General features: G+C 60.0%; 46 protein-coding genes, 4 tRNA genes, 1 other RNA gene and 1 pseudogene (1 of these 52 only partly in view). 7 read left to right on the top strand and 45 right to left on the bottom strand.

The annotated features are described in order from the left end of the window. The 14 genes from DXB86_RS05520 to DXB86_RS05455 form a co-directional block, all read right to left on the bottom strand. Positions 1-96 carry the 5' portion of a phospho-sugar mutase gene (locus DXB86_RS05520; RefSeq protein WP_158555289.1) on the bottom strand. Its footprint begins 1,620 nt before the window's first position, so the window shows 96 of its 1,716 coding nt (coding positions 1-96); it begins with the start codon at positions 94-96; its stop codon lies off the left edge, out of view. A 56-nt stretch (positions 97-152) separates the two neighbouring features. Then, the gene (locus DXB86_RS05515) at positions 153-1,139 is read right to left on the bottom strand and encodes a nitroreductase family protein (protein WP_117736441.1); all 987 of its coding nucleotides are present in this window, start codon (positions 1,137-1,139) and stop codon (positions 153-155) included. Further along, on the bottom strand, positions 1,129-2,580 hold the full coding sequence (locus DXB86_RS05510) for a flippase (RefSeq protein WP_117736440.1): 1,452 nt from the start codon (positions 2,578-2,580) through the stop codon (positions 1,129-1,131). Before DXB86_RS05510 ends, DXB86_RS05515 begins: the two co-directional genes overlap by 11 nt. Before the next feature lie 4 nt (positions 2,581-2,584). Continuing rightward, positions 2,585-3,631 (bottom strand): polysaccharide pyruvyl transferase family protein, encoded by a 1,047-nt coding sequence (locus DXB86_RS05505; RefSeq protein WP_117736439.1) that lies wholly within the window; start codon positions 3,629-3,631, stop codon positions 2,585-2,587. 16 nt (positions 3,632-3,647) lie between these two features. Then, positions 3,648-4,742, bottom strand: a complete 1,095-nt coding sequence (locus tag DXB86_RS05500; protein ID WP_147330822.1) for an O-antigen ligase family protein — start codon at positions 4,740-4,742, stop codon at positions 3,648-3,650. Between the two features lie 160 nt (positions 4,743-4,902). Then, positions 4,903-6,024, bottom strand: a complete 1,122-nt coding sequence (locus tag DXB86_RS05495) for a polysaccharide pyruvyl transferase family protein (protein WP_158555288.1) — start codon at positions 6,022-6,024, stop codon at positions 4,903-4,905. Positions 6,025-6,129: 105 nt separating this feature from the next. After that, complete coding sequence (locus DXB86_RS05490) at positions 6,130-6,663, bottom strand: acyltransferase (RefSeq protein WP_117736436.1); 534 nt, start codon at positions 6,661-6,663, stop codon at positions 6,130-6,132. After that, positions 6,657-7,724 (bottom strand): glycosyltransferase family 4 protein, encoded by a 1,068-nt coding sequence (locus DXB86_RS05485; protein WP_117736435.1) that lies wholly within the window; start codon positions 7,722-7,724, stop codon positions 6,657-6,659. The genes DXB86_RS05490 and DXB86_RS05485 overlap by 7 nt, the downstream gene beginning before the upstream one ends. Continuing rightward, the gene (locus tag DXB86_RS05480) at positions 7,725-8,477 is read right to left on the bottom strand and encodes a WecB/TagA/CpsF family glycosyltransferase (protein WP_117736434.1); all 753 of its coding nucleotides are present in this window, start codon (positions 8,475-8,477) and stop codon (positions 7,725-7,727) included. Next, complete coding sequence (locus DXB86_RS05475; protein ID WP_199410998.1) at positions 8,474-9,838, bottom strand: sugar phosphate nucleotidyltransferase; 1,365 nt, start codon at positions 9,836-9,838, stop codon at positions 8,474-8,476. The genes DXB86_RS05480 and DXB86_RS05475 overlap by 4 nt, the downstream gene beginning before the upstream one ends. After that, positions 9,838-10,587 carry a sugar transferase gene (locus tag DXB86_RS05470; protein ID WP_233504160.1) on the bottom strand — a complete coding sequence of 250 codons (750 nt, stop codon included), beginning with the start codon at positions 10,585-10,587 and terminating at the stop codon, positions 9,838-9,840. The genes DXB86_RS05475 and DXB86_RS05470 overlap by 1 nt, the downstream gene beginning before the upstream one ends. An 82-nt stretch (positions 10,588-10,669) precedes the next feature. Then, positions 10,670-11,260: a hypothetical protein gene (locus DXB86_RS05465; protein ID WP_147330821.1), complete on the bottom strand. Its 591-nt coding sequence runs from the start codon at positions 11,258-11,260 to the stop codon at positions 10,670-10,672. 325 nt (positions 11,261-11,585) lie between these two features. Beyond that, complete coding sequence (gene thrS / locus DXB86_RS05460; RefSeq protein WP_117736432.1) at positions 11,586-13,349, bottom strand: threonine--tRNA ligase; 1,764 nt, start codon at positions 13,347-13,349, stop codon at positions 11,586-11,588. A 235-nt stretch (positions 13,350-13,584) separates the two neighbouring features. After that, complete coding sequence (locus tag DXB86_RS05455) at positions 13,585-14,016, bottom strand: zinc ribbon domain-containing protein (RefSeq protein ID WP_055251579.1); 432 nt, start codon at positions 14,014-14,016, stop codon at positions 13,585-13,587. Between the two features lie 485 nt (positions 14,017-14,501). Between DXB86_RS05455 and DXB86_RS05450 the strand changes: the two genes are divergently transcribed. The 4 genes from DXB86_RS05450 to DXB86_RS05435 all read left to right on the top strand — a co-directional run bounded on the left by DXB86_RS05450 (position 14,502) and on the right by DXB86_RS05435 (position 19,277). Continuing rightward, on the top strand, positions 14,502-15,959 hold the full coding sequence (locus DXB86_RS05450; RefSeq protein ID WP_117736431.1) for an NAD(P)/FAD-dependent oxidoreductase: 1,458 nt from the start codon (positions 14,502-14,504) through the stop codon (positions 15,957-15,959). A gap of 1 nt (position 15,960) precedes the next feature. Continuing rightward, a complete protein-coding gene (locus tag DXB86_RS05445) occupies positions 15,961-17,319 on the top strand; it encodes an NAD(P)/FAD-dependent oxidoreductase (RefSeq protein ID WP_117736430.1) in 1,359 nt (452 codons plus the stop codon). Positions 17,320-17,322: 3 nt separating this feature from the next. Continuing rightward, positions 17,323-17,721, top strand: coding sequence for a DUF1667 domain-containing protein (locus DXB86_RS05440; protein ID WP_117736429.1), 399 nt, complete (start codon positions 17,323-17,325; stop codon positions 17,719-17,721). Positions 17,722-18,188: 467 nt separating this feature from the next. Beyond that, a complete protein-coding gene (locus DXB86_RS05435; RefSeq protein ID WP_117736428.1) occupies positions 18,189-19,277 on the top strand; it encodes a Xaa-Pro peptidase family protein in 1,089 nt (362 codons plus the stop codon). 240 nt (positions 19,278-19,517) lie between these two features. On the opposite strand, the gene DXB86_RS05430 is transcribed toward DXB86_RS05435, so the two are convergent. The 25 genes from DXB86_RS05430 to glp form a co-directional block, all read right to left on the bottom strand. Next, positions 19,518-20,861: a folylpolyglutamate synthase/dihydrofolate synthase family protein gene (locus DXB86_RS05430; protein WP_117736427.1), complete on the bottom strand. Its 1,344-nt coding sequence runs from the start codon at positions 20,859-20,861 to the stop codon at positions 19,518-19,520. Between the two features lie 247 nt (positions 20,862-21,108). Continuing rightward, positions 21,109-23,805 carry a valine--tRNA ligase gene (locus DXB86_RS05425; RefSeq protein ID WP_117736426.1) on the bottom strand — a complete coding sequence of 899 codons (2,697 nt, stop codon included), beginning with the start codon at positions 23,803-23,805 and terminating at the stop codon, positions 21,109-21,111. 284 nt (positions 23,806-24,089) lie between these two features. Further along, a complete protein-coding gene (gene clpX / locus DXB86_RS05420) occupies positions 24,090-25,496 on the bottom strand; it encodes an ATP-dependent Clp protease ATP-binding subunit ClpX (RefSeq protein WP_117736425.1) in 1,407 nt (468 codons plus the stop codon). A 1-nt stretch (position 25,497) separates the two neighbouring features. After that, the gene (locus tag DXB86_RS05415) at positions 25,498-26,118 is read right to left on the bottom strand and encodes an ATP-dependent Clp protease proteolytic subunit (RefSeq protein WP_022095182.1); all 621 of its coding nucleotides are present in this window, start codon (positions 26,116-26,118) and stop codon (positions 25,498-25,500) included. Positions 26,119-26,281: 163 nt separating this feature from the next. Beyond that, entirely contained in the window at positions 26,282-27,583 is a 1,302-nt protein-coding gene (gene tig, locus DXB86_RS05410) for a trigger factor (RefSeq protein WP_233504159.1), read from the bottom strand. An 88-nt stretch (positions 27,584-27,671) separates the two neighbouring features. Continuing rightward, positions 27,672-27,755, bottom strand: a tRNA-Leu gene (locus tag DXB86_RS05405). 140 nt (positions 27,756-27,895) lie between these two features. Then, positions 27,896-30,727, bottom strand: coding sequence for a molybdopterin cofactor-binding domain-containing protein (locus DXB86_RS05400; protein WP_117736423.1), 2,832 nt, complete (start codon positions 30,725-30,727; stop codon positions 27,896-27,898). After that, the gene (locus tag DXB86_RS05395; protein WP_199410997.1) at positions 30,727-31,629 is read right to left on the bottom strand and encodes a xanthine dehydrogenase family protein subunit M; all 903 of its coding nucleotides are present in this window, start codon (positions 31,627-31,629) and stop codon (positions 30,727-30,729) included. Before DXB86_RS05395 ends, DXB86_RS05400 begins: the two co-directional genes overlap by 1 nt. A 167-nt stretch (positions 31,630-31,796) precedes the next feature. Beyond that, positions 31,797-33,152 carry an NADP-specific glutamate dehydrogenase gene (gene gdhA / locus DXB86_RS05390; RefSeq protein WP_117736421.1) on the bottom strand — a complete coding sequence of 452 codons (1,356 nt, stop codon included), beginning with the start codon at positions 33,150-33,152 and terminating at the stop codon, positions 31,797-31,799. Positions 33,153-33,414: 262 nt separating this feature from the next. Beyond that, positions 33,415-33,511, bottom strand: a tRNA-Sec gene (locus tag DXB86_RS09975). A 214-nt stretch (positions 33,512-33,725) separates the two neighbouring features. Then, positions 33,726-35,696: a selenocysteine-specific translation elongation factor gene (gene selB, locus DXB86_RS05385; RefSeq protein ID WP_117736420.1), complete on the bottom strand. Its 1,971-nt coding sequence runs from the start codon at positions 35,694-35,696 to the stop codon at positions 33,726-33,728. Further along, positions 35,696-37,150 (bottom strand): L-seryl-tRNA(Sec) selenium transferase, encoded by a 1,455-nt coding sequence (gene selA / locus DXB86_RS05380; protein ID WP_158555287.1) that lies wholly within the window; start codon positions 37,148-37,150, stop codon positions 35,696-35,698. The genes selB and selA overlap by 1 nt, the downstream gene beginning before the upstream one ends. A 184-nt stretch (positions 37,151-37,334) precedes the next feature. After that, the gene (locus DXB86_RS05375) at positions 37,335-38,171 is read right to left on the bottom strand and encodes a formate/nitrite transporter family protein (protein ID WP_117736418.1); all 837 of its coding nucleotides are present in this window, start codon (positions 38,169-38,171) and stop codon (positions 37,335-37,337) included. Between the two features lie 322 nt (positions 38,172-38,493). Further along, positions 38,494-38,567: transfer RNA gene (locus DXB86_RS05370), tRNA-Gly, on the bottom strand. 6 nt (positions 38,568-38,573) lie between these two features. Further along, a tRNA-Pro gene (locus DXB86_RS05365) sits at positions 38,574-38,650 on the bottom strand. A 91-nt stretch (positions 38,651-38,741) separates the two neighbouring features. Next, on the bottom strand, positions 38,742-40,100 hold the full coding sequence (gene brnQ / locus DXB86_RS05360; protein ID WP_117736417.1) for a branched-chain amino acid transport system II carrier protein: 1,359 nt from the start codon (positions 40,098-40,100) through the stop codon (positions 38,742-38,744). A gap of 67 nt (positions 40,101-40,167) precedes the next feature. Beyond that, complete coding sequence (locus tag DXB86_RS05355; RefSeq protein WP_117736416.1) at positions 40,168-41,307, bottom strand: aminotransferase class V-fold PLP-dependent enzyme; 1,140 nt, start codon at positions 41,305-41,307, stop codon at positions 40,168-40,170. Further along, complete coding sequence (locus DXB86_RS05350) at positions 41,304-41,555, bottom strand: DUF3343 domain-containing protein (protein ID WP_117736415.1); 252 nt, start codon at positions 41,553-41,555, stop codon at positions 41,304-41,306. The genes DXB86_RS05355 and DXB86_RS05350 overlap by 4 nt, the downstream gene beginning before the upstream one ends. 19 nt (positions 41,556-41,574) lie before the next feature. Then, entirely contained in the window at positions 41,575-42,201 is a 627-nt protein-coding gene (gene yedF, locus DXB86_RS05345) for a sulfurtransferase-like selenium metabolism protein YedF (protein ID WP_117736414.1), read from the bottom strand. A 61-nt stretch (positions 42,202-42,262) separates the two neighbouring features. After that, complete coding sequence (selD, locus tag DXB86_RS05340) at positions 42,263-43,312, bottom strand: selenide, water dikinase SelD (RefSeq protein ID WP_117736413.1); 1,050 nt, start codon at positions 43,310-43,312, stop codon at positions 42,263-42,265. Positions 43,313-43,438: 126 nt separating this feature from the next. Continuing rightward, positions 43,439-44,509: a sulfate/molybdate ABC transporter ATP-binding protein gene (locus DXB86_RS05335; RefSeq protein ID WP_117736412.1), complete on the bottom strand. Its 1,071-nt coding sequence runs from the start codon at positions 44,507-44,509 to the stop codon at positions 43,439-43,441. A 3-nt stretch (positions 44,510-44,512) separates the two neighbouring features. Then, positions 44,513-45,955: a molybdate ABC transporter permease subunit gene (gene modB, locus DXB86_RS05330; protein WP_233504158.1), complete on the bottom strand. Its 1,443-nt coding sequence runs from the start codon at positions 45,953-45,955 to the stop codon at positions 44,513-44,515. A 68-nt stretch (positions 45,956-46,023) separates the two neighbouring features. Continuing rightward, complete coding sequence (gene modA, locus DXB86_RS05325) at positions 46,024-46,896, bottom strand: molybdate ABC transporter substrate-binding protein (RefSeq protein WP_117736411.1); 873 nt, start codon at positions 46,894-46,896, stop codon at positions 46,024-46,026. Between the two features lie 202 nt (positions 46,897-47,098). After that, entirely contained in the window at positions 47,099-47,578 is a 480-nt protein-coding gene (locus DXB86_RS05320; protein WP_117736410.1) for a molybdenum cofactor biosynthesis protein B, read from the bottom strand. A gap of 10 nt (positions 47,579-47,588) precedes the next feature. Next, a complete protein-coding gene (gene glp / locus DXB86_RS05315; RefSeq protein WP_117736455.1) occupies positions 47,589-48,851 on the bottom strand; it encodes a gephyrin-like molybdotransferase Glp in 1,263 nt (420 codons plus the stop codon). Between the two features lie 211 nt (positions 48,852-49,062). Between glp and DXB86_RS05310 the strand changes: the two genes are divergently transcribed. Together DXB86_RS05310 and DXB86_RS05305 are read left to right on the top strand one after the other, a co-directional pair. Beyond that, positions 49,063-50,484: a chloride channel protein gene (locus tag DXB86_RS05310; RefSeq protein ID WP_199410995.1), complete on the top strand. Its 1,422-nt coding sequence runs from the start codon at positions 49,063-49,065 to the stop codon at positions 50,482-50,484. An 86-nt stretch (positions 50,485-50,570) separates the two neighbouring features. Then, positions 50,571-51,533, top strand: a complete 963-nt coding sequence (locus tag DXB86_RS05305; RefSeq protein WP_117736409.1) for a diacylglycerol kinase family protein — start codon at positions 50,571-50,573, stop codon at positions 51,531-51,533. Between the two features lie 21 nt (positions 51,534-51,554). Here the strand turns inward: DXB86_RS05305 and DXB86_RS05300 are convergent. The 4 genes and pseudogenes from DXB86_RS05300 to DXB86_RS05285 all read right to left on the bottom strand — a co-directional run. Further along, positions 51,555-51,863: pseudogene (locus DXB86_RS05300) on the bottom strand (peptide chain release factor-like protein); the annotation flags it as partial. A 155-nt stretch (positions 51,864-52,018) separates the two neighbouring features. After that, entirely contained in the window at positions 52,019-52,597 is a 579-nt protein-coding gene (locus DXB86_RS05295) for a xanthine phosphoribosyltransferase (RefSeq protein WP_117736408.1), read from the bottom strand. Positions 52,598-52,755: 158 nt separating this feature from the next. Beyond that, complete coding sequence (locus DXB86_RS05290; protein WP_117736407.1) at positions 52,756-54,060, bottom strand: MFS transporter; 1,305 nt, start codon at positions 54,058-54,060, stop codon at positions 52,756-52,758. 144 nt (positions 54,061-54,204) lie between these two features. Next, positions 54,205-55,488: an O-acetylhomoserine aminocarboxypropyltransferase/cysteine synthase family protein gene (locus DXB86_RS05285; RefSeq protein WP_117564967.1), complete on the bottom strand. Its 1,284-nt coding sequence runs from the start codon at positions 55,486-55,488 to the stop codon at positions 54,205-54,207. Between the two features lie 231 nt (positions 55,489-55,719). Here DXB86_RS05285 and DXB86_RS05280 point away from each other — a divergent pair, with 231 nt between their 5' ends. Next, positions 55,720-56,166: a C-GCAxxG-C-C family protein gene (locus DXB86_RS05280; protein ID WP_233504157.1), complete on the top strand. Its 447-nt coding sequence runs from the start codon at positions 55,720-55,722 to the stop codon at positions 56,164-56,166. A gap of 67 nt (positions 56,167-56,233) precedes the next feature. Here DXB86_RS05280 and DXB86_RS05275 read toward each other — a convergent pair whose 3' ends face one another. Both DXB86_RS05275 and rnpB read right to left on the bottom strand, forming a co-directional pair. Next, positions 56,234-56,872: a YigZ family protein gene (locus DXB86_RS05275; RefSeq protein WP_199410993.1), complete on the bottom strand. Its 639-nt coding sequence runs from the start codon at positions 56,870-56,872 to the stop codon at positions 56,234-56,236. Positions 56,873-57,085: 213 nt separating this feature from the next. Then, positions 57,086-57,447: RNase P RNA component class A (rnpB, locus tag DXB86_RS05270), an RNA gene on the bottom strand. Between the last annotated feature and the right edge of the window lie 224 nt (positions 57,448-57,671).

The following is a 57,671-nucleotide window of genomic DNA, read 5'->3' as shown; positions in this document are numbered from 1 at the left end:
ATTAGACGCGAGGGCATTCAGAGCCTCCCGATCCTCATTACCGTCCATCACTTCCAGCCAGCGATCAAATTCGTTTTCGATAGATACGTCGTTCACCGTCATTCCCCCGTCGATGAGTCCATAACCCTAATTGATTACAAGATGCGAAGAGCTTATACCTCTATGAAAATCTCACTGATTTCCTTGCGGTGACTATACGGAACCATCGTGCAATCCGGGTAGTAACCGGCACCCAAGACAACCGCGATGCGCTCGCTGTCCTTAAGGTTCAGCAGCTTGGAAATAGCCGCCTCCTCGGCACCGGTATTCCCCCACTGTAGGAAACACGACCCGATTCCCTTGAAGTGGAGAGCGTCGGCGAACCTCATGGCAACAAGGCCCGCATTTAAATAGCCCTGATTACGCTCTCCGTAAAAGGTGAACGCGTTGAGATCGAACGTCACGACAAAGAGCGTGACGGCGTCCTTGTCAAACCCACCAAGGCCCATAATCGCATCTTTGAGCTTGGACGCCTTTGCCTGATCGGTAACCTCGAGAATCTTAATCATCTGCCTGTTGCAGGCGGTAGGCGCATACCGAGCCGCTTCCACGCAATCAAGAACATCGTCGCGCTTCAAGGGCACGCGCTTAAATTCACGAACAGAATGACGATCTTTGATAACGGTCGTGAAATCATCAATGCGATGCGCCGTCGCATCTTGAAGCGTGTATTCATGAGCGCCGACAGGGACCGGTTCGAAAGAGGCCGGAATCGTCTTCAGGAATTCGTTCACGGCTTTATAGCCGTCTTCCTGCTGCCAGCCATGCTTATCAAACAGGTCTTTCCAAACCAAAAGAATGCTGACGCCCATCTCATACGCCGTCGATACCTTCTGGTTCTCGGAATACGTCTTCAAATAATCAATCAGCTCTCGCACCTTCTTCTTGCCGAAGGGACGAAGGCCCTGAGAGCACATGCCCTTTTCCAAGCTGTGAACAATCAGAAGCACGTGATAATCAACACACGCGTGATCCGACATCGACTCCGCGTAGTTGGCGACGAATCGATTCGCATCGGTACGCATCTCCCTGCGAACCTTATGTGCCTTCACAACCCTACGCAGGGCATCAATTGATTGCAGCTGCTCCTTAACGGACATTCTTTTTTCTCCTTACGATTGAAAGGCCAAATTCGAATAGCGTTTTGTCAAATACATGCGCCCAAAGCACCGTCAAAGGAATGAACAGAATCGAACCGACAAAAAGCTGAAGGATCAACGTCAAAACCGAGATACCAAATACCCGTTGGACTAGTAATGCCGGAAGTGCACTTGCAAGTCCAATCAGGTAGTACGGCACGCTGGCAAGCACTGCCTTTGAGTAATCGAATCGTGACCTCAAACGGAAATATTGATAAAGCGGAACGAAGCTTTCAGCCACTAGGGACGCTATAGCCGCACCCAACGCAGCCAAACGAGGAATCAGCAATACATTGATAAGCACGTTCAAAATACTGCTGATAAGAGTGGACTTCACATAGATGTCATCAATTTTGCTCGGAATGATGTACTGCATTCTGATGACATTGCCTAACCCCATGGCAATTAGAGCAAAACCGGACAGACGTAAGATGTTGGCGCTTTGGCTGAACTCAGCACCAAACAAGAGGTCAATCAAACTGTCTGCAACTGCGAACAAGCAAAACGCCATCATCGAGGTCATTATTGCCATGAGCCTTAGGGAGAGGGAGATATAGTGCTCGATTTTCGCCGAGTCCCCCTCAGCCACCAATTTCGACATCTTCGGCATCATGACTGAACCGAAAGAAGCAATTAGGCCTGACAGGCAGTAGACGATTTTCTCCCCATTATCAAAAATACCCGTCTGAACCATGGTGCTCATCGCACCCAGCATCACTCTGTTCAACGACCGATATACATTCAAAGCAAGCGTTGGGATTAGCAACAACGAGCAGGGAAAGAGGTGCTCTTTGAAGTCCAACAGATACTGAGGAAGGATTCGTACGCGCTTCCTCAGTCCTATCCAGTTCGTAAGATAGCCGCACACATATCCGCTCACCATGATCAATGCGTACAGCGGCGTGTCGCTCTTCGTTTTCACGAACAGGAAAATCCCGGCGACGCTCAGCAGCTTGACCGTAATATTCCTGATGGAAACACGCCGAAAGTCTTCGAGGCCAAACCAAAACCAATCGATATCTGAAAAGGTGCCGACCACCCAAATCAGAAACACCAAGGCCATGATGAAATGTTCAGAGGAAAAGCAGAATGCGTAAATGGCATAACAAATCGAAATCAAAACCGTCGAGCAGCACTGAAGTCCAAAAAGACGCGAGAACAGCTGATTCAACGCATCCTGATTGCCACGTACTTTGGCGATTTCCCGCGTTCCATAATTGGTAAGCCCGAGCTTGGCAATAAGAATCACGAATTGCGCGATGGAAAACGAATACGCGTAGATTCCAGTACCCTCAGCGCCGATGATTCGAGCAAGGTATGGTGCCGTCACAAGCGGCAATCCCATATTCAGAATCGAATACGCTGAGTTATAGATAAAGTTCTTTTTTGTGCCTACTGCCATAGAGCTAATCCTGAACACATTTCTCGAGATAGCCAATAGAGCTGGCTCTCAACTCGCTGAATTTACTTTCAACCGAGGTGTAATCAATATCCTCGTTGAGAACGGCTTCGATTCCCGCATCGACAATTCGCCGATCCAACGCAAGGTCATGCAGCAAGTTCTCAATCTTTTTCTTTTGATAGTCAAGAACGACAAACCGCTTATGGAAAATCAACGAGAACACCGTACCGTGGAAGGTGTTGGTGACAACAGCTGATGCGCCATTAAAGCAGGAAAGAAAAGAAACGACGGTCGATTCATAATGCATATCAGCGAACGGCATACGTCGACCAAGTGACACTATTTTCAAGCTGTTATCGGCTGCATACTGTTTGATCTCGTCGACCACCGCAGCTGAAGGCGTATCGAACAGATACAGTAGAAGATAGGTGCCCGCTTCTTCCATTGACCTACAGAATCCCTGATAAAAACTTCGATCCTTCAAGAGCGTGGGGTCGCACACCTTGCACGGCACCCGATCCGTCCGAGAAGTGATGTACTCGAAGGAATAGTCATCCCTAACGCTGATGTTCGCGTACTTCTTTATGGACTCACATGGATACTTCAGCGAATCCAACGTTTCATAGGGCGAATTCGCGATTGAGGCTGCATAGGTGACAATCTTAGAACCATCCCATGGCAATCCCCAGAAGACATCCTGGGACTCCAAGAAATATGGCGACGTTACATCCCAAACGGTATCGCTGCCAATGGAAAGCAAATCAAAGCGTTCAGCTCCACTAGGATCGACGATGTGAAAATGTTCACGAATGAACTGCCGGGAATCTCGATACTTTTTCATAACGGCGCCTGGACTTGAGCTAGTCACCAAAGCCTTTATAACGTCCTTGAATTCTTTCTTGTAAGAAAGCGCTGAGAGCTTATTGATCGTAGAGATGAATGACACATTGCATCCAAGTTTGTTGTACGCATCCTGCAACGCAAGCGCTTGAAGCACGCTTCCGCAATTGGTGCTATATATGACTGTAATGATTCCGACGTTATGCTTCATGAGCTCATCGGCCTCCTTATCGCTTGCTTAAAGAGGGTTTTCGATTCCCCGCACCCTCAGGAATGTCAACGGTCTCTGAGCTGTCAATAGCCCTCTCTTGAGAAACGTTCGTGCAAATAACCGCAAGGTAGAACGTTACCCAAACACTGAAATAGTCAAGAATATGCGATGTAATGGCAACGAAGACGAGATACAGCATCATAAAGAAATGCCAATAGTTCTTCTTTGAGAATTCCACAATGCAGAAGGCGAAAGATGCGATTCCCAGAATTCCCGTTTCCAAGTAGATGCCGACAGTGTCGTTGTGAAGAATACCGTTCCACACAGTACCGAAATGCGATGAAGCGTACCCGGCTAGATAGTTATTAATCGAACCATAGCCATTAAAGTCACCAGACATACCCGATATGGCAAGATGATAGATGGTTGGACGGCCAGTCATCTCAGCGTTAAGGTCAATTCCAAAGGAGCTATACAGCCATCCCATCACGTCATACCTGTAAAGCCACATCAGCACGAATGGGCTCAGAACTATCGTAACCATAACGAGCACGCGATAGACGGGTTTCACATCACCCTTAGGCACGCGACTCGACAAGACAAATGCAACCGGGGCGAGAATGAAACTAAGGCGCTTCATCGAAAGCATGCAGAAAAGAAGGCAAATAAAGGCCTTTCCTTTCTGCTTCATCGCCAGAAAGAGCATCTCCATGATTAGAAAGTCATGAGCAAGAGAGGATTCGGTCGCCGCCTCAGAATCAGACCAGTTTATTGAGAGAATGCTACTTAAGGACAGATTGTCCGCATTCATAAAAAGAAAATGACAGCAGAATCTGACCAAGAGGAAGTTGAAGTAATAGTTCCAATCCTCTTCATCAACCGAATTAGCAAATAGCAGGGCACTGATAATCGGCAAACCAAGGCGTCCAAGCGCAGAGAACAGGAACCCTCGTAACCCACCATTTATAATCTGAATTGGAATTGAGATGGCTCCAAAAACGACGATAAAGAAAAGTATGTAACCGACATACTGAAATCCGCGTATTTTAGCGGTGCCCCTATATACAAAGATAATACCGTTGGCAGTACAAAAGAGCAGCAGAGTAGCCATATATAGGGCCTGTGACGCATACCCCAGCATGTAGGCAACATAAAGCAGGTTGTAGAGAATGAACAACAGGAACCTGAACCCCGACTTAGGAAGAAGCGGGGTGTTCAAAGCTCTCTGAATAATATTTGTCATCGTATTCATATTCGTATTGCGAATCACGCTAGCCAATGTGGCTCAGACGATCCCTCAGCAAATCCTGCTTTTCGGCACACAGATTTGCAAGCTCACGCTGAATATCAGTAAAATCGATATTCTGCACACGGGAAGACCATTCCTGCACATCAGAACAAATAAGATCGTTGGCACCGACAGCATTCAACAGAGTTGTAATCCTGGTACTAAAGTGAGAAGGAAGCGTAACGGCAACCGGCTTATTAAAGACGAGGGAAAACACGGTTCCATGGAAGGAGTCAGTGAACACACAGTTTGCGCCCTTAAAGAGCCCAACCCATTCATGGACATCTGGAGCGATGATGTTTTGGCAACCGGGCTTAGTCTGATAGGGCATCGTAATAATCGACTTGATCTTCAAGCCGTGTTGCTTTGCATATGCACGAGCACAATTCGCCGTGTCGCTATCTCCATGGAGCTGATACAAAAGAACATAGCTCTCTTCGTCAGTATCCTTAGCAAAGCGGCTCCACGTATCCGGCGAAACAAGAAGCGTCGGATCGAGCATCAAATCGACGTCTGAATAGCCCATTTCCCGAAGCAATTTGATTCCTGACGTCTCTCTTACGGACAAGTAGGTATATTTCGAGAGCTGATTGTTAATGAAAGCTGAATCTTCCTCATTAAAGGATGATTTACCAAAACTCGAAGCAATCGAAATGCATGTAGAGCCGCTAGGTGCAAATGCAAGGAAATACGAAGGATCGAACTTCTTTGTATAGTAGTTATTCCAAACCTGATCGCTACCCGAACAAAAGAAATCAGCCTCCGGGAGATCATCCTTCAATTCCTGGCACGAAAAGTATCTTTTGTTCGTAAGAGGCATTTCACTATCGATGAACCTGTCGAATGTAGAAATCCTCTTACGATTTCCCAGAGACTTGAGGAATGCTTTGGCAACCCGAATTGGAAAGGCCGAATTCATATTCGACACGTCGTTAAACTGATTTCTGAACGTGCCATAACCCAATATATTGTTGGGGCAATAGTCAATAATAATCGGCTCAAAACCAGCATCCTTAAGATACTGGACAGTCGCATACGCTTGCAGCGCGGCTCCGTAGTTATAAGCACGATGATACGTCATGATAGCAACTGACTTTTTGGGCATTAGATTCCCTTCCCTCATTTCGTTTTTAAGCCGAATGATAACGACCTATGATTAGTGGATTGTTAAACGCTGCGAATACCATCGATGCAGCCACAGCAATCGTTTTTATAGAATCAAGCCCATACCGCCGTCGAGCTCTTCGCGCATTTGCTGCATTCGATCGTACGTAATCGATGCACGAAGAAACTCTGACCCGTAGACCCCTCCCCCGGATTTGGTAACCTTTTTCGTCCGCTCTTCAAACTCCTCCACAGTCATCAAGACCTTAGCGGGAGACCCAGCCGCAACGACACCATTGGGCAGACTGCGCGTAACGACAGAATTGGCACCTACCACGCATCCATCACCGATACGAACGTTCGGCATCACGATGCTACCGAAACCGATAAACACGTTATCACCGACTGAAACTTTGCCGACCTTCGAGTATCCAACGAGCTTCTTTGTACTGCCATCGTGGGCAAGAAGGCAGACATTGGATGCAAAGGTGACGTTATTGCCGATTTCAATCAGCCATGGGAAGTTGGCATCGATGTTGCAACCCTTTTCCATCTGAAAATCGCTACCGACAACGAGCCCATGTTTGACAAGTCGCTTTAGGTAAAGGGCTTTAAAGGCGTTTCGAATGAAACCTAGCATAGGCGATACAACTCCTTAACCTGCTTCATATGAGCGTCGAGAGAATAGGTGGATTCGATAAGCTCGAAAGCGGCTGCGCTCATCTGCTTCCGATCGTCCGCATCGTCCAAAAGAGAAGTAAGGGCATCGCCAAGCGCATCGATATCACCCGGCTCAACCAACATACCGTTAACCCCCGATTGAACCACTTCGGGAATAGCCGCGATGTTCGTGCTGATTGTGGGAATACCATGCGCCATCGCCTCAAGGATGCTCATGGGAAGCCCCTCATTGTATGACGGCAGGACGTTCAAGACGGCATCGTTCAAGATGCGCTCGCGTTGCTTCGAATCGACCCAGCCCAGGCACGCGATGCGATCAGAAAGCCCAAGTTCATCGATCTGGCTGCGAGCTGCATCGATATCACCGTCGCCGCAAAGGGCGAGATGGTATTTGCTGTCGATTCGAGAGGCTACGGTGCTAAACGCCTTGATCAAATCGAATGTCCCCTTGCGCTCACCAAGCCTGCCCATAAATACAATGGTATCTGCGTCAGGGTTGTAGAGATTCCTCCCGTACGTGGGAACAGCATTGTAGAGGACCTTGAAGCGAGCATTAGGAAAATGCTGTTCCATGGAGCGCTTGATCGAGTCGGAGAGCACAAGGTTCACGTCGACATCGTTGCATACCTTCTCGACCTTTTCCTGCGCGTCTGGACTCAGGCCCGCAAAAAACGGTTCGAATTCCGCTGCATGATGATGAAACACAACGGGGATACCGCTCTTCTTTGCCTCTTCCGCGATCATTGCCTTCCGCCAAAAACTGCCCCGTTCGGCAACATGAAGATGAACCAGGTCGACTTCGTGTTTCCTCAACATATGACGGATTTTCGGGAGCGTCAGCGCAAAGTGAGCTGCAACACGCACCTTATTACCCGGAACGTGGGTTGGAACAAAATCGATGTTGAATTCATCCCAGTCAGGGTATGACAGATAGTTTTTGACAACGGAGACCATGCCACCCTTCACATCTAGAGAGGAGCAGCACATCAGCACCCGTATTTGAGAGGCCGTGGATTTCATCTAGCACCCAGCCTTACGGTATTTGAAGATGAGTGGAACGATCTTAAGGTCATCGACCAGGTAACGCTTTGCCAAACGCGCGGGATCCTGCGTGATTCGATAAAGCCACTCAAGCCCGCACCGCTGCATCCACTCGGGAGCTCGGGTCACGTTACCCGCCTCGAAATCCAAGCTCGCTCCCAATCCGAGCATCAGCTTCGCATGAATACGATCCCGATAGTGATGAATGAACTTCTCTTGCTTAGGGCAACCGAGTCCCACGATGAGAATGTCGGGTGCAGTCTCATTGATTTGGCTAATCGCCTCATCAACTTTTTTGGAATCGCGTTCGAAGCCATAATCAGGAGACATCGTGCCCACAACACGCAATCCCGGGAACTTAGCTGTTAAGTTGTCCGCCGCCTTCTGAGCAACACCAGGTGCCGCGCCGAAGAAGTACATCGTGAGACCACGCTTGGAGCACTCGGAGCACAGGGCGGGAAACAAATCGGATCCGGAAATCTTTTCTTTTATCGGGCTACCGTATCCCTTGGATATCCAGATGAGCGGCTTTCCATCCGTCAGGATAAGGTCCGCATCACGGTATACGGCACGCAGCTCAACGTCCTTTTCGAGCTGCACGATATGATCGACGTTAGGCGTGACGACGTAATTTCCCCGTCGCGATCCAGAAGCCAATTCGCAGCAACGCTCGACCGCATCATCAAAGGTGATGTTGTCGACCTCGGTATTCATGAACTTCAAGCGACTCAATTCGACTCTCCCCAATGGTTGCCATACCGCACGTTATCGCTCTCGACCAAAATATCGCCCAGCTGGATTTCTATGGCGTTGATGTCGGTACGCGCTAGCAAAGCGTGACGAACACCGGCAGGAATCTCGACAACGCTTCCAGCGACCACGGGGCGCTCGCGGCCCGCGAGCGAAAACAGACCCTCACCTGATACGATGGTCCACACCTCTGAACGTTTAACATGGCTTTGCTCACAAATCTGACTACCCGCTCGAACGAAAATCTCCTTCACAATCGTGCGCGAGCCATCGCGATAGGAACCTGAGTCGACAACCCGGTACGAGCCCCACGTCATGGTCTCTTGCATAGGACGGTCCTCGGCCGCCTCTTTCACCAGCGATTTAATGTGCGCGGATTCTTCTTTTCCGGACACCAGGACTCCGTCTGGCGTTGCGACCACCACGGAATCATGGAGCCCTGCGATCACCACGGGAATGCCTAGCTCATTGATGGCATGAACATCAGAGCAACTGTCTTCGTCAATGGAAACCCGTCCACTTACAGATTCGCCCATCTCCTCGGTAAGCGTGTTCCAAGTACCAAGGTCCTTCCAAGATCCAGCATACGGAATAACGGCGACGGATTCCGCCGTCTCCACCACCTCATAATCGAACGAGTTCTTTGGAAGCTCAGCATAACGCGACTGGAGGTCCTCATAGCTTGCATACGATCCATACTGAGACAGGATGTCAAGAACATAACCAAGGCGGAATCCAAAGACGCCACAGTTCCAAAGAGCCCCGCGACTTATGAGCTCGCTCGCCTTGACCTCATTGGGTTTCTCGGTAAAGCGCTCCACCATCCGCGGAGAGCCCTGCGATTCAGAGGGAACGATATAGCCGTACTTCTCGCTCGGGTAAACAGGTTCAACGCCCAGCAGCACGATGTCTGCTGTATTCGCCTCGATTGCCAATGCGACATCTGCAACCTTTTTGAAGTAGGTATCCTCGACATAGGAATCGATGGGCATCACAATAACCGGGTCGGCAAGACCCGCACCCTGCTCTGCCAGTAGGTGCTCGCACGCAAGCATGATTGCAGGAGCGGTATCACGACGCTCAGGCTCCACGACCTCAGCATAGTGACCCTTAACTTGCATCTCGAGAGCACGAACCTGTGTCGCACAGGTTGCCACAGTTACATCCGCGCCGGGAACCACGCGTTCAATCTGGTCGAAGGTTCTCTGCACCATCGATACATGGTTGCCATTGGCATCGCGCAACACTTTAAGAAACTGTTTTGATCGCGCATCATTCGAAAGGGGCCAGAGCCGAGAACCTGAACCACCTGATAGCAAAATGATATGAATAGCTTGGCGCATCAGCACGCACCATCCCCGGAAAACACCTCAAGCACGGTGAGGCAGATGATTTTAAGATCCAACAGGACACCCCTCTTTGCTATATATTCCAGGTCGCGGCGAACCATGCCATCGAACCCGGTGCTGTTGCGCTCTGTCACCTGCCAGAGGCCCGTGATGCCGGGCTTAACGGCAAGGCGCTGCAGGTCGAATTCTGTATACTCGGCGACCTCGTTGGGCAGAGGCGGGCGCGGGCCCACAACGGACATTTGGCCCAAGAACACGTTGACGAACTGCGGGAACTCGTCGATGGAGTGCTTGCGGATGAACCTGCCGATCTTGGTGACGCGGGGATCGTCCCTCATCTTGAACATGGCGCCGGCGATCTCGTTCTGCCCCTTGAGCTCGGCGAGGCGCTCGTCGGCGTCCTTGTACATGCTTCGGAACTTCCACATGCGGAAGGTGGACAGACTGCCGTCGCGGTGGGTCTGGCCCACGCGGATCTGGCTGTAGAACGGGTTGCCCTCGCTCTCCAGGCGGATGGCGGCTGCGAGCACCAGACTCGGCACCGCGATGACGGCCAGCACGCAGCCGCTGAACACAATGTCGAAGGCGCGCTTTACGGCCCTGTAGCCCAGGCGCGTGCCGTCCCAGTCTTTCACGGCCTGCATGGCCTTGTAGCGCATGCTCGCGTCGCCGCCGTTCATGGCCTGGGCAACGAGCGCGGCCCCCACCGGCGCGTTTTGCTCTGTCACTTCTTTAGTAGTCAAGTTCAAATCCACGTCCCTGTTCCCAGGGATCCCCCAATCGATGAATTCAAATTGCGAATGAATTGCCGGTGCAACGTCTCCCTTACGTTTTGCTGGGCACGTCGAGCGCAAGCAGCTCCCTGAAAGCGGAGTCGCCTTCGCCCACGTCCACCAGGCACCAGCGTTTATGACGGTCGATCTTCTTTACACGGGCCTCTTGCCCCACAAGTGGCCCTTGCTCTATGTGCAGCACGCCGTCCTCTATGCGCGCCACGCTGTTGCGTACCACGCCGTCGTCGTCGAGCACGCTGCGGTACCAGTCCTGCGCATCGTCCGGCATGGGCGCATAGGCCCGCTCCTTACTGCCGGCAATCCTGCAGCCAAAGCTCAACTGGGCCAAAGCCTTGTCGAGCAGGGCGGCATCGCGCGTGGCGACGAAGAAATATTCCTTGTACATGGGTTTGGTTTGGAGCGACCAGGCGCCGTCCCGCTTAAACCAGAACTCCTTTTGCATCACAAAAGCGTCCTGCATCAGCTCGTGCGGGATAATGCGGCGGACCTTTTCGCAGGTCTCGCGCTCTTTACCGTTGGGGGTGTGGACCAGATACCAGCGGACGCGGCCGTGCTGGCTGTTGGTAGTAGCGCCGTTGAATGCGCCCGGCAGCTGCTCTTGGCGCCGCATTGTCTGTTCCATGTTCTCGCCCCCTTCTCCAGCTCCGCGACGCACGCGGATGCAGGGGCGTTAAGAACAGGCTTCTCGCTCGCAGCTAGGCGCAGTCGCAAAAGTACAGGTTTTTGTATCTTTCGACGTTGCTCATTATACGAGCAAACCGCTCACGTTTTCCCAGATTGCACAAAATGCGCCGCGAATGGGCGCATCTCCATACGCCTCTACAAAAACCTGTACCTTTTTGCACAACAAAAAAGCCGCTCTAACCAGCGGCTTTTCTTCTATAGACAACAAAAAAGGCGACCGCCCGCGAGGACGATCGCCTTTGTTAATTCTTGTATTGTTTGTGCTAGGCGCGAGTCTTGATCTCCTCGAGCACCTTGGGCACAAACTCGTCAACGCCCATCTGAACGGTCTCGTTGGAACGATCGCGGACGGAGATGTTGCCGGCCTCAACCTCCTTCTCGCCCAGGATGAGCATGTAGGGCACGCGGTCGATGCTGCGGGCCTCGCGAATCTTGTAACCGATTTTCTCGTCGCGGTCATCGCAGACCACGCGAATGCCGGCCTCCTCCAGCTTGGCGCACACCTCATGAGCGTAGTCACGGCTCTTCTCGGAAACCGGAAGTGCCTTGACCTGAACGGGAGCCAGCCAGGTGGGGAACTTGCCCGCAAAGTGCTCAATCAGAATACCGATAAAGCGCTCGATGGAGCCAAAGCACACGCGATGCAGCATGATGGGGCGCTTCTTGGTGCCGTCAGCGTCCACGTACTCCAGGTCAAAGTTGAGCGGCATCTGGAAGTCGAGCTGGACGGTACCGCACTGCCAGGTACGGCCGAGCGAGTCCTCCAGGTGGAAGTCGATCTTGGGGCCGTAGAAGGCGCCGTCGCCCTCGTTGACCTCGTAGTCCATACCCAGCTTCACCAGAGCGGTGCGCAGGCCCTCCTCGGCGCGGGCCCAGTCCTCGTCCGAACCCATAGAGTCCTCGGGGCGGGTGGAAAGCTCAACGTGGTACTTAAAGCCAAACTTCTGGTACACGGAGTCGATGAGGTTGACCACGCCCACGATCTCGTCGGTCAGCTGGTCGGGACGCACAAACAGGTGGGCGTCGTCCTGGTTAAAGCAGCGCACGCGGAACAGGCCGTGCAGGGCGCCGCGCAGCTCGTGGCGGTGCACCAGGCCAATCTCGCCGGCGCGAATGGGCAGCTCACGGTAAGAGTGAGGCTTGGAGGCGTACACCAACACGCCGCCCGGGCAGTTCATGGGCTTAATGCAGTACTCTTCGTCGTCGATGACGGTGGAGTACATGTTGTCCTTGTAGTGGTCCCAGTGGCCCGAGGTCTTCCACAGCTGCTTGTTCATGATGAGCGGCGTGGAGATCTCCACGTAGCCGGCCTTGTGGTGGATCTCGCGCCAGAAGTCCAGCAGCGTGTTCTTAAGGATCATGCCGTTGGGCAGGAAGAACGGGAAGCCGGGAGCCTCGTCGCGCATCATAAAGAGGTCCATCTCGCGGCCGATCTTGCGGTGGTCGCGCTTCTTGGCCTCCTCCAGCATGTGCATGTGCTCGTCGAGCTCTTCCTTGGTGGCAAAGGCGACGCCGTTGATGCGGGTGAGCATCTTGTTGTCCTTGTCGCCCTTCCAGTAGGCGCCCGAGACGCCGGTGAGCTTAAAGGCCTTGAGCGCCTTGGTGTAGCAGATGTGGGGGCCGACGCACATGTCGATATAGTCGCCCTGCTGGTAGAAGGTGATGCGGGCGTCATCGTCCAGGTCGCCGATGTGCTCGACCTTGTACTTCTCGCCACGCTCCTCCATAAGGGCGATGGCCTCGGCGCGGGGCTTCTCGTACACGGTGAACTTGAGGTTCTCCTTAACGATCTTCTTCATCTCGGCCTCGATCGCGGGGAAGTCGTCCTCGCTGATCTTGACGCCCTCGGGCAGGTCGACGTCGTAGTAGAAGCCGTTGTCGGTCGCGGGACCGTAGGCAAAGTCGGCCTCGGGGTACAGGCGCTTGATGGCCTGCGCCATGATATGCGCGGCAGAGTGGCGGATGACGTGCGTGACCTCGTCCTGCGGGAGCTCGGCCACCGAACCGTCATTGTAGAGTGCCTTCATGGGTATGTTTTCTCCTCTCGGATGCCTGATGCAAGTGTGTGCGATGCGCTCGGCGTTTTTGACTTGCATCATTATAGGCAGGTTGCCTTGGTATACAAGCGCCCGCCGCACCTTAATGGCACGGCGGGCGATTTTCTACGCATGCTTCATCGTGTGGGCGCGGGGTGTGGGGCGCGCGTGGCTTGCGCGGGACGCGCGGTGCCCCTGGCTTGCGGCCGGCCCGGCGATGGGTGCGTTACTGGATGCGAGTTCGGCAGTAGGGGCAGACCTTCCAGTGCGCATCGAGCGGGCGATGGCAGCTTGGGCACACGTTGCGAACCTGGGTATCGCACACCGGGCAGACGACGAAGTCCTTCTCGATGGGCGCGCCGCACTGCGGACAGGTGCCGTACTGGGCAAGCTGGCGCTCGCGCAGGGCCATGTCCAGCTCCTGCTCCTCGCGGTCGGACGCGTAGGAGTGCGGGCGCAGAACCAGGTAGGCGATGAGGCCTACAAACGGGATGAGGGCGATGATGCCCCATGCTACGTAGGCGCTGGCGCCGCGGCGGCGAGCGTCGATGAACACATAGACGACCGACAGCACATACAGGGCGATGATAAAGCCAACGAAGGCATAGACGACGCCCATAAGCTGCGGCGACATGAGCTCGGAGATGTACTTGGACATTACGGGTACCTTTCGGAATATTAACAGTCCGGTCAAGTTTACCACGGGGTTTGTTTATATGGGACTACGGCTGGGTACGGGGCCGGCGCGGACACAAACATCTCAATCTGTAACAGGTGGAGGCGGAATCCGGGTCTAGATGTTACAGATCGAGACACAGGGGTCCCTCCCCGACTTCAATCTCGATCTGTAACATCTTAGGCCCCAAAACCCCTCTTGCTGTTACAGATCGAGACATTCAAAATCCGCCGGAAGGTTTGTCTTGATCTGTAACATCTAGAACCCAAATCCTTGTCTAACTGTTACAGGTCGAGACGAACGGTTGCCGTAGCTGTCGGCAGACGAGGCCAACATCCGTGCCGGGTCACCCCTCGCCTGCCGTTGGCGGGTGTTGCAGGGCTGTTCGCCGCATTGCCGCCGCACTGGGAACGCGCAGACCGTAGGATAGTCTTATTGACAGCCTGTCAACTTGTCTGGGAGGCACTGTGACGGAAACGTTTGATATCGCAATTGTGGGCGCGGGCATCACCGGGTGTGCCATCGCGCGGCAGCTCGCGCGCTATGACCTATCCATTTGTGTGGTCGAGGCGGCCAACGACATTGCACTGGGCGCCTCGAAGGCCAACGGCGGCCTGGTGCACGCCGGCTACGATCCGGCACCGGGCACCGTAAAGGCACAGGTCAACGCCCGCGGCTGCGAGCTGTATGGCACCTGGTCCCGGGAGCTGGGATTTCTGTTCTGCCGCACCGGGTCGATGGTGTTGGGCTTTAACGACGAGGACCGCGCGCATCTGGAAAAGCTGCGCCAGAATGGCCTGGCCAACGGGGTGCCCGAGCTGTCAATCGTCGGACCCGACCGCATCCACGAATTAGAGCCGCGCGCCAGTGCCGATGCAACGTGCGCGTTGTGGTGCCCTTCGACCGGTTTTGTCGACCCGTTTGAGGTTGCCATCGCCGCGCTGGAGAACGCAGCTGCCAACGGCGTGACGTTTATGCGGTCTGCGCCGGTGGAGGCAATTGAAGTTGCCGGCTCGGATGACGGAGCCACGCGCTTTACGCTGGCGACGCCCGCCGGAGACGTGCGCTGCCGCTACCTGATCAACGCCGCGGGCAACGGAGCCGCCGACATCTCGCATATGGCAGGCGCCGAGGAGTTCCAGATGGTCTGGCGTCAGGGCAACATCGTGGTGCTGGATAAGGAGCCGCGCACGCTCATGCCGCTCTACCCCGTACCCACGCCGGTGTCCAAGGGCGTTATCGTGACAGGCACTGTGCATGGCAACACCGTGATCACCGCCACGGCTGCCGTGCGCGAACCGGGCGACACGCAGACCTATGCGAGCGATGTGAACGCGCTGCTGACCGGCGCGCGCAAGCTGGTGCCCGACCTGGACACGCGCCGCGTGGTGCGCGCGTTCGCCGGCGGGCGCCCGGTCATTCAAGGTACGAACGACTTTTTTATTGGGCAGTCGGCCGTGGTGCCGGGCCTGTTCCAGGCGGCGGGCATTCAGTCGCCGGGCGTGGCGAGCGCGCCGGCCATTGCCGAACGCATGGAACAGGTGCTGCGCAATGCGGGCGTGACCCTGCGCGAACGTGCCGATTGGGACCCGATCCGCCTTGCGCCGGACGACTTTGACCGCGCGCCGCTTGCGCGCAAGGAAGAGCTCATTGAGTCCGATCCTGCGTGGGGGCAGATTGTCTGCCGCTGCGAGACGGTGCCCGAGGCCGAGATTGTGACCGCGATCCGACGTCGCCCGGGCGCAGTTTCGGTCGAGGGCGTTAAGCGCCGCTGCCGTGCCGGCATGGGTCGGTGCCAAAGTGGCTTTTGCCAGAGCCGTGTGGTGGCGATCCTTGCCCGAGAGCTGGACTGCGACCCCAGCGAGGTATTACTGGAGGACGCCGGATCTTGGCTGGTTGAGGGACCGCTGAAGGGGGTGCGCTAGGATGGCGGAATTCGGATCGAGCACGATTGATTGCGGCGTCGTAGAAGCCGTACAAACGCAAGTCTTTGACGTGGTCGTTATCGGCGGCGGCCCCTCCGGCATGGCGGCCGCGCTGGCCGCGCATAAGGCCGGAGCGCGCGTGGCCATCGTGGAGCGCGAGCAGCACCTGGGCGGCATCCTCCGCCAGTGCATCCACCCCGGCTTTGGCCTGTCGCACTTTAAACAGGAGCTCACCGGTCCTGAGTACGCGCAGCGCTTTATCGACCAGGTGCACGCAACCGACATTGCGCTGTTCCTGAACAGCATGGTGCTTGGGATTGATTCAGGCGAGCCTGCGGAAGACACTGCGGTCCATGCCGTCACGCTCATGAGCCCTGCCGGCATGCTGCAGCTCACCGGGCGCGCGGTCGTCCTTGCCATGGGCTGCCGCGAGCGCACCCGCAGCGAGATCAAGATTCCCGGTAGCCGTCCCGCCGGCGTATTTACGGCCGGCTTGGCGCAGCGATACATCAATATCGAAAACCTCAAACCCGGCTCGCGCGCCGTCATTTTGGGTTCGGGCGATATCGGGCTTATCATGGCACGTCGCTGCACGCTCGAGGGGATTTCGGTCGAGGGCGTGTACGAGCTCATGCCGTACGCCAACGGCCTGCGCCGCAATGTGAAGAACTGCCTGGACGACTTTGACATTCCGCTGCACCTGTCCACCACGGTCACGCGCGTGATCGGGCACGACCGCGTGGAGGCCGTCGAGGTAAGCCAGGTCGACGAGCGCCTGGCGCCCATTCCGGGGACCGAGCGCGTTGTTCCGTGTGACACACTGCTGCTTTCGGTGGGATTGATTCCCGAGAACGAGCTTTCGGTTGCCGCGGGCGTGGAGCTTGACCCACGCACGCGCGGCGCCGTAGTTGACCAGAGCCTCCAGACAGGCGTGCCGGGCATCTTTGCCTGTGGCAACGTGCTGCACGTGCACGACCTGGCCGACAACGTGACGACCGAGTCCGAGCGCGCCGGTGCAGCCGCGGCGGCGTACGCGCTGGGTGGCGGGGCCGAAACGAACGCGGTCGCGGACACGAGCTGCGAGCTCACGGTCTCCCCTGCCGGCATTGCGGGCTACGCGCTGCCGGGACGCATTACGGCTGTGGCGCTCACCAAGCTCAACTTCCGCGTACGCCGGCCGGTCGATACCGCTCGAGTACGCATCTTGGCCAACGGCGAAGAAGTGTTTGCGGGCAAAGTCCGCGCGTTTAAACCGAGCGTCATGGAAAGCTTCCCGCTGCCGGCTAAGGTGATTCAACGCGCACTCGACCTGGGTGCCAGCGAAATCGTCCTGTCCGTCGATCCCGTTGAGGAGGCATAGCTCATGAGTACGAATGTGACCGAGACGCTGCAGTTCAACTGCACCACCTGCCCATCCGAGTGCCTCCTGACCGTAGAGGTGGAGCACGACGCCAATGGCACCGTGGTGGAAGTGCGCTCCGTAACCGGTAACAACTGCCCGCGCGGCGATACGTTCGCACATCAGGAGCTCACCTGCCCCATGCGCGTGCTCACAACGACCGTGGCCGTCTCCGGCGGCGACGAAGCCCTACTCCCCGTCCGCACGGCCGAAGCCATCCCGCTGGCACTCCATGCCCAGGCGATGGACCTCATCCGGGGCCTAAAGGTCAAAGCCCCCATCCGCATGAGCGATGTAGTCCTCCCCAACCTCCTAGATACCGGTACCGACCTCATCGCCAGCATGGACATCGACCCCGTCTAAGCAGTTAATTTGGGACGGGGCTCTTTTAGCTACCCCGCCATCCACCCCGCCCCTCCTGAATTGCGGTGAAATAGTTCCTGATTTCCGCCAAAACCCCGGTATCCAGGAACTATTCCACCGCAACTATCATTAGAATCGGTATTTAGCCTGTGCCTACTTTAGTGCCATTTCAAAACTATGCCGGATTACGGGGCTGATTCGGAGACCCCCATCCATACCGGCATTTTTCGATTTTTGATAAGCCGTCTACCTGCGGTTTTAATTTCGCAATTTTTCCAATGGTCAAGTAATACAGGTCCAGCCCCGTAATCCGCCATAGTTTTGAAAGCAGCTAATTCGGGACGACCCTCTTATGACTACTTTTACCTATCATTCCGCATGTTTGACACAGCTAAAATAGCCCCGTCCCAAATTGACTACCCTGGCGTTGGGGATACCATGGTGACACCCTAGCGAAAGGATGTTTCATGGCACATGTCGATGACCAGCGTGTGGCGCGCGTGCTCGATGCGCTCGAGGCTCAGCACCCCGGCGCGCAGCTGCTCGTAAACGACCCGTGGTCGATCTATTACCTGACCGGCTTTTATGCCGATATGTTCGAGCGTTTTTGCGGCGTGCTGCTCGCGCGCGATGCCGAGCCGGTGATCCTAGTCAACGCCCTGCACCAGCTGCCCGAGTACGATAATGCCCGCGTCGCCTATCACACCGATACCGACATCGTGGGCGACGCCATCGCTCGCGAGGTCGATCCGACCAAACCGCTCGGCATCGACACCGTCATGCGTTCCGGCTTTTTGATGCCGCTCATGGATCGTCGCGCCGCGAGCGAGTTCTTCCTGGGCGACTTTGCCGTCACCGCCGCACGCACCCACAAGGACGAAGCCGAGCAGGAGCTCATGCGCGTGTCCTCGGCCGCAAACGACGCTGTGATGGCCGACGCCATCAAGCTCGTCCACGAGGGCGTGACGGAGCGCGAAATTGCCGACCAGATGCTCGGCCTGTACCGCAAGCACGACTGCGAGGGCTTTAGCTTTCCGCCCATCGTGAGCTTTGGCGCCAACGCCGGAGACCCGCATCACGAGCCCGACGACACCGTACTCAAGCGCGGTGACGTGGTGCTGTTCGACATTGGCGGACGTCGTCGCAACTACTGCTCGGACATGACGCGCACGTTCTTTTGGGGCGAGCCGGACGAAGAGACGGCACGCATCTACGACATCGTGCGCCGCGCCAACGAGGCCGCCGAGGCGCTCATCGCGCCGGGCGTGCGCATGTGCGATCTGGACCGTGCCGCGCGCGACGTGATTGAGGACGCTGGCTACGGCAAGTACTTCACGCATCGCCTGGGCCACTCGATCGGCCTGCAGGACCACGAGCCAGGCGGCGTTTCACTTGTCAACGAGCAGGTCGTAGAGCCGGGCATGACGTTCTCTATCGAGCCGGGCATCTACCTCCCCGGCCACACCGGCGTCCGCATCGAGGACCTTGCCCTGGTCACCGAGACCGGCGTCGAGATTCTCAACGCCTACCCACACGATCCGGTCCGTCTGGACTAGGCAATGCGGCAAAGGCGCTGTCCCTTTGCCGCATCCCACCAACGCTGCACCACGAAAAAGGACTATCTACTACGTTTAACCCGCATGGGTCGACCATGCGGGTCTTTTTTGAAAATTGGCAAGCCTTCTACCTGCGGTTTTGATTTCGCAATTCTCGGTGTGGTCGGGGGCAGTCGATTAAACGTAGTAAATAGGCCCATTTCCTGGCGAACAGCCCAAATTAGCTGCCCCTCGAGTGGGTTAGCGCAGCAAGCCTGCCACTTCGCCGGCTAGGGTGATGGTGCCTGCCGCTACGAAGGGCTCGCCCGCGGCATCGAAGGCGGCGAGAGCCTCGGATACACTAGGGTACACACCTGCGAGCTTATCGGCGTCCACAAGACCAGCGAGCTCCTCTGCCGCCAGGGCGCGATCGGAATCGGTCTGCGTTACGACTACACGCGGGAAGGCCGGAATCAGCACGTCAACGATACCCGCCACGTCCTTGTCGGCCAGCGCGGCGCACAGCAGCGTGGGGCGATTCTCCACGCACGGGTCGATCTCATCCAGTGCGCTCACAAAGTTCTCGCAGCTCTGAGGGTTATGGCAGGCATCAATCAGCTTGAGTGGATCGGTTCCCAGCACATCAAAGCGACCCGGCGTGGGACAGCCCATAAGCGAAGCATCGAGCTTTTCATGGTCGAGCTCGCGGCCCAGATAGCCCTCGCACAGCATAATCGCGCACGCAGCATTCTGCGGCTGATAGGCCGGCTTGACCATGCTCGACGTATAAATCGCGCGCGGCGTGGTGCAGCTAAACTCAACCGTATCGCCCACATGCGCCGGCACCTTGGTCGTGGCGTGGCTCACCACGAGCGGCACGACGCCGCACTCGCGGCAACGGGCATCCATCACGCGCTGAACGCTCGCCTCGTGCGTGCCCTCGCCCAGCACAACCAGGCGTCCGGGCTTAATGACCGCAGCCTTCTCCCCCGCAATGGCCTCGAGCGTGTCACCCAGGATGCGCGTGTGGTCGAGCCCGATGCCCGTAATGGCAACGGCGACGGGATCGGTCGCACTCGTGGCGTCCCAACGGCCGCCCATGCCAACCTCGAGCACGGCAATGTCCACCGCGGCCTCGGCAAACACGACAAGCGCGGCAGCCGTCAGCAGGTCAAACGGCGTGATGGTGTAGGCGCGCTCCCCCGCCGCCACACGACGAGTATTCACGCGATGCCCCGACTCGACGGCGGCAGAAACGCCGCGGGCAAACGCCTCATCGCTCACAACGCGCCCATCGACCTCCATACGCTCGGGATAGCGTACAAGCTGCGGCGACGTATACAGCGCGGTCTTTAACCCCTCGCCACGAAGGATGGCAGCCGAAAAACGCGTGGTCGAAGTCTTACCATTGGTACCGGCAACCTGAATGCAATCGAAATACTCATCCGGACGCCCCAGCTCATCGAGCATATCGACAACCGTCTCAAGCAGAGGCCCAGCATCCCCAGAAATCCGCCCCGTGTCGGCAGCAAGCCCCACAGCCTCATTAAACGAAAGCAAATCAAACTCAAAAGGAACGGTATACAAGCCAGAACGCTTAGGCATTTTTAGAACCGCCATTCATAGATAAATAAAACAGTATAGGTTGAGGATAGTCAGCGAAAACGCCTCTGATGAGCCAAGGTGCCGTGAAACAAGGGCGCATAGGGCTTATGCCCATGCGCCCGAAGTTGAACGGCAGATTGGCCATCAGAGGCGTTTGCAGCGTCGAGTCAGCCGCCGTTCGTTAGAACGGCGGAATAGGTGTCCGCAGTAGCGAGCAATGCCCCAAACCGCGTCCCCCGAGTAAACCTTACGAGAAGTCAGCAACCTGAGCAGTCAGCGCCGCCAGGATCTCCTTGAGCTCAGCTGCACGGTCCCTCTTCTTCTGGACCACCGCGGGCGCGGCCTTAGCCACAAAGCCCTCGTTGGCGAGCGTCTTCTCGCAGCCGGCAAGCTCCTTCTGGGCCGCGGCAATCTCTTTCTCCAGGCGTGCCTTCTCGGCCGAAAGGTCAACCTTGCCCTCGAGAACCACAAAGACCTCGACGCCGCTGTCGACCACGGCAATGCTCGCAGCCGGCTTCTCAACGTCGGTACCCATAACCAGCGAAGCGGTGTTCGCCAGCGGCTCGATGGTCGAGCGCAGGCTCTCGAGCTTCTCGATATCCTCGGCGCCGGCGCGCACGACAACGTCGAGCTCCGCCTTGGGGCTCAAGCGATAGCGCGAACGGGTGGCACGGGCGGCAGACACGACGGCACGGCACAGCTCAAACGCGCGCTCGGCGGGCTCGTCGACGTACTTGGCGTAGTCGGCGGGCTCGGGCCACTTGGCGATCATGAGCGCCTCGGCGCGGTTCACGTTGCCCTCGGCGTCCAGATCGAGCACGCTCGCCGGCATGTTGTCCCAAATCTCCTCGGTGACAAACGGCATGAGCGGGTGCATCAGGCGAATGGAGGTATCGAGCACAAAGATCAGGTTGCGCTGCGCCTGTAGACGGCCCTCGCCCTTCAGGCGGGCCTTGGTGACCTCGACGTACCAGTCGCAGACCTCGTTCCAGAAGAACTGCTGCACGCCGCGGGCCATGTCGCCAAAGGTGTAGTTCTCGATGCCCTCGGTGACCATCTTCACGGCCTTGGCCAGGCGGCTGAACATCCAGGCGTCGGCCGGCGTCTCCACGACGGGCTCGCCGGGCGTGTAGCCCTCCATGTTCATGAGCAGGAAGCGGCTGGCGTTCCAGATCTTGGTCACAAAGCTCTTGGCCTGGTCGGTACGCGGGCTGTCGATGAGCTTCTTGGTCTTCTTGTCGATGTTCGCGTCAAACTTGACGTCCTGGTTGTTGGTGCACAGCGTGAGCAGGTTGAAGCGCATGGCGTCGGCGCCGTACATGCCAATGAGGTCCATGGGATCGACACCGTTGCCCTTGGACTTGGACATGCGGCTGCCGTCCTTGGCCAGAATCGTCGGGTAGATGACGACGTCCTTAAACGGCACCTCGTCCAAGAAATACAGCGAACTCATGACCATGCGGGCGACCCACAGCGCGATGATGTCGCGTGCGGTGACGAGCGCCGTCGTGGGGTGATGGCCCTCGAGCAGCTCCGGCTTTTGCGGCCAGCCCTGCGTGGCGAAGGTCCACAGCTGCGAGCTGAACCAAGTGTCCAGCACGTTCTCGTCCTGATGCACGTGATGGCCGCCACACTTGGGGCACACGTCGGTGTCCTCGGTGAGGGCGTCCTCCCAGCCACAGTCCTCGCAGTAGAACACGGGGATGCGGTGGCCCCACCACAGCTGACGGCTGATGCACCAGTCCTTAAGGTTCTCCATCCAGGTGGTGTAGGTCTGCGTCCAGCGCGCGGGGTGGAAGGTGACCTTGCCGGAGTTGACGGCGTCGAGCGCCGGCCCCTTGAGCTTGTCGACGGCCACAAACCACTGCTCGGACAGCCACGGCTCCAGGGCGGAGTCGCAACGGTAGCAGTGCATGACGGAGTGGTCGAGCTCTTCGACGTGGTCGAGCAGACCGTGCTCGTCGAACCACTTGACGACAGCCTCGCGGCACTCATCGCGGTTCATGCCGGTAAACTCGCCGTAGCCCTCGACGACCACCGCGTGCTCGTCGAAGATGTTGATCTGCGGCAGGTCGTGAGCCTGACCCATGGCGTAGTCGTTGGGGTCGTGGGCAGGGGTGACCTTGACGAAGCCGGAGCCAAAGTTGGCGTCGACATGCCAATCCTCAAAGATGGGAATCTCGCGGTCGACGATGGGGAGCTTGACGGTCTTACCCACGAAGGCGGCCTTCTCGGGATCCTTCGGGGAGACGGCGACGCCCGTGTCGCCGAGCATGGTCTCGGGGCGCGTGGTGGCGACGACGATGTAGTCCTGGCCGTTGACCGGCTCGGTCAGCGGGTAGCGCAGGTGCCACAGGTGGCCCTTCTCGTCCTTGTACTCGGCCTCGTCGTCCGAGATAGCGGTGGTGCAGTTGGGGCACCAGTTGACGATGCGCTTGCCACGATAGATCAGGCCGTCGTGGTACCAGTCGCAAAAGACCTTACGCACGGCCTGGGCATAGTCCTCGTCCATGGTGAAGCGCTCGTTGTCGAAGTCAACGGAGCAGCCCATGCGCTTAATCTGCTCGACGATGATACCACCGTACTCGTGGGTCCAGTCCCAGCAGGCGTCGACAAACTTGTCGCGACCGATCTCCAGGCGGCTAATGCCCTCGCTCTTGAGCTTCTTGTCGACCTTGGTCTGCGTGGCGATACCGGCGTGGTCGGTGCCCAGCACCCAGCGCGTGGACTTGCCGCGCATGCGGGCCATGCGGATGATGGCGTCCTGGATGGAGTCGTCGGTGGCGTGACCCATGTGGAGCTTGCCGGTCACGTTGGGAGGCGGAATGGTGACGGTGCAGTCGCCCACGCCCTCACGGCGCTTGTAGTAGCCGCCGTCAAGCCACTTCTGCAGGATCGCCGGCTCGTTGGTCGACGGATCGTAGTTCTTGGGCATCTCTTCCATATATCTCTCCCTGTCCCGCCGGCGTGTCCGCCTGCTTGGTTTTCGCTCGGTCAGGTCCTGGCTCGCACGAAGAGCACATTAAGTGCTCTTCGGCTCGTGCGGAATCTACGAAAACCAAGCAGGCGGACGCGCCTTAGGTATCGATTACTTCAGTCTGATATGACTTCGCTGAGGCTTAAACAAACACACAGAATAACACAGGTAGTTGGGTGTTTTGCGTATATATAAAATAGCCTCCGACCGCGGATGGTCGGAGGCTATTTGCAAGCACGTTTTTGGCAGGTTTACCCGTAGATGCGTTGGGGCTGTTCTTCGCCCTTAACCGCCGCTTCGGTCACGATGACCTTGGCGACACCCTCCTCGCTGGGGAGGTCGAACATCGTCTGCTGAAGCACGTCCTCGCAGATGGAACGCAGGCCGCGGGCGCCGGTCTTGCGGGCGAGCGCCATACGGGCGATCTCGTGCAGGGCCGCGGCCTCAAACTCAAGCTCAACGTCCTCGAGCTGGAACATCTTGCGGTACTGACGCACCACGGCGTTCTTGGGCTCGGTCAGAATCGACACCAGGTCGTCCTCGTCGAGCGCCTGCGTCTGGGTGACAACGGGCGTACGGCCCACGAACTCGGGGATCATGCCAAAGGCGTTGAGGTCCTGCGGGAGCACCTGACGCAGCAGGTCGTTCTCGTCGACAGAGGTGGGGCCGGCGATCTCGGAGTTAAAGCCCACGCCCTTGTTGCCCACGCGGTCGGCGATGATCTTGTCCAGACCCACAAAGGCACCGCCGCAGATAAACAGGATGTTAGTCGTGTCGATCTGCAGCAGCTCCTGCTGGGGATGCTTGCGGCCACCGGTAGGCGGAACGCTGGCCACCGTGCCCTCAAGAATCTTAAGCAGCGCCTGCTGCACACCCTCGCCCGAGACATCGCGGGTAATGGAGAGGTTCTCGGCCTTGCGGGCAATCTTGTCAATCTCGTCCACGTAGATAATGCCCACCTGAGCGCGCTCAATGTCGCCATCGGCAGCATTGATGAGCTTGAGCAGGATGTTCTCCACGTCCTCGCCAACGTAACCAGCCTCGGTGAGCGCGGTGGCATCGGCGATGGCAAACGGCACCTCGAGGATGCGCGCGAGCGTCTGGGCCAACAGCGTCTTGCCGGTACCGGTGGGACCGAGCAGCAGGATGTTGGACTTGGCGAGCTCCACCTCGTCCATGTCATCGTCAAGCTGCGAGTCCAAACCGTCGTCAAAGGCCGAAAGCGCAGCACCGCCCTCGATGACGCGGCGGTAATGGTTGTACACGGCAACCGACATGGCGCGCTTGGCGTCCTCTTGGCCCATGACATAGGCCGAAAGCTCGTCATAGATCTCGTGCGGCGTCGGCACGTGCGTGATGACCTGGCGGTCGTCCTCGAGCTCAAAGCCCTCGGCCTCGGGGTCCACGGCGGGCTGCCCAGCAGCCTGGCCGTGATCGTTGAGGAAGCCCGGCAGCTTGCCGTTGCGGGCAGCGTCCATAAAGTCCGAAGCCAGCGACTCCTCCAAGATCTCAGAGCAAGCGGCGACGCACTCGTCACAGATAAAGATGTTGGTCGGACCCTTTACAAGGCGACGAACCTGGCCCTGCTCTTTTCCGCAAAAGGAGCAGCGGATGGGGTTGCCGTTCTCGTCAAAGTTGTCCTGCATGTTTCCTGCCATCCTAGGCGTCCTTCGCGGCGAGGTCGCGCGAGGTAACGATACGGTCGATCAGGCCGTAGTCGAGGGCCTCGGCGGCGGTCAGGTAGTTGTCGCGCTCGGTATCGGCCTGGACCTTCTCGATGGGCTGGCCCGAGGCATCGGACAAGATCTGGTTGAGCTCGCGACGGGTCTTCTTGATCTCCTCGGCCACGATCTCGATCTCGGTCTGCTGACCCTGGGCACCGCCGCTGGGCTGGTGAATCATGACTTTGGAGTGCGGCAGGCAGAAGCGCTTGCCCTTAGCGCCGGCCGAAAGCAGCACGGCGGCCATGGACGCGGCCATACCGACGCAGATGGTGGAGACCTGCGGCTTGATGAAGTTCATCGTGTCAAGAATCGCCAGGCCAGAGTAAACCTCGCCACCGGGCGAATTGATGTAGAGCGAGATATCCTTCTCGGCATCCTGGCTCTCAAGATGCAGTAGCTGGGCAACGACCAGGTTGGCGCTGACGGAGTTAATCTCCTCGCCCAAGAAGATGATGCGGTCGTTGAGCAGGCGCGAATAGATATCGTAGCTGCGCTCGCCGCGCGGCGTCTGCTCGATAACGTATGGCACGAGGGCGGAATCGAACTTAGCGATCATACGCATCTCCATTTCTCTCTTGCGGACCAAATTGGTTTTAGATAAACGTACGGTGCCCGCATGCTATGCATTGGCTGGCACCGTACGAAGCAACCGGATAACCGGCTATTAACTTTACCCCATCACGGGCACATACATGCGCTCGCGGGCAAGGTGGCGAGAATTACTCGGCGTCCTTGGCGGTCTCGTCGACCTCGGTCACCTTGGCGTTCTCGACCAGGTGGTCGACGGCCTTGGAGCGACGGATGGACTCGCGGACGGCAGGCATGCGGCCATCGGCGATGAACTCGGCCTTGGAAGCCTCGACGTCCTTGACGCCGGCCTTCTCGAACTCGGCGTTGATGTCGTCCTCGGTGACCTCAATCTTGAGCTCACGGGCGAGGGCGTCGAGCGCCAGGGACTCACGGGCAACGTCGTTGGCCTGCTTGTGCAGGTCGCCGATGAACTGCTCCATGGTCAGGCCGGAAGCGGGCAGCCAGGTGTCCAGCGTCATGCCGCGGGCAGCGAGGTTGGACAGGAAGTTCTGGCCAAGCTCCTCAAAGACGGACTGCTCGTAGTCGGCATCCATCTCGTCGAGCTGCAGGCGCTCGGCGAGAGCGGAGACGCAACGGTTCTCCTTCTCGGCCGGGAGGCGGGAAGCCTTGTCCTGCTCGATCTCGATCTTGATGGCGTCGCGCATGGCCTCGATGCTATCGAAGCCAAAGTCGGACTTGACGAGCTCGTCGGTGAGCTCGGGGGTGTTGCGGACCTTGATGCCCTTGACGGTGACCTCGACGGTGTGGGTCTCGGCCTCCTCGCCCTCCTCGACCTCGTCGGTCCAGGTGACGGACTTGACGTCGTCAACATTGGCGCCGATCAGAGCCTCGTTGAACTCGGCGGGGTTGCTGTCGCTACCGGCGATGAGCATACGGCCCTCGGCAGCAAAGTTGTCGGCGTTCTCGACGGCCTTGAGGTCGACGGTGACGTAGTCCTCGGCCTCGACGGCGCGACCCTCGACGTCCTCGAAGGTGGCACGGTAGTTGAGAAGCATCTCGACCTGGTTGTTGATCTCGGACTCGGTGACCTCCGCGGGAGGCATCTCGATCTCGACGGCGTCGAAGGAGGAGAGCTCGGCGGCGGGACGCAGGGAGAACTCGACGGTGTAGGTGTAGTCCTCGTGATCCTTGGCGAGGTCGAGCTCCTTGTAGTCACCGTTCTTGGTGGGGACGATGTCCAGCTCGTTGAGGACGGCGGGCTCGTTGGCGGCAATCAGGTCGTTGGTGGCCTGAGCGAGGGTAGCCTCGGCGCCAAGAGCAGAGTCGATGACCGGACGGGGAGCCTTACCGGCACGGAAGCCCGGGAAGCGGTACTTCTTGGCGGTGTCCTTGTAGGCCTTCTTGATCGCGGCGTCGACGTCGGCGGCCGGGATGGTGACCGTAGCGGTGAGCTTGGCGTCCTTGACGTCAGAAGCGGTGATGTTCAACACGTTCCTCCTCATACTGCCCAGCTTATCTGAGGTGCTGGTACCTTTATGCAACAAAGAGTCGCGACGGCCGAAGCCGACGCAGATGCGTTGGTGCGGGCGAAAGGACTCGAACCTTCACGGGAATCCCACCAGAACCTAAATCTGGCGCGTCTACCAATTCCGCCACGCCCGCATGAGCGCACAGACTAGGAATGATAGCAGATACGAACGGCAAGCGCACACACACGTTTTACAGGCTCACGACCTCACCACGAGTGCGAAAGGCGGGGCGAGTTGCCCCGCCCCGCCAATTACGATTTGTTCGCCGACCCGCTACTCCCCCAGCAGGGCCTTCTCGGGCGTGATCGGCAGCGAGCGGACCTGATGGCCGGTGGCGTGCGCCACGGCCGAGGCCACGGCGGCGAGCGGCGTGTTGATGACGACCTCGCCGATCGACTTGGCGCCAAACGGGCCCGTCGGCTCGTAGCTCGGCTCAAAGGCCACGCGAATGCTGCCGATATCCAAGCGCGTGGGCAGCTTGTAGCTCATAAAGTTGCCGGTGCGCAGACGGCCGCGTTCATCGTGCTCGACGATCTCGTAGAGCGCGTGGCCGATGCCCTGGGCAATGCCGCCCTCGGCCTGGACGCGCGCGAGCGCCTCATTGATCACGGTGCCGCAGTCGACGGCTGCCGCGTAATCCACCACGGTCACCTTGCCGGTGGCCTTGTCGACCTCGACCTCGGCAATGCCGGCCATAAACGGCGGAGGCGAAACGGGCAGGCAGGCAGAAGCATGCGAGGTGAGCGCGTCGCCACCCGCGATGTTCTTGACGCACAGGTTGGCAAAGTCGCGCAGCGTGAGGTAGCGGTTCTGCTCGCGCGCGGCGCGCTCGTCGGACAGACGCACGTACTGGCCGTCGAAGACCACGTCGGCGGCGTCCACGTCCCACATCTGGGCGGCCTTGACGCAAATCTTCTCGCGCAGCTCGGTCGCGGCGTTCTTGGCGGCAAGGCCCGTCACGTACGTACCCGAGCTCGCGTACGAGCCGGCGTCGAACGGCGACACGTCGGTGTCCACACCGCGCACCACGATCAGCGAGCTCTCCACGCCCAGCTCCTCGGCGGCAATCTGCGCCAGGATCGTATCGACGCCCATGCCGTTATCGGTGGCGCCGGTGCCGATGGTAATGAAGCCGTCCTCTTCCAGGCGCATGTCGATACCGGCGATATCCACGTTGGAAATGCCAGAGCCCTGCATGGTGAGCGCACAGCCCAGAGCACGCACACGGTCGCCCAGGTCGACGGCCAGCGGCTTGTCGCGCCAACCGATCATGTCCATCGCGCGCAGCAGGCAGCGGTCGAGCGCGCAGGCGTTGAGCTTCTCGTTGTAGTACTGCGGCATGATCTCGCCCTCGCGCACGATGTTCTTAAGGCGCAGGTCGGCGGGGTCCATGTGCAGCATGTCAGCGAGCTCGTTGACGGCACTCTCCACGGCAAACTGGCCCTGGGTGGCACCGTAGCCGCGATACGCGCCGCCGCGGTTGGTATTGGTGTAGACAGCGTCCCAGCTAAAGCGGCTCGCCTTTACATGGTTGTAAATCGGCAGGCTCTTGTGGCCCGAAAGGCCGATCGTCGTGGTGGCGTGCTCGCCGTACGCTCCGGCGTTGGACAGCGTGTGCAGGTCGATGGCCGTGATGGTGCCGTCGTTCATGGCGCCCAGCTTAACGGTCATCTGCATCTGGTGGCGCGAGTTGCCCGCAGTGATGGTCTCCTCGCGGGTGTAGCAGCAGTAGCTCGGACGGCCAGTCTGCTGGGTGACGAACGCCACGAAGATCTCGCAGCAGCCCGTCTGCTTGGAGCCAAAGCCGCCGCCGATGCGCGGCTTAATGACCTGCACCTGCGACTGCGGAATGTCGAGCGACTGCGCGACCATGCGGCGCACGTGGAAGGGCACCTGCGTAGAGGTGGTCACCGAGATGCGGCCGAACGCGTCGGTCGTCGCGAAGGCGCGGAAGGTCTCCATGGGCGCGGTCTGCGTGGCCTGGCTGGTGTAGGTGCGCTCAAAGACGATGTCGCTCTGGGCGAAGGCCTCGTCCAGATCGCCGTAATCACTGGTACCGCTGCACACCAGGTTGCGCGGGACGTCGCCGCCCTGCGGGAACATAAAGGTCACGTCGCCCTCGGGGTGGACCACGATGTCGTTATCGAGTGCCTGGGTAAAGTCGAGCAGCGGCTCGAGCACCTCGTAGTCGACCTTGATGAGCTTGAGCGCCTTGTCGGCGGCCTCCTCGGTTTCGGCGGCAACGATCGCCACCTCCTCGTTTTGGTAACGGACGAGGTTCTCGAGGATCAAGCGGTCGTAGGGACTCGGCTGCGGATAGCTCTGACCGGCGATGGTAAAGCGGCGCTTGGGCACATCCTCATAGGTGTAAACGCCCACCACGCCGGGCACCTTCAGGGCGCGCGACGTATCAATGGAGCGGATCTTGGCGCGGGCATAGGGGCTGCGCTTGAGTTTGACGATGAGCGCGCCGGCGGGCACCATATCGCCCGTGTAGACGGGACGACCCTCGAGCAGCGCCTTCGAGTCCTTCTTGGGCTGCTTGTGGGTAATCTGCTTGTAGACGACACCGTCGGAGCTCGTGTCGTTGACCGGCAGCTTGGGCATCTCAAAGCCCACCTGCACGCCGGACTCGTTGAGGAAGCGGACGATGGCGCGCAGCTGACTCTCGTAGCCGCTGCAGCGGCAGAGGTTGCCGGCCAGCTGGCGCGAGAGCTCCTCGCGCGTGGCGACGAGGCTCGGGTCCTCCTTGGCGGCGCGGGCGAGCGCCAGCACGTTCATGATGAGGCCGGGGGCGCAAAAACCGCACTGCTCGGCGCCTTCGGCAGCCATCGCACGGGCAAGCGCCTCGGACTCGGCCTTGAGGCCCTCGAGCGTGGTGACGGTGTGGCCCTCTACACGGGCGGCGGGAACCGAGCAGCTCAGCACCGGGTCGCCGTCGAGCCACACCGTGCACAGACCGCAGTTGGTGGTCTCGCAGGCGCAGCGCACCGACGCGCAGCCCTGCTCACGCAAAAGCGCAAAGAGCATGGTGTCGGGGGCAATCTGAACCTTGACCTTGCGGCCGTTGAGCGTAAAGGAAAGATCGATGAGTTTGGCAGCCATTAGCGCACCTCGCTAGAATCGACGCCGGGCACGCGGCGGCAGGAATACTCGTCCGTGGCAAACTTAGGCACTTGCACGGTCTCGAGCTCGCGGGCAAGCGCGGCCGAAAGCTCGATGCCGGCGGCGCGGCGAACGGCCTGCACGGCAAGCGGCGCCGAGATGCGGCGGCGGTAGTCGGCCGAGCCCCACATATTGGTGCCGTAGCTCAGCGCGCGCACGGACGCGGCCAGGGCGCGCAGCTCGTCCTCGGAAGGCTGCTCGCTGGTGAGGCCGCATGCCTCGCCCTGCAGCAGGGTCGCACGCAGCGGGCGGGCGCCCACGGTGACATGCCAGCTGTTATCCCACCAGGCGGCGGTAACGTTTAGGGAGGGGAAGTCGGTCGCGGCCTTGCGCACGGCCTCGTAGCTCGCGCGGTAGTCGTGCTTGACGACCACGACGTGCTCGATCACGTCGCGCACGTAGCCCATGTTCACAAACTCGCCAAGCGGCACGCGGCCGGCACCCGTCAGCTCAACATACGAATCGAGCGCCAGGAACGCCGAGAGAACGTCCGAGAAGCCAAAGCGGCCGTAGATGCTGCCGCCCACCGTGGCGGTATTGCGCAGCTGCACGCCCACGATGTCGTGGACGGCGAACTCAAAGACATTGTTGACAAGCGCGTTGAGCCCGGCATGACGCTCGAGCTGGCGCAGGGTGCACATGGCACCGATGCGAAACTCGGTCTCGGTCTCCTCGATCTGATCGAGTCCGCAGGCCGAAAGGTCAATCGCCGTCGCCACACGACGCGAACCCAGGCGCATCCAGATGCCGCCGCCCACAATCTTGTTGTTGCGGTTCTTCTGCAAGAGCTCATAGGCTTCGGCCGCGTTTCCAACACGGACGTAGGTACCGAACTTGAGCACGTTCTCCCCCATCTCTTCACTTGTCCAGTACCTTTAAGTGTACCAAACGAGGGGGCATAGCTCGTGTCGGGACAAAATGAACCGTTTTCCTCCGTCGCATGCGGATCAAAAAAGGCTCCCAGCCAAGATGACTGGGAGCCTTCTGCGATGCTATATCGAGCGAAGATTTAGCAGACGCCCTGGGCGAGCATGGCGTCGGCGACCTTCAGGAAGCCGGCGATGTTGGCGCCCATGACAAAGTTGCCCTCCTGGCCATACTCCTTGGCGGTGTCGTCAACGTTGTGGAACATGCCGCGCATGAGCTGCTCGAGCTTGCCGTCGACCTCCTCAAAGGTCCAGGACAGGTGCTCGGCGTTCTGGCTCATCTCCAGGCCGGACACGAGCACGCCGCCGGCGTTGGCAGCCTTGCCGGGCATAAAGGCGACACCGTTCTCCTGGAAGTGGGTCGTGGCCTCGATGGTCGTGGGCATGTTCGCGCCCTCGCCGACCACCTTGCAGCCGTTGGCGACGAGTGCCTGGGCATCCTCGAGCAGCAGCGTGTTCTCGCGAGCGCAGGGCAGCGCGATGTCGCAGGGAAGCTGCCACACGCCGCGGCCGCCGCCCTCGTGCCACGTGGCATTAGGCTTCTCGTCGACGTACATAGCGAGCGTGACGCCCTTGTCGTGGCCGGAGCGCTTCTTGTTGTAGACATGCTCGAGCACGGTGTAGTCGATGCCGTCGGGATCCTCGACCCAGCCGTGAGTATCGGAGCAGGCGAGCACCTTGCCGCCGAGCTGGGAGACCTTCTGGACGGCGTAGATGGCGACGTTGCCGGAGCCGTGAACGACGACGTTCTTGCCCTCGAAGGAGTCGCCGCGGCTCTTGAGGTACTCGTCCACAAAGTAGACCAGACCGTAGCCGGTGGCCTCGGTACGGGCGAGCGAGCCGCCAAAGGAGAGGCCCTTGCCGGTGAGGACGCCAGTCCACTCGTTGGTCAGGCGCTTATACTGACCGAACAGGTAGGCAACCTCGCGGCCGCCAACGCCCAGGTCGCCGGCGGGAACGTCGGTGTTGGGGCCGATGTGACGATAGAGCTCGGTCATGAAGGACTGGCAGAAGTGCATGATCTCGTTGTTGGACTTGCCCTTGGGGTCAAAGTCGGAGCCGCCCTTGCCGCCGCCCATGGGAAGGGTGGTCAGGCTGTTCTTGAGGATCTGCTCCAGGCCCAGGAACTTGAGCATACCCAGGGTGACCGTCGGGTTAAAGCGCAGGCCGCCCTTGTAGGGTCCAATGGCAGAGTTGAACTCGACACGATAGCCGCGGTTGACCTGGACCTTGCCCTGGTCGTCGACCCAGGGAACACGGAACATGACGATGCGCTCGGGCTCGACGAGGCGCTCCAGCAGGGCGGCCTCCTCGTACTCGGGGTGGGCGTCGAGCGCCGGCTGAATGGTGCCGAGGATCTCGGTCGCGGCCTGGATGAACTCAGGCTGCTCGGGATAGCGGGCCTTGAGCTCTTCGAGAACTTTCTGCGTGTAGCTCATGCTTCCTCCAATGATGGGAAACGAAAAATGTTGGTCGCGGCACCCTATGCGCCGCGAGCTTTATCGAGTATGGATAATATCGCACTGTTGCAGCAAAGTTTCGCATAAACCGACGAGCAGATGTTTCGTTTTGATTACGATGCAGGTAGAAGCGTTTTTGAGCACCCGACGTACAAATCGCGTGTTTCGAAGCTGTTTCGTCCACATGGTCCATACCACCACAAAGAGGACAGGCACCTTTGTGGTGGTTGGCAGGATGCGTTGGCGGGAACGTATGTGAATCGAACACATCCAAGACGTTTTGCACGCCTCACAACGGTTTTGAGGACCGCGGGGCCCACCGGAGCCCATCCGTTCCCAAACGTGGCGGTATTTTACCAAACGCGCAGTGTCGCGCCACGAAAACGGCCCATCTACTACGTTTAACCAGCAAGGGTTAGCCATACCCACTTTTTCGTAACATCGGCAAGTCATCTACCTGCGGTTTTGTTTTTGCGGTTTTTGAAATGGTCGAGGGTAGTCACTTAAACGTAGTAGATAGGCCGGTTTTGTGGCGAGCGGCGATTCGGAGCCCTAGCGCAGGGATCTGAGACCGCCGGCCTCCTTGTTGAGCGTCGTAAAACGCACCGCATCCAGGTGCTCCAAGATGCTAATGGCTCGTTTGCGCGACACGCCTAAGGCCTCGCGCAGCACACTCGTCGTGGCAACGCCGCCAGCAGCCTCGATAGCCGCGGCGACGACCTCACGTGCATGGGCCTCGGCGGCGGCAGACAAGGCAACGTCGCGTTCGATCTTAACGATCGCGCGGTTGAGCGAAAGCTCGCGCAGGGCACGCGTCATGGTGTCGCGATCGAGCTGCAGACGCTCACCCACCTCGGGCAGCGTCGCCGCACCGAGACCCGCCTCGTCGAGGGCGGCCACGATGCGCTGGCTCGCCTCGCGCACCACACGTATCGCCGCAGCGGCAGAGTGCGGGTCGAACACCTCGGCACCGTCGACGGTGCACACGCCGCGCGCACAGCCCTCGAGAACGAGCGCGGACGCGACGTCTTCGCCCGCTGTCGGCCAGGCGGCATGCGCGACCTCGCCCGGCGTGAAACCCGTCTGCTTGGGCGCGGCCCCGTGCATGGCGGCCAGCGTGACGGAGAGCGTGGCGAGGGCGGCATCGAGCACAGCGGGGGCGGCATAGAGCTCCTCGGTCGAGCGCTCGGCACGAAGCGCCACGGCGTGACCCGAGGAAACCGCCCCGTGCAGGAGCGCAGCCGCCTCGGCACCCGAAAGATCGAGAGCACGGGCTGCGGCCGCGGCAGGCACGGGCAGGCGCTGCAGCCCCAACCATGCGGCAACGGCGGCGGCGCGGTCGTCGGCATCCAGGGCCCCGAGCAGCGCACACTCGCCCGCGGAGAGGACGCGCGAGCGGCGACACCGCGAAAGAAGAACACGACCGCCGCCGATAAGCACCACCGGCGAGAACGCGAGCACAATGAGGCCGTCGCCCGATCGCACGGGAAGGCGCTCCTCCAGACGGACCTGCACGATGCGGGTCTCGCCAACCTCAATGGGTCCCTCACCCTCCATGAGCATGATACGGCCAAGGACCTCCGCCGTACCCGCCATCACATGAACGCGCGTACCGGACCCGAAGGGCGCGGGCTTGGTGCCCTCGCGCCCCAGATACGTGAAGCGGGCGATGAGCCTGAGCGTCGAGCCCTCAGCACCAGACCCGCAGAGGACCTCGCCACGCGGAAGGTCGCCCGCACCGTCGCCCACGATGTTGAGCGCCGCGCGCTGTCCGGGCAACGCCCGAGGAGTATCACCATGCACCTGAATCGCGCGCACGCGGCAGCGCACGCCCGCGGGACATGAGACGAGCTCGTCGCCCACCGCTACGGGGGCATCGTGAAGCGTGCCCGTGACGACCGTCCCGGATCCCTTGATGGTGAAGCAGCGGTCGATGGGCAGGCGCGGGGCCAGACCGGGGCGCACCGGGCGGGATGCGGCATCGGCCAGGAAAGAGTCGATGGCGGCATCGAGGGCAAGGCGAACGTCCTCGATGCCCACGCCCGTGCGCGAGGAAACAGGCACCACGGGCGCATCGGCAAAGACGGTATCGCTGAGGAAGTCCATCACGTCGAGCTCGGCGAGCTCCGCCGTCTCGTCATCGGCCAGATCGCGCATCGTGAGCGCCACCACGAGGTGTCTCACGCCCAACAGCTCCAGCACGTGAACGTGCTCGCGGGTCTGCGGCATCACGCTCTCAACGGCAGAAACAACCAGCAACGCAACGTCCACGCCGGTGGCGCCCTGCACCATGGCGCGCAAATAGTGCGCATGCCCGGGCACGTCAACCAAGCCGACAAGCTTGCCGCTGGGAAGCTCGAGCTCGCCAAAGCCGAGCTCAGTGGTCATGCCTCGGCGCCGTTCGACCTCCAGACGGTCGGGATTTTTGCCGGTCAGCGCCTCGATAAGGGCCGACTTTCCGTGGTCGACGTGTCCTGCTGTTCCAACGACAACGGGACACTCGACAAGCTCAAGCGCGGTCATCAACGCAAACCCGCCCGCACGGCATCCACCAACGCAGACGCACACAGGTCAAGGTCGGTGTCGCGCAAAAGCGTGCGAACGTCAAAAAGTACCTGGCCATGCTGCACGCGCGTCACGACCGGCGTATCGGGCTCCTGTACCATAGCGCGCTTTAGGCCATCGGCGGACAGGCACCCATCGGCGGGGCAAACGGCAACGCAAAAAGTTGGGAGCTCGACAGTCGGCAGCGAACCGCCGCCAGGAGCAGAGGCGCCCTCGACAACCTGCAGCTCCACCGCCTCCTCGAACTGAGAGTCGCGAAGCTTGCGCAGCATGCGGTCATGCAGGCGCTTGGCCTGACGCTCGAGCGGAGCCGGCGCAGCTGAAAGCATGTTGAGCACCGGGATCTCACGATGTGCCGTATCGGGACCGGCCACATACAGACGCAGGGTGGCCTCGAGCGCCGCGAGCGTGAGCTTACCGGGGCGAAGCGCGCGCATAAGCGGATGAGAGGCGCAGGCGGCAATTGCCTGGGCGCTGCCGAGAATAATGCCTGCCTGCGAGGCGCCGAGCAGCTTGTCACCCGAGCACGAGACGACGTCAACGCCGGCGCAAAGCGAGGCGGACGTGGGCTTCTCCCCCGCATCGGCGAGCACCCCGTCTGCAAGCAAAGCGCCCGAGCCCTGATCCTCGTACAGCAACAGCCCGTGCTCATGCGCCAGCGCAGAAAGCTCCGCCACGGAAACCTCCTCGTGGAAGCCCTCGATACGGTAGTTGGAAGGATGGACTTTGAGGATCATCGCCGTGTTGGGCGTAATGGCGCTTCGATAATCGTCCAGATGCGTGCGGTTGGTGGAGCCCACCTCGACAAGCTTGGTACCCGAAGCCGCCATGATGTCGGGGATACGGAAACTGCCTCCCACCTCGACAAGCTCGCCGCGGCTCACGATGACCTCTTTGCCGAAGGCATGCGCGGCAAGCACCAACAGCACCGCGGCGGCATTGTTGTTGACAACTAAGGCGTCCTGCGCCCCCGTGAGCGTGCGCAGCAGACGCGCGGCATGCTCTTTTCGGCCCCCGCGAGCGCAGGTTGAGACGTCATACTCAAGCGTGCTGTAGCCTCGGGCGACATCGGTCACCGCCTGCACCGCCGCGGGAGCGAGCGGAGCGCGGCCCAGATTGGTGTGAATCACAACGCCCGTCGCGTTGACGGCAGGGCGCAGGGTCGGCAGCGACAGGCGATGGGTCCGCTGCTCAATTGCCAAGGCGAGCTCGCGCTTGTTCCTTGCAGGGGCGCCGGAGCGAATCGCCGCGCGCTCGGCATCGAGCTCGGCGTCAATCGCCTCGCGTACCATCGTGTCGCCTGCATCGCCAGCAGCCTTCATGACCGGCCACTCGGCAAGCAACTCGTGAACGGCGGGAATGGAACGCAGGCGGCCGCGCACCTCGGCAGACATGGATTCGCAGTCGCTCATGAAAAGCCTTTCGACATGTTCAATAAAAAGCTGGTCCCCCGCGATCGTCATCGGGCAAAAAAATACCGGCGCGCACGCAAAAGGGACAGGTCCATTATGGCAGCTCGTGACAAGACGTCGAAGCGCCTCGTCCAAAACCTGCCAAATAAACCTGTCCCTCTTTGGTCGGTTATGGCTTGGGTCCTTAGGCCTCCCTGTTGGCGTAGATAAACCAGTAGCCCAGCGCCACGATCAGGGCGCCACCCACGATATTGCCCAGCGTGGCGACCGTAAGGTTGAGCGCCAACCCGGCAGCGTTGAGGGCATCGGCGCCAGCGACATCGGCTCCATAGCCGCAGGAGTGCATCAAAATGCCCATAGGCAAAAAGTACATGTTGGCAACGCAGTGCTCAAAACCGCAGGCCACAAAGGCGGCAATGGGCAGCAGAATGCCCACGACCTTATCGACCACGGTCTTGCCGGCGGTACCGATCCATACGGCCAGGCACACAAAGATGTTGCACAGAATGCCGCGGAAGAAGATGGTGACGGCGCCGATCGTAACCTTACCGGCGGCGACACTCACCATGGTGTTAGCGACGGCCTCGCCGTTGAGTTTGTAAATGGCTGCCATGTAAATCAAAAAGACAACGAACAGGGCGCCAGCACAGTTGCCGATCCACACAATAGCCCAAGCCTTGAGCATCTGGACGAGCGTGATCTTTTTGCTCTTAAGCGCGCAGACCATAAGCGAGTTGCCGGTAAACAGTTCCGCGCCGCAAATGAGCACGAGCACCAGTCCCAGGCAAAAAGCAAGACCGCCCACGAAGCGCTGGGCGCCCCAGCCAAGCGTGGGATCGCTCAGAAAGACCGTGAAGAACAGGCCGCCGAAGGCGATGAACGCGCCGGCGAACATGGCGAGCAAAAAGGCCTTCGAGACCGGCAGGTTGGCCTTGGTAACGCCTGCGGCCTCGGTCTTCGCCTCGATCGCGGCGGACGCCAGGCAATCGGAGGGGGGGTATTCTGCCTTGCTCTGTGCCATGGAAATCACTTCTTTCTTACGATTCGGGACAAACGCTCCTGGTTCATTTGCCCGCGAGGTCGGACGGTATAAAAATAAACGCGAGCCAAATTAGCATATTGGCCTGCGATTATATAGCTTGGAGCGGGCGACGGAAAGTCCAAGGATTTGCTTCGCAAATCCTTGTTTCGCTGCGGGCCTTCGGCCCTTGCGTGCTGCGCTGGAAAATGCTCACGCATTTTCTCAGCTCCGCACCCTGGCGGGTTCGATTCCCGTCGCCCGGCGCGTAAACGAAAACAGCTCTGATCCCCAAAGGAAACCAAAGCCGTTAAAACAATTCTTATGGAGCGGGCGACGGGAATCGAACCCGCGTCATCAGCTTGGAAGGCTGGGGTTCTACCATTGAACTACGCCCGCAAGATATGGTCGGGACGACAGGATTTGAACCTGCGACATCCTGCTCCCAAAGCAGGCGCGCTACCAAACTGCGCCACGTCCCGAAGGTGTTGAGCAGCTAAGGTCTAAACCTTGCGTGTCCCAAAGCGAAGGAAATTATAGGGGAGACTCCCCGCCTGTGCAAGCGACGATACCCTAGCTCCTCGAATGTACGACAAACCGGCTGTGGAGCAGGCCGATCACAAACGCCACCACGGCAACCGGCGCCCACGCGGCTCCAATGTCTGCCAGCGGCAGCGCATCGAACGGCAGCCACGCGCCCGTAAAGAACGCATCGCGGACCGAGGTAATCACGCTCTGCACTGCGACAACGCCGCCGACCCAGACCCACACCTGCGGATGCGCGTCGCAAAAACCGTGCACCAGACCCATAAGCACCAGCACGATGGCGACGGGGTACAGGGCGTTGAGCATGGGCACCGAGAACATAAGAATCACGTCGAGGCCCACGTTGGAGAGCACGCACGAAAACGCTGCGAACACAAAGGCGAGAACCGCAAAGGGGCGGCGCATGGCCTCCTCGGAAGCCTCTGCTCCCCCTTCGACCACATACGTCTCACAGAAGTAGCGCGAGCAGCAGCTGATAAGGCCAATGCACACGTTCATGCAGGCAAGGAAGAAGATGGCGAAGACCACGACCGTGCCGGCAAGCCCAAAATGCATGGAGGCCGAACGGGCGAGGATGGCGGCGCCGTTGGTAGCGTCGGGCATCACGGTGCCGAGCTGCATACCGGCAAGTCCCAAGCCGCAGTAGATGATGGCCATGAGCACGCCGGCGATCACGCCGGAGCGCGAAATCTCGAAGGCCACGCGCTTGTCATCGGTAACGCCCAGCTCGTGGATGGTCTCGGCGATGATGATGCCAAAGGCGAGCGACGCGAGCAGGTCCATGGTCTGGTAGCCGGTCAAAAAGCCCTGCACGGCAGCACCGGCATCATAGGGAGCCTGCGGCGCGGCGGCGGGGCCCAGCGGCGAGACCATGGCGGCACCCACGACCAATACGATAAGGGCAATGAGCGCGGGGCCCGTAATGCGGCCGAGCACGCGTGTGATGACGCCCGGGCGCAGCGTGAGCGCAAACGCGACGACGAAGAAGCCGACGGCAAACACCAGGCGCGCCGTGCCGAGCGAGACGCCCTCGGGCAACAGCGGCACCAGCATCTCGAAGGCCGTGGAACTCGTACGCGGAATGGCCAGGCACGGGCCAATGGCCAGATACACCGCCGCGACAAAGAACTCGCCAAACTTGGGGTGCACGCGGCCAGCAAGCTCGCGCGCCGTTCCGGCAAGCGCCACGGCGATAAAGCCCATGACGGGCAGGCCGATGGCGGCAATTAGAAAGCCGAACATGGCGACCGGCGTGGCGGAACCTGCCTGCAGCGCCAGCAGCGGCGGAATAATGAGGTTGCCGGCGCCAAAGAGCATCGAGAACAGAGCGATGCCGACGGTGACGACATGGTCGGAGCGCAGACCGCGCGGAGCGGATGAAGCCATGGGACCACCTTTCGAGTCAAAACAAAAACGGGACGGGCAAAAGACCCGTCCCGCAAGTATATACGCTTTAGCAAGCTAAATCGCGCAAAGCTTCAATCGCGGCGTCAACTTCCTCGTCTGTGTTGAAATACCCAAACGAGAAGCGAACGACACCCTGGCGCTCGGTCCCCAACGCGCGGTGCATGAGCGGAGCGCAGTGGGCGCCGGGGCGCGTCGCAATCCCCCACCCTTGCATGAGCGCATCCGAGATCTCGGCCGAATCGATATCGCCCACGTTGAGCGAGACGATCGCCGAGCGTGCTGGCTGGTCGAAGGCGCCGTAGAGCTTGATCTCCGGGATTTCGCGCACGCCAGCGAGAAAGCGATCCGCCAGTGCCCGCTCATGCGCCGCGATCGCCTCGACCCCGCCTTGCGCCTCGATAAAGTCGAGACCTGCGGAAAGTCCCGCGATGCCGTGGCCGTTGAGCGTGCCCGCCTCAAGGCGCGTGGGCCACTCAAGCGGCTGCAGCGCATCGAAGCTGTGCACGCCCGTGCCGCCCATGGCCCACGGCGTCACGTCAATGCCCTCCGCCACGGCCAGCCCGCCGGTCCCCTGCGGACCCATGAGTCCCTTGTGGCCAGTAAAGCACACTACGTCGAGCCCCATGGCCTGCATATCGATATGCATCGCGCCGGCAGACTGCGAGGCGTCGACGATCACCAGCGCGCCGGCAGCATTGGCCATGGCCGCCACGTGCGCAATGTCGACCGCGTTGCCGGTCACATTGGAGGCGTGCGTCACCACCACAGCACGCGTACCGGGCGTGACCAGCCGCTCGAGCTCGTCGTAGTCGAGCACGCCGTTGGTATCACAGCTCGCATGCTCAACCGTCACACCCTGCTCTGCCGCCAGGCGGTTGAGCGGACGCAGCACGGAGTTGTGCTCGAGCACCGTCGTGACCACGCGGTCACCGGGACGCAGCACGCCATTGATGGCGGTGTTGAGCGCCGCCGTGGAGTTGGGCGTAAAGCACACATGGTCCGCCCTCGGGCAGCCCAAAAGGCGCGCGAGCTTGGCACGGCAAGCGTGAATCCTACGAGCGGCATCGAGGGCACCCGACGTGGCACCGCGCCCGGCATTGCCGAGCGAGCACATCGCCTGCGTCACGGCATCGATGACCGTCTGAGGCTTGTGCATGGTCGTCGCCGCGTTATCCAGGTAGATCATCGCACGACCTCCCACATATCAATCACGGTATAGCCCTCGGTGGGAACGCCCGCCGCGGTAAGCTCGCTGCGCAGCAGCTCCTCATCGGCAGGCAACGCCTTCCACGCCAGGCCGCAGCCGGCAGCGACCTCCCCGGGCACGGGAATCGTTCGCCCGGGAAGGCCGCGCTCGATGCACAGGGACTCGCAGCCCATGGCGGCCGCCGTGGTGGGAAACGTGATGACAAGCGCCGGGCGCTTCTCCCTCATGGCAACTCCAACCAATACGCTACGGACGCACGACGCGCACGGCCTGTTCCATCTTCTCCACGATCACGTACATGTTCGTGACCTCACCCACCGCGAGCTGATCCTTAATGCCAAAGTGATCGAGGCAGGTGCCGCAGGTGAGAATCTCGACACCCTGCTCCGCCAGGCCCTTCAGGTCATCGAGCACCGGCGAGCCCTCGACGGTGAGCTTGGCGCCGCCGTTGTAGAACAGCATGGTCGCGGGCAGCTCCTCCTGCTGCGTCACGGCAAAGATAAACGCCTTCATGAGCTTGTGGCCCAGCTCGTCGTCGCCACGGCCCATGCAGTCGGTGTAGACGGAAATGACGAGCCTGCCCTTGCCGGCGCTGGCATCACAGAAGGCAGCGCCATCCTGCTCGGGATCGGCCATGGCAACGGCGCCAGAGGTCGCCACGGTCACGTGCCACTCGGCGTCAGAAACCTTCTCGACCGAGGCCGTGCAGCCTTTCTCCTGCGCCATCTTGGAGATGTTCTTGACGGCGGTCTCGTTGTCGACCGAGGTCACGACGGCGCCCTCGCCATCGAGCTGCTTCAGAGCTTTGAGCGTCTTGACGACGGGCAGCGGGCAGGCATCGCCCATGGCATTGACTTCAATCTTGGAAGACATAGCAAATTCCTTTCGAAAGAGCCGTTCTAGAGAACGGCAAACAGTTACATAAACGTGCGGGCTAGCGAACAACGCGGACGGCAGGACCGCCCGGCTCCGCCTCGCACACGCGCCCGACAACGGCCGCGATGCGCCCCTCGGCATGCAGACAACGCGCAAGCCCATCCACATCGGCAGCAGGCGCCGCGATGAGCAAACCACCCGAGGTCTGCGGATCGTACAGCGCATCCAACATGCCCGGCTCCAGGTCCTCGTCGGCAGCCACACGCGGGCCAAAGAAGTCCTGGTTGCGGTAGGAACCCGCGGGGATAATGCCCAGACGTGCCATGTCGAGCACCTGATCAAAGAGCGGCACCGCCCCCGACGTAAGCTCGATCTGCACACCCGAGCCCTCGGCCATCTCGCACGCGTGCCCGATCAAGCCAAAACCCGTGACATCGGTGCAGCCGTGAAGCTCAAGTCCCTCGGCCAGACGAATCGGCGCCTCGTTGAGGGTGCGCATCGAGTCAAACATGGCTGCGGCCTCGTCCTGCTCGATGAGCTCGCCCTTAATGGCCGTGGTGATGATGCCCGAGCCGACCGCCTTGGTCAGCAGCAGAACATCGCCCACGTGCGCGCCGCTGTTGGCGAGCATGCGGTCGAGCGCGACAAAGCCGCTCACGGACAGGCCATACTTGGGCTCGTCGTCGTTGATGGTATGACCGCCCGCGATGGAGCAGCCGGCCTCGACGCACTTGTCGGCGCCACCCGCCAGAATCTGCCCGGCAACCTCAACGCCCAGGCAATTGGGAATGCACAGCAAGTTCATGGCATGGCTCGGCCGCCCGCCCATGGCGTAGATGTCCGACAGCGAGTTGGCCGCGGCGATCTGGCCGAACAGATAGGGATCGTCGACCATCGGCGGGAAGAAGTCGATGGACTGCACGAGACCCAAGTTCTCGCCAACGCGGAAAACGCTCGCATCGTCGGAGGTATCGAACCCCACGAGCAGGTTGTCGTTATGCACATTGGGTAAGTCGCCCAGGACCTGGGCGAGGGCTCCAGGAGCCAACTTAGCGGCTCAACCAGAGGCAGCGGTCATCTGCGTGAGCTTGATGAAATCGTCAGCCATCGATCCCTCCTCTCATAGGTCAATCTTTTCCTCCCAGTATACGCATGGTGGCGCCGCGAGCGGACGGCGTATCGCAACCCCTACGCGACGCAGCAGAAGGGACAAAGGGACTGTCCCTTTGTCACATTATCGACAAACCAGATGAATTCTCTTGGCATCGAAGTGCATGCGCAGGGTCTCGTCGGCCTGCGGCAGCTCGTCGGAAGCCACGCTCACCTTGTTGACCTTCCACTGCAGACGCGTGGGCGCATCGACACGTGGCACGTCCAACAGCACCAAGCGCTCAAAACGCGAATCGCTCACTCGGGCCACGTGCAGGTCATAGCTGTTGCGACCCCGCTCGGCACGGTTGTCCACATGGAAGTAGCTCGCACGAATACCCAGGTACGCCACGTTATCGGGAACCTCACGGCCCACGTTGAAGGTCATGCCCCAGTCCAGGGCCTCAACTTCCTGAAGCCCGATCTTGCGCGCACGGCTTGTGTTCTTGCAGCCCGTCAAGCGCAGCGCGGCCAACGTTTGCGGGCGTCGAACCACGTCCTCGACGGAGCCGACCTCCTCAACATGCCCGTTGTGCATCACGCAGATGCGCTCGCACAGACGGCATGCTTCGTCGATGTCGTGGCTCACGTAGAGCACGGTACGGTTGCACACATCGAACAGGTCGAGCATGTTCTGCTCAAGCGCGCTCTTGAGATACGCGTCGAGCGCGCTCATGGGCTCGTCGAACATAAAAATGCCCGGGTGTGCCGCCACCATGCGAGCAAGCGCCACACGCTGCTGCTGGCCGCCCGAGAGGCGCGCGGGATAACGGTCGGCAAAGTCGACCAGTCCAAAGATACCCAGGTAGCGCTCGGCAAGTTGTCTGCGCGCTGCGGCGTCGCCTGCACCCTCAACGCCGGCGCACACGTTATCGGCCACCGTCATATTAGGGAACAGCTGATAGTTTTGAAACATCAGGGCGCATTTTCGCTCCTGGGGCGAAAGGTTGATGCCCGTCGCAGAGTCAAAAAAGGTCATGCCGTTGACGACGATCTTGCCCTCGTCGGGTGTCTCCACGCCGGCAATGCAGCGCAACGTGCAGCTCTTGCCGCAACCCGAGGCGCCCAGGAGCGCCACACGCTCCTCGCCGGCCTCAAGCTGCATGTCGAGCATAAACCCGGGATAGCGTTTTTTGATATCCAAAACGAGCGACATAGCTTATCGACCTCCCTGCGGTGCTGCGTCATCGCGCATGAGCTCGGCCAGCGCCTCGCGATCGATACGCAAGGCATCGCCGCCCACCGGGTCGAGCGAATCGCCCTGTCCGACGAGCTCTTTGGCCTGCTTGCGCTCCGCACGGGAAAGGCCCCGCTCGCGATACTTTTGCGAATGCGCGGTGTACATGTTAATGAACAGAATGACCAAAAAACTAAACACGATCACGACGACGACCCAAAAGAGAGCCACCGACGTGTTGCCGCCCATCCACTCAAAGTAGATGGCGATGGGGATGGTCTGGGTAATGCCGGCGTAGTTGCCCGCAAAGAACAGGGTGCAGCCAAACTCGCCCATGGCACGCGCGAAGGCGAGCACCGTGCCGGCGGCAATCGAAGGCCAGCCAAGCGGCATCATAAGCTTGGTAAAGATGCGATGCTCAGACCATCCCAGGGTTCGTGCGGCGTCGAGCATCTGCGTGTCGAGGCTCTCAAAGGCTCCGAGCGCTGTGCGGTAGACCAGCGGGAACGACACAACGACGGCCGAAATAACCGCCGCGGGCCAGGTAAAAACGATCGAGATGCCGTGCGCGATCAGCCACTGGCCGACACCGGTCGAGCGGCCAAACAGCATGAGGAGCAGAAAGCCGCAGACCGTGGGCGGCAGCACCATAGGAATCGTAAAGACTGAATCGAGCAGGCCCTTGATGCGACTCGAGGTACCCATAGTCTTCCACGCGGCAAACAGGCCCAGCGCAAAGGCAATCACCAGGGCAAGGCCACTCGTTTTAATGGACACCCAAAACGGGCGATAGTCGATGCCGGTCAAAAAGGCGACAAGGGACGCCAAGGGCTCCCGTTCATCTTGCATCACAACGGATGATGCTTCCACGATTTGAGCGCTATCAAGCCAACGCGCGCCGCCCTTGGCATCACCCGAGGCTGATGCGATGACCACATAGCGGTCCCCATTCGCACCGCGCTCATCAAAGGCATAGGTATACCCACCGACATTAAACGCCGCTTCCGTCGTGGCATACCAAGGAAGATCCATGTCTTCCAGCCGTGCGCCTCCCATGCAGTTTGCGCCGTCAAGCTCGCAGACGAGAGCCTTGAGACCCGATGCGCACTCGTTGTCCTGCGGATCCAATCCATACTTCTCGACCGCCTTGGGCGATACCCACACCACAACGCGATCGGCAGCAGGCGCCACTATGAGGTCCGTGTCCCCTTCAACGGGAAACCGATAGCCCTCGGGCTGGCCCTCCATGACACGGGCGGTCCCCTTGGCTAACCGTTCAAAACCATCGAGCCCATAAGAAAGCCCCTTGGCGGTCACGGCAACCTGGGCCCCGCCCTCAGTACCACCGGCAAACGCCCATCCCGGCACCCAGCAAAGCGCGAGCGTCAAAGCACAGGCGACAAGAATGCGAAATCTATTACGCACGAAACGCTCCAAGGAAAGACGAGGACAGGGCAAAAGACAAAACGATGGGATTATCGCTCCAAGCCGCACTACGCGGAAAGCTCAAATCCGTACTTAGCCCAAATCTTCTGCGCCTTCTTGTTGGTCAGACAGAAGTCGATGAACGCCTTGGCCTCGTCGGCGTGCTCGGAGCTCTCGGCAACGGCACCCGGATACACGATGGGCTTGTGCGAATCCTCGGGGCACACGAAGGCCTCCTCGATGCCGTCGTAGCGGAAGATGTCGGAGCTGTAGACAAAGCCGGCCACGCAGTCGCCCGTAGAGACGTAAGCTGCGGCGGTGCCGACCTTGTCGGCCAGGGCCACCTTGTCGGCGAGCTCGGGTGCATACTCGCCGTCGTCGCCCTCGGTACCGGTGTAGAGCCCAACAGAAGCCAGCGCTTGGTTGGCATACTTGCCGGCGGGAACGGTCTTAGCGTCGCCGACGGCAATCTTGCCGTCCAGGTTCGCGACGTCGGCGATGGCCTCGACCTTGGTGTCGGAGCCCTCGGCACGAATAATCACGAGGTCGTTGACGAACATGTCCTCACGCGTGTCGGCGTCGACGAGCTCGGCGGCCTCGGCGTCGTCCATAGTGCCCTTGGAGGCCGTGATGAGCACGTCAACCGCGGCGCCGGCGCGCATCTGCTCGACAAGGTCGCCGGACGCCTTAAACTGCGTGTCGGCAAAGGTGGTACCCGTCTGCTCGGTGTAGAGCTTCTGAACCTCGGGCAGAGCCTTCTCGAGCGAGTTGGCGGCGAACACCTGCAGCCCGACGGCCTTCTTGAAAGAAGTCTTGGCAGAACCCGCATCGGAGCCGGCCGGCTCAGACGTCTTGTTGCCCGAGCAGCCAGCAAGGCCAAGGCCGGCAGCGGCGACAGCAGAAAGCGAGACGAATCCGCGGCGAGAAACCATATCGAACATGTTCAACCCTTTCGAGCGCTACGCCCGGGCACCCCGCCGCGGGCTTTATCCTGTAATTGAATTATACTTTAGCGCGAATAATGCTTGTGATAAGAAATTATCGTTTGATAATTTCTTATACCGATAGCCGCAAGACGCTCGCGTTGTCGCCGCTTAAAAAAGCGGAGCGACCCATAAGGTCACTCCGCTACAGGCAAGCAGTTTAGCGAGCGTGTCCACCGCCCGCCGTCATGTGGGCCGCGTGCTCCAGCTGGTCGCTCACGGCCTCCCAGCTTTCGCGAGCCGCCTTCGTGGATCCCGGAAAGTTGATGACAAGCGCAGCCCCACGCTGCATGCACACGGCGCGCGAAAGCATGGCACGGCGCGTCTTGGTCATAGAGTATGCACGGATCGCCTCGGCAATACCCGGCACATCGCGGTCGCAGACGGCACGCGTCGCCTCGGGCGTCACGTCGCGCATCGAAAGCCCCGTGCCGCCGCAGGTGATGACCACGTTGGCCTGGCAATCGTCGGCCGCAGCCACAATGGCAGCACCGATCTCGTCAACATCGTCATGCACCACCGTATGCGAGGCAACCATCCAGCCCTGCGCCGCGATGAGCTCCTCGAGCACAGCGCCTGCTTCGTCCTGGGCAAGATCGCGCGTATCCGAGCACGTCACGATCGAAATCTTCAACTCCATAGCATTCCTCCTACAGCACGGCGCCCTCGGGCAGATCGACACGGACGACATCCACGACGTCGCCCGGCTCAAGATCGCACGGACCCTCGTTGATGCGCAACAGGCAGTTCGCACGCTGCATGGTTCCGAGCAGCGCCGAGTTCTGGCTGTGCGCCTCGGTGACCGTAAGCTCACCCGTCTGCGTATCGCGCGCAACCGTGGCGCGATCATAGAAGCGTCGGTCCTGTCGCTTCTTCACGCCGTGGGTAAGAACCGCCTGCTGCACGGGACGCGCACCCTCGGCAAAGCCGCGCATCTTGCGAATCGCCGGGCGGGCGAGCATCTCAAAGCCCACGTATGCCGCCGCGGGGTTGCCCGAAAGCCCCAGATTGGGCTTGCCGCCGAGCAGGCCAAACGTAATGGCTTTGCCGGGACGCAACGAAATGCGATCGAACAGCACCTCGCCCTCGCGCCGAACCAGCGCCGTCACGTAGTCATAGTCGCCAGCCGAGGCGCCACCGCTCGTAATGACAAAATCGCACTCTTGCGCGGCGCGGTGCACCAGCTCGGCAATCGCCCGCTCGTCGTCGGGCGCAATGCCGTAGAACACTGGGTCGGCCCCAGCATCGAGCACCTCGGCCATTAACGCCGAGGAATTGGAATCGCGAATCTGCCCGCGTGCCGGCAGCTCGCTCGGCGCGACCAGCTCCGTGCCCAGCGAGATAATGCCCACGCGCGGAGCGGCATGGACCTTCACGCTCGCACACCCGGCGCTCGCCAACAAGCCGGCGCCCGCCGGAGCCACGACCTCGCCGGCGTGCATCACAACATCGCCGGCATGGGCCTCCTCGGCGGCAGAGCGAACGTTCTCCCCTACCTTGGCAGGCGCCGAGAACCTCACACGCGAACCCTCGTTGCCGTCACCGACGAGCACATCGACGATCTCATACTTCACCACGGCATCGGCACCTTCGGGTACCGGTGCGCCCGTCATGATGCGGACCGTCTCGCCCGCGCCAATTGTGCCCTCAAACACATGGCCCGCGGCCTCGTGTCCGATAACGTCGAGCGTCACCGGCGCCTCGCCAGATCCCTGCGCCAAATCCGCCGAGCGCACGGCATATCCGTCCATAGCGCTGTTAGCAAACGGCGAGATGTCGATATCGGCCACCGCGTCCTCTGCCAAGGGAAGACCGGCAGCCTGCCACACGGGAATCTCGACAACTTCGGTGCGATTCACGTGCGACAAGACGATCGCCTGTGCGTCCTCCAACGGAATGAGTTTCTCTGCCATATACACCTCTAGCATGCAACGGCGCACATCACGGGCGCCGATTCTTTATGTTTATCTCAGTATAATCCCCCGCCGCACGACGGCGACACGGCCCGTGCCCACGAATACACCTGTCGGTAACGGACGGCGAAACAGAACCAAAACCAACCAGCCGGTTTGTCACGTTTGGCACGTTCTATAATGCTCGTGTTGCAATCAAGAAGAGGAACGTATGGCTTTTACCGACAAACCCGAAAGCGCTAACGAGGCGCAGGATCATTCCCAGTCGCTCGACGACGGCGGCTTTTTCTCCCTTAACGACGTCATCATGGCCGGCAGGCATCAGCTCACCCGCTCCGAGCATCTCTTGGCTGCCGACACGCGCCGCAACGCCCGCAACCTACTCGCGAGCGCCAAGTTGCTCGCACTCGTCGTCATCGTCTCGCTCGCCATGGGCGTTGCCGCCTGGGCGTTTTTGACCTCGCTGAATATCGCGACCGACTATCGCGAGCACCATGCATGGGTCTACGCCTTGCTTCCCGTTGTGGGCGTTGCCACCGCATGGGTGTACAAAAACCACGGCCTTGCCGCCAAACGCGGTAACAACCTGGTCATCGACTCCGCTCTGGGCACACGCCTCATCCATATGCGCATGGCCGTTCTCACCTTCGTCTGCTCCACGCTCACGCACCTAACGGGCGGATCTGCCGGTCGCGAGGGGGCCGCGGTGCAGATTGGCGGCACCATCGCCAGCAACATCTCGAACCTCGCCCACCTCAAAAAACATGACCACCACGACCTCATGCTCGCCGGCATCTCGTCGGCCTTTGGCGCCGTATTCGGCTCGCCCCTTGCTGGAGCTTTCTTTGGCATGGAGATGTGCTTTATCGGCAAGATCGACTACACCGCGGGCATCTACTGCCTGGTCGCCTCGTTTACCGGCTACTTTACGTCACTTGCCTTGGGAACCGAGTACGAGGCGAATGTCATCGCCAGCGTTCCCAACATGACACCGCGGACGGTTGTCATCGTTGTTATCAGCGCAATTATCTTCGGTCTGACGGCACGCCTCTTTGCCTGGTCGGTTCGAACCGTCAAAAGCCTTTACGGTCGCTTTATCACCAATTACCTTACTCGCGCACTCGTGGGCGCACTCGTGGTTTTGGCCGCCTATGCCCTCCTTGACGCCTGGGACTACGCCGGCCTTTCCACGTGGCTTTCCGGCGCCGGATTTGCAGGCAACACCACCCTGGCGGACGCAGCCATCAAGTTGGTCGTCACAGCGCTTACCCTGGGCGCGGGCTTCCAAGGCGGCGAGGTCACGCCCCTGTTTGGCATCGGTGCGGCGCTCGGCGGATGGATTGGCTGCCTCGCTGGACTCGACCCGAGCTTTATGGCGGCTCTCGGCATGCTCGGCGTGTTCTGCGCCGGCCTCAACGTGCCCATCACCACCTGCATGATGGCCATCGACCTGTTCCACGGCACGGCTGCCGGGTTCTTTGTCATCGTGGCCTTTATCAGCTACCTAACCGGCGGACACCGCGGCGTGTACCCCGCCCAGCGCATCATCTCACCCAAGCGCCGCTCGCTTATTGTGGATGAGGGAGGTACGGTAGCGGATGCTATCGAGCGCCACAACGACCTGATAGAGTAGATGTAATTATCGCCGTGCAGCCACAATCGGGGCTAATTCGACCTGAGCGCGACCGCACTGTCATGTCACACGCCGGGAGTCGCCCCATGCACGCAACTGATTTTGGTCGCACGCTCATCATCGCCAACCCAGCCGCCCAGTCGGGTGCGGCACGCGAAGTTGCCGAGCGCCTGCAACGCTTTTTGGACATGACTGCACGCGCATCCCAGTTTGACCTGGTGTTGACCGAGCGTATGGGACACGCCAAGGAGCTGGCCGCACAGGCTCAGGGCTATCGCACCGTTATCGCACTCGGCGGCGACGGCGTGATTCACGAGGTCGTCAACGGGCTTATGACGCAAAAGGAGGACGCCCGCCCCGCTCTTGCCGTCCTGCCCGTGGGCTCCGGCAATGATTTTGCCCAGACGCTCGGCATCAACGATTTCTCCGGCAAGGATTATGGCGCGCTGCTCACCTGCGAGCTGCAGCGTCAGGACATCGGGCGCATTCGCTCGTGGAGCCCTGCGAGCGGCAGCGGCGAGGCTACCGTTGAGTACTACGACCAGACGCTTTCGGTCGGCATCGATGCCGCCATCGGCCTGGGCACCACTGAGCTGCGCAAAAAGACCGGCTTGACGGGCGCGCCGCTCTACACCCTTTCGGGACTTGAGCAGTTTGGCCTGCGCTACCGCAACTACCCCATGACAGTCAGCTTTGACGGCGCGCCCGCCGAGCGCGTGAGGGCGATCATCATGGCGATTCAGCTTGGTCCTACCTATGGCTCGGGCTATCGCATCTGCCCCGATGCCGACCCCTGCGACGGCATGCTCGACGTCTGCTACGCCTGCGGCCCCGTCCCTCGCGCGGTAGCCCTGCCTATGTTCCTTTCGGCCAAGGACGGCCACCATACCAAGTTGCCACCGGTTCGCATGCGCCGCTGCCGCCATGCCGAGCTAACTTTTGAGGAGCCCGACTACCCCATCCAGGCCGACGGCGAGCCCGTTGACGCCTCGCGCATCGAGGTCGACGTCCTCGGCAGCGCCCTCCAAGTTTGGCACCCTACCCGCTAGCAAGGCCAGCGGGGCAATCGACTACTCGTCACTGCTCGGCTTGCGGCGGTTGGCCTTTTTGATGGCGTTGAAGTGCTTGTCGTTGAGTCTACGCTGGCGGGAGCGCTGGGGCACCTTGGTCTTTACGCGTCGGCGCGGTGGACGCCCGCGACGCTCGAGCTCGGCGCGTAGTTTGCGCAGGCAGCTCGCGCGATTCTGGAACTGGCTGCGGCTCTCGCGCGCCGTCACGGTAATCCCCGAAGGGATATGCTTCATGCGCACCGCCGAGTCCGTCGTGTTCACGCCCTGGCCGCCCGGACCCGTCGCATGAAACACCTGCACCTCGCAATCGCGCGCCAGCTCCTCGGCCGACATCTCGGCATAGCGCGTATACTCGCGCCATCCCATCTTGTTCTCGTCCATATCAACACCTCCCCTCATACAAAAAATGTGACAAAGGGACAGTCCCTTTGTCACATCGCATACCAATCGCTTGTGTCGCGCGCTTAGGCGAAGGTGATCTCGCCGTTATCGCAGTCCATATCGGCGATACGGGCCAGGCTCTCAACGCGGAAGCCGCGCTCGCGGAGCTTATCGCCACCGCCCTGGAAGCCCTTCTCCACCGCAATGCCAATGCCGGACACCTCGGCACCCGCAGCCTCGCAGATCTTGATAAGACCCTCGAGCGCACAGCCGTTGGCCAGGAAGTCGTCGATAATCAGGACCTTATCGCCCTCGGAAAGGAAGCGCTTGCCCACGATGACGGGGTACTCCTTCTGCTTGGTAAAGGAGTAGATGGTCGTAGCGTACTGCTCGCCGTCGAGGTTGATGGACTGTGCCTTCTTGGCAAAGACCACCGGCACGCCGCCAAAGTGCTGAGCGGCAATGCAAGCCATGCCAATGCCCGAGGCCTCGATCGTCAGGATCTTGTTGATCTCGACATCCTTGAACAGACGGGCCCACTCGGCGCCCATATGGTCGAACAGCTCAACGTCGCACTGGTGGTTGAGGAAGGCATCAACCTTAAGGACGTTACCGGCCTTTACGATGCCGTCATGGCGAATACGATCCTCAAGCTCCTGCATGGCGCAACCCCTTCTCGCGGCAACGATACCGCGCGATTAATAAACGTTGTTCGATAGTCTACCACGGACCGACCCCCGCCCGTCCCACAAGCCACATCGCACCACAAACCAGTCTTTTTGGGACGGCGCGAATACGTGGCAGGCAGCCTCCCAACACGCTAATGGCGGGCGCGCATCTTCACCAAACGCACCATGGCGAGCGCAAAGCCCACAGCGGCCACAGCCATGAGCACGTAGAACACCGAGCGAAAGCCAAATAAGAACACATCCGAACGGCCTGCAACGAAACTGGTCACGGCCTCGCCCATCGCCACGCTCATCTGCCCATACAGGATATGCGACGCCGCCGTAATGCCCACTGCCATGCCGGCATAGCGCGCCAAACTGCCCAAGCTGCCCGCAAAACCGAGTGCCTCGCGCGGAGCCGAGCCCATATACAGCGAGTTGTTGGGACTCTGGAAAATCGACGTGCCGCACGACATAAACGCGACACAGCACACGATCACAGGGATGGAGGAGTGCTCGTCGAGCGTGCTTACCGCAAAGAGACCGCATACGTACACACCCAGGCCGACCGCCGTGGGGCCCTCGCAACCAATACGATCGGATATCGTGCCCGAAAGCGGGCCGATAAAAGCATTCACCATCGGAAGCGCCAAAAAGAGCAGTCCGGAAATGTCGGAACCAAAGCCATGGGCGTCCTGAAAATAGAACGGCAGGATAAACTCGGATGCGCCAATGCCAACGAATACGATGAGCATGCAGGCAAGGTTGATGGTGAAGGCCGAATTTGCAAAGCAGCGACGAGCGGCCTCGATCAGGGACATGGGGCGCTCGCCGGCCTCCGGCTTAACATGCGGCAACGTGTAGAGCCCCACGATAAACGAGATAACGCCAATGGGCAGGTTGATGAGGAAGATGCTCTCCCAGGGAAAGCTCGCCACCAGCATGCCGCCAAGCACAGGACCACACATCATGCCGAGGGCCACGAAGGTCGCAAGGATGCCCATGGCACGGCCGCGCTCGCGCGCTGGAAACGACTCGGTGATGATGCCCATGTTGTTTGCCATGGCCGCTGCGCAACCGACGCCCTGAACGATGCGCGCCAGAATAAGAACCTCGAGCGAGGCCGAAAGGCCACACAGCAGCGAGCCGAGCGTAAAAACGATGACACCCAGCTGGAACACGCCCACTTTGCCGCGCACGTCGCCCAAACGACCAAACGGCAACATGGCCACGCACGTCGCAAGCAGATACACCGAGCTCACCAGCTGAATGCGATCGAGGCCCACGCCCAGCTCCTTTTGCATCACGGGCAGTGCCACGGTCACGACGGTCGAATCCAGACACGCCATAAACGTCATGATGAGCACGGTAAACAGAATCGCCCATTTGTTCTTGCCATGGGTGTCGCCCTCTAGGGCGATGTGCTCGCGGCGCAGCTGCTCTGCGGTTTTCTCCATATCCATCCTTTCGAGTGGCCCAACGCAAAAAAACGGGGCCCCAATCGCCTGTAAACAGCCGCGATTGGGGTCCCGCCTACGGAATCGGAACGTAAAGGTCACCGAAGCCCCCTGTCGGCATCGGCGACTTATGCGAACGCTAGCCTAGCACTGCTCGAGCGCCTGCTCAAGGTCGGCAATCAGATCGGCCGTGTCCTCGAGGCCGCACGACAGGCGCACCATGTCGGCGGAGATGCCACAGGCGATGAGCTCCTCATCGTTCATCTGACGATGCGTGGCGTTAGCAGGATGCAGGCAGCAAGTGCGGGCGTCGGCCACATGCGTGGCGATCTGGGCGAGCTTGAGGCTCTTCATAAAGGTCTCGGCCGCCGCGCGACCACCGTTAAAGCCAAAGCTCACGACGCCACAAGTACCGTTGGGCATGTACTTCTGAGCCAGGTCATAGTACTTATCGCCCTCCAGGCCCGGATAGCTCACAAAGCGTACCTTGGGATGGCTCTGCAGGAACTTGGCAACGGCCAGGCCGTTCTCACAATGACGCGGCATGCGCACATGCAGGCTCTCGAGCGAGCTGTTCAGGAAGAAGGCCGCCTGCGGGTTCTGCATGGGGCCAAGGTCACGCATGAGCTGCGCGGTAGCCTTGGTGATGAAGGCACCCTCGCGACCGAACTTCTCGGCATAGGTCACGCCATGGTAGCTCTCATCGGGCGTGGTGAGACCCGGGAACTTGTCAGCATGGGCCATCCAGTCAAACTGACCGTGATCGACAATCACACCGCCCAGGTAGGCCGCGTGACCGTCCATGTACTTGGTGGTGGAGTGCGTAACGATGTCGGCGTCCCACTCAAAGGGACGGCACATCACGGGCGTCGGGAAGGTGTTGTCGACCATCAGCGGCACGCCGTGGTCATGCGCGGCCTTGGCAAAGCGCTCAATATCGAGCACGGCGAGGGCGGGATTAGCGATCGTCTCGCCAAAGACGAGCTTGGTGTTGGGCCGGAAGGCTGCCTCGAGCTCCTCGTCGGTGCAGTCGGGGGCAACAAAGGTGCAGGTGACACCCATACGACCCATGGTGTGGGCGAGCAGGTTGTAGGTACCGCCGTAGATGGCAGAGCTTGCGACCACGTGATCGCCGGCACCGGCCACGTTAAAGATCGCGAGGAAATTCGCAGCCATGCCCGAGCTCGTGAGCATCGCGGCAGTGCCGCCCTCCATCTCGCAGATCTTGGCAGCGACCAGATCGCACGTGGGGTTCTGCAGGCGGCTGTAGAAGTAGCCCGACTCCTCCAGGTCAAACAGCTTGCCCATGTGCTCGGACGTGTCGTACTTCCACGTGGTGGACTGGTAGATGGGCACCTGGCGCGGCTCCGCATCGCCCGGGCGATAGCCGCCCTGAACACACGTGGTACCGATGGTCTGCTCGCTCATATTTAGCTCCCTTGCCTGGGTTACATTTTATTCGGTTCACGATACCGCTACCCCGCACCCCTCTCAACCCATCCGCAAGGTAGGTTATTGGACAGAAGCATCGGGCTCATTCGCCCCACATCTTTAGTATTTGTCCGACAGAAAAACGGTGAGGTATGCATAAAGCTCTCGATGAACGAATGCGTCGGCAAGGGTACCATAGGCGGGTACACCACAAACAAGGAGACAACGATGAAGCACATCGATACGACCCAGCTCGACACCACCGCCTGCCAGGCTCAGGCTGCCGAATACCACACCCGTGGCTTTAACTGTGCCCAGGCCGTCGCCTGTACGCTCGCACCAGCCGTCGGCCTCGATCCCCAGATTGCCTTTACCCTCACCGAGGGCTTTGGCGCCGGCATGGGCGGCATGACCGAAACCTGCGGCGCCATCTCGGGCGCCGTGGCCATCATGGGCTTCGTGATGAGCGACTGCATGGAAAACCCCAAGACCAAGGGCCAGACCTACAAACTGTCGCGCGAGATCGCCAAACGTTTTGGCGAGAAGAACACGACGACCGTCTGCGGCACGCTCAAGGGCGTCGGATCGGATAAGGGTCCGCTCCGCAGCTGCCCCGGCTGCATCGACGATGCCGTCGAGATCGCCTGTGATGTGCTAAAGCAGCTCGCCGAGTAAACTGCGGCAACAGAAAACGACGGCCGGCGCGCTTGGGATCCATCCAAAAGCACGCCGGCCGTCGCCGTTAGAACTCGGCAAATTCTGGAGCGCCGACCTCGATTTGCTCGCGACCCGCCATAAGCTCGCGCATCTTAGCGCAAAATGGCTCCTGCTCCCCCGCCTTAAACACCAAATGAATCGTCACGGCGTCCGCGTAATCGGTGTCCGAAACCTTGGCATCCGAATCCTGGGCCAAACGAAGCACTTGCTCATACTGTGGATAGGCCACACGCACATCAACCGGCACGACGCTCGTCATCTCAACGATCTGCCCGGCTTCCTGAGCCGCAGCCACCGCCGTCTGCGTCGCCGCGGTATAGGCGCGTACCAAGCCACCAGGTCCCAACAACGTACCACCAAAATAGCGCGTCACTACGCAGCAAACATTTTTGAGCCCCGCTCCGCGCAGCACCTCGAGCGTCGGCATGCCGCTCGTACGGCTCGGCTCACCATCATCGCTCTGGCGCTCACGCCCATCGACCAAAATCCACGCGGGAACATTGTGTCGAGCGTCGTAATGACGCTTGCGAACCATCTCGATAAAGGCATTCGCCTCGTCCTCGGACTCAATATGGACCAGCTGGGCAATAAACCGGCTCTTGCGGTCCACAAACTCGCCCGAAGCCTCAATATTCGATTGCAGAGTAAAATAGCTGTCCAACAAAGCCCCTCAACAAAATAAAGCGCAGCAACAAACAGCCTCAATAATACGATAACCCTAGTAAAAAGAATGGCAACGCCGATGATTCCGTCAACGAAAGCGAGAACCCGTCAGCGCGAGCAAGGTGCCTTGAAAGCCGAGGGCATTGACCTTATGGTCATGCCCGAAGGTTTGAAAGGCAGATTGCCGCGCTGACGGGTTCGCAGCGTCAACAAAGTGCCGAGTGGGCCGATAAGCCGGGTTCTGTCGTGAACGGTCATTTATCTTGTCTGCACGTTACCGTGCAGCTCCACGCACGCTACCCGAACGCGGACCGGGCCGGCCCATAGCGTTCCTATTCGCGCTTGCTCCGGATGGGGCTTGCCAAGCCGCCATGTTGCCACGACGCTGGTGGTCTCTTACACCACCGTTTCAGCTTTTCCCTTTACGCCTTGCGGCGCAGGTGGGAGTCTTCTTTTCTGCGGCGCTTTCCGTCGGATCACTCCGCCCGGCCGTTAGCCGGCATCCCGCCCTCTGGAGCCCGGACTTTCCTCACGCGTACTGCAAGCAGCACATCGCGCGACCGTCTGGCCCACTCAGCAGTGCAAGAGTGTAACACACCGTTACCGCAGGCAATGGCACAACGCAAACGCTCGACACGATAAACCAAGAACCGCCATGCGTTACAATGATCCTGTCGATGGGCAACGTCGTCAGTCGAGACGCGACCGCGCTCCGCACCCCTCCGTCTACTCGGTGTGTTCCCGCCTCCTCCCCGAGGCGGGATGTCGGCTTTTTTCATGCACCGACAATCCAATAGCCT

The organism is Collinsella sp. OM06-18AC (assembly GCF_003438785.1).
Classification (GTDB): domain Bacteria; phylum Actinomycetota; class Coriobacteriia; order Coriobacteriales; family Coriobacteriaceae; genus Collinsella.
The sequence above is the reverse complement of the archived record's forward strand: the minus strand, read 5'-3'. Positions and strand labels throughout refer to the sequence as shown.

Coding starts and splice junctions, on each gene's coding strand:
- DXB86_RS05515 (WP_117736441.1), bottom strand. CDS start 1,139: ATGTCCGTTAAGGAGCAGCTGCAATCAATTGATGCCCTGCGTAGGGTT.
- DXB86_RS05510 (WP_117736440.1), bottom strand. CDS start 2,580: ATGGCAGTAGGCACAAAAAAGAACTTTATCTATAACTCAGCGTATTCG.
- DXB86_RS05505 (WP_117736439.1), bottom strand. CDS start 3,631: ATGAAGCATAACGTCGGAATCATTACAGTCATATATAGCACCAATTGC.
- DXB86_RS05500 (WP_147330822.1), bottom strand. CDS start 4,742: ATGGCTACTCTGCTGCTCTTTTGTACTGCCAACGGTATTATCTTTGTA.
- DXB86_RS05495 (WP_158555288.1), bottom strand. CDS start 6,024: ATGCCCAAAAAGTCAGTTGCTATCATGACGTATCATCGTGCTTATAAC.
- DXB86_RS05490 (WP_117736436.1), bottom strand. CDS start 6,663: ATGCTAGGTTTCATTCGAAACGCCTTTAAAGCCCTTTACCTAAAGCGA.
- DXB86_RS05485 (WP_117736435.1), bottom strand. CDS start 7,724: ATGAAATCCACGGCCTCTCAAATACGGGTGCTGATGTGCTGCTCCTCT.
- DXB86_RS05475 (WP_199410998.1), bottom strand. CDS start 9,838: ATGCGCCAAGCTATTCATATCATTTTGCTATCAGGTGGTTCAGGTTCT.
- DXB86_RS05465 (WP_147330821.1), bottom strand. CDS start 11,260: ATGGAACAGACAATGCGGCGCCAAGAGCAGCTGCCGGGCGCATTCAAC.
- thrS (WP_117736432.1), bottom strand. CDS start 13,349: ATGAAGGCACTCTACAATGACGGTTCGGTGGCCGAGCTCCCGCAGGAC.
- DXB86_RS05455 (WP_055251579.1), bottom strand. CDS start 14,016: ATGTCCAAGTACATCTCCGAGCTCATGTCGCCGCAGCTTATGGGCGTC.
- DXB86_RS05445 (WP_117736430.1), top strand. CDS start 15,961: ATGGCGGAATTCGGATCGAGCACGATTGATTGCGGCGTCGTAGAAGCC.
- DXB86_RS05440 (WP_117736429.1), top strand. CDS start 17,323: ATGAGTACGAATGTGACCGAGACGCTGCAGTTCAACTGCACCACCTGC.
- DXB86_RS05435 (WP_117736428.1), top strand. CDS start 18,189: ATGGCACATGTCGATGACCAGCGTGTGGCGCGCGTGCTCGATGCGCTC.
- DXB86_RS05430 (WP_117736427.1), bottom strand. CDS start 20,861: ATGCCTAAGCGTTCTGGCTTGTATACCGTTCCTTTTGAGTTTGATTTG.
- DXB86_RS05425 (WP_117736426.1), bottom strand. CDS start 23,805: ATGGAAGAGATGCCCAAGAACTACGATCCGTCGACCAACGAGCCGGCG.
- clpX (WP_117736425.1), bottom strand. CDS start 25,496: ATGGCAGGAAACATGCAGGACAACTTTGACGAGAACGGCAACCCCATC.
- DXB86_RS05415 (WP_022095182.1), bottom strand. CDS start 26,118: ATGATCGCTAAGTTCGATTCCGCCCTCGTGCCATACGTTATCGAGCAG.
- DXB86_RS05400 (WP_117736423.1), bottom strand. CDS start 30,727: ATGGCTGCCAAACTCATCGATCTTTCCTTTACGCTCAACGGCCGCAAG.
- gdhA (WP_117736421.1), bottom strand. CDS start 33,152: ATGAGCTACACGCAGAAAGTTCTCGAAGAGCTCAAGGCCCGCTATCCC.
- selB (WP_117736420.1), bottom strand. CDS start 35,696: ATGACCGCGCTTGAGCTTGTCGAGTGTCCCGTTGTCGTTGGAACAGCA.
- selA (WP_158555287.1), bottom strand. CDS start 37,150: ATGAGCGACTGCGAATCCATGTCTGCCGAGGTGCGCGGCCGCCTGCGT.
- DXB86_RS05375 (WP_117736418.1), bottom strand. CDS start 38,171: ATGGCACAGAGCAAGGCAGAATACCCCCCCTCCGATTGCCTGGCGTCC.
- brnQ (WP_117736417.1), bottom strand. CDS start 40,100: ATGGCTTCATCCGCTCCGCGCGGTCTGCGCTCCGACCATGTCGTCACC.
- DXB86_RS05355 (WP_117736416.1), bottom strand. CDS start 41,307: ATGATCTACCTGGATAACGCGGCGACGACCATGCACAAGCCTCAGACG.
- DXB86_RS05350 (WP_117736415.1), bottom strand. CDS start 41,555: ATGAGGGAGAAGCGCCCGGCGCTTGTCATCACGTTTCCCACCACGGCG.
- yedF (WP_117736414.1), bottom strand. CDS start 42,201: ATGTCTTCCAAGATTGAAGTCAATGCCATGGGCGATGCCTGCCCGCTG.
- DXB86_RS05335 (WP_117736412.1), bottom strand. CDS start 44,509: ATGTCGCTCGTTTTGGATATCAAAAAACGCTATCCCGGGTTTATGCTC.
- modA (WP_117736411.1), bottom strand. CDS start 46,896: ATGTTCGATATGGTTTCTCGCCGCGGATTCGTCTCGCTTTCTGCTGTC.
- DXB86_RS05320 (WP_117736410.1), bottom strand. CDS start 47,578: ATGGAGTTGAAGATTTCGATCGTGACGTGCTCGGATACGCGCGATCTT.
- glp (WP_117736455.1), bottom strand. CDS start 48,851: ATGGCAGAGAAACTCATTCCGTTGGAGGACGCACAGGCGATCGTCTTG.
- DXB86_RS05310 (WP_199410995.1), top strand. CDS start 49,063: ATGGCTTTTACCGACAAACCCGAAAGCGCTAACGAGGCGCAGGATCAT.
- DXB86_RS05305 (WP_117736409.1), top strand. CDS start 50,571: ATGCACGCAACTGATTTTGGTCGCACGCTCATCATCGCCAACCCAGCC.
- DXB86_RS05295 (WP_117736408.1), bottom strand. CDS start 52,597: ATGCAGGAGCTTGAGGATCGTATTCGCCATGACGGCATCGTAAAGGCC.
- DXB86_RS05290 (WP_117736407.1), bottom strand. CDS start 54,060: ATGGAGAAAACCGCAGAGCAGCTGCGCCGCGAGCACATCGCCCTAGAG.
- DXB86_RS05285 (WP_117564967.1), bottom strand. CDS start 55,488: ATGAGCGAGCAGACCATCGGTACCACGTGTGTTCAGGGCGGCTATCGC.
- DXB86_RS05280 (WP_233504157.1), top strand. CDS start 55,720: ATGAAGCACATCGATACGACCCAGCTCGACACCACCGCCTGCCAGGCT.